General features: G+C 49.8%; 51 protein-coding genes (2 of these 51 running past the window's edge). 20 read left to right on the top strand and 31 right to left on the bottom strand.

Annotated elements, in window-relative coordinates:
• Both mukF and cmoM read right to left on the bottom strand, forming a co-directional pair.
• Positions 1–202, bottom strand: the beginning of a protein-coding gene (gene mukF / locus JK198_RS01410; protein ID WP_212709922.1) for a chromosome partition protein MukF. Its footprint begins 1121 nt before the window's first position; 202 of the gene's 1323 nt are visible here — the first part of the coding sequence; its start codon is at positions 200–202; the stop codon falls past the left edge of the window.
• A complete protein-coding gene (gene cmoM, locus JK198_RS01405; protein WP_212709921.1) occupies positions 199–984 on the bottom strand; it encodes a tRNA uridine 5-oxyacetic acid(34) methyltransferase CmoM in 786 nt (261 codons plus the stop codon). Before cmoM ends, mukF begins: the two co-directional genes overlap by 4 nt.
• 123 nt (positions 985–1107) lie before the next feature.
• On the opposite strand from cmoM, the gene elyC reads away from it, so the two are divergent.
• Positions 1108–1863, top strand: coding sequence for an envelope biogenesis factor ElyC (elyC, locus tag JK198_RS01400; protein WP_212706688.1), 756 nt, complete (start codon positions 1108–1110; stop codon positions 1861–1863).
• Positions 1864–1866: 3 nt separating this feature from the next.
• Here elyC and JK198_RS01395 read toward each other — a convergent pair whose 3' ends face one another.
• The 11 genes from JK198_RS01395 to serC all read right to left on the bottom strand — a co-directional run bounded on the left by JK198_RS01395 (position 1867) and on the right by serC (position 14618).
• On the bottom strand, positions 1867–2763 hold the full coding sequence (locus tag JK198_RS01395) for a phosphotransferase (RefSeq protein ID WP_212709920.1): 897 nt from the start codon (positions 2761–2763) through the stop codon (positions 1867–1869).
• A 42-nt stretch (positions 2764–2805) separates the two neighbouring features.
• The gene (gene kdsB, locus JK198_RS01390) at positions 2806–3552 is read right to left on the bottom strand and encodes a 3-deoxy-manno-octulosonate cytidylyltransferase (RefSeq protein ID WP_212706690.1); all 747 of its coding nucleotides are present in this window, start codon (positions 3550–3552) and stop codon (positions 2806–2808) included.
• Positions 3549–3731, bottom strand: coding sequence for a Trm112 family protein (locus JK198_RS01385; protein ID WP_212706691.1), 183 nt, complete (start codon positions 3729–3731; stop codon positions 3549–3551). The genes kdsB and JK198_RS01385 overlap by 4 nt, the downstream gene beginning before the upstream one ends.
• 138 nt (positions 3732–3869) lie before the next feature.
• The gene (gene lpxK, locus JK198_RS01380; RefSeq protein ID WP_212709919.1) at positions 3870–4853 is read right to left on the bottom strand and encodes a tetraacyldisaccharide 4'-kinase; all 984 of its coding nucleotides are present in this window, start codon (positions 4851–4853) and stop codon (positions 3870–3872) included.
• A complete protein-coding gene (gene msbA, locus JK198_RS01375) occupies positions 4850–6598 on the bottom strand; it encodes a lipid A ABC transporter ATP-binding protein/permease MsbA (protein WP_212706693.1) in 1749 nt (582 codons plus the stop codon). Before msbA ends, lpxK begins: the two co-directional genes overlap by 4 nt.
• 34 nt (positions 6599–6632) lie before the next feature.
• On the bottom strand, positions 6633–8885 hold the full coding sequence (locus tag JK198_RS01370; protein WP_212709918.1) for a DNA internalization-related competence protein ComEC/Rec2: 2253 nt from the start codon (positions 8883–8885) through the stop codon (positions 6633–6635).
• Between the two features lie 212 nt (positions 8886–9097).
• The gene (ihfB, locus tag JK198_RS01365) at positions 9098–9382 is read right to left on the bottom strand and encodes an integration host factor subunit beta (RefSeq protein WP_038019815.1); all 285 of its coding nucleotides are present in this window, start codon (positions 9380–9382) and stop codon (positions 9098–9100) included.
• An 89-nt stretch (positions 9383–9471) separates the two neighbouring features.
• On the bottom strand, positions 9472–11151 hold the full coding sequence (gene rpsA, locus JK198_RS01360; RefSeq protein WP_212706694.1) for a 30S ribosomal protein S1: 1680 nt from the start codon (positions 11149–11151) through the stop codon (positions 9472–9474).
• A 127-nt stretch (positions 11152–11278) separates the two neighbouring features.
• Positions 11279–11962 (bottom strand): (d)CMP kinase, encoded by a 684-nt coding sequence (gene cmk, locus JK198_RS01355; protein WP_212706695.1) that lies wholly within the window; start codon positions 11960–11962, stop codon positions 11279–11281.
• Between the two features lie 210 nt (positions 11963–12172).
• Positions 12173–13453: a 3-phosphoshikimate 1-carboxyvinyltransferase gene (gene aroA / locus JK198_RS01350; protein ID WP_212709917.1), complete on the bottom strand. Its 1281-nt coding sequence runs from the start codon at positions 13451–13453 to the stop codon at positions 12173–12175.
• Between the two features lie 79 nt (positions 13454–13532).
• Complete coding sequence (serC, locus tag JK198_RS01345; protein WP_212709916.1) at positions 13533–14618, bottom strand: 3-phosphoserine/phosphohydroxythreonine transaminase; 1086 nt, start codon at positions 14616–14618, stop codon at positions 13533–13535.
• A 286-nt stretch (positions 14619–14904) separates the two neighbouring features.
• Here serC and ycaO point away from each other — a divergent pair, with 286 nt between their 5' ends.
• The 4 genes from ycaO to pflA all read left to right on the top strand — a co-directional run bounded on the left by ycaO (position 14905) and on the right by pflA (position 21129).
• Positions 14905–16668 carry a 30S ribosomal protein S12 methylthiotransferase accessory factor YcaO gene (gene ycaO / locus JK198_RS01340; protein WP_212709915.1) on the top strand — a complete coding sequence of 588 codons (1764 nt, stop codon included), beginning with the start codon at positions 14905–14907 and terminating at the stop codon, positions 16666–16668.
• A gap of 342 nt (positions 16669–17010) precedes the next feature.
• A complete protein-coding gene (gene focA / locus JK198_RS01335; RefSeq protein WP_212706699.1) occupies positions 17011–17871 on the top strand; it encodes a formate transporter FocA in 861 nt (286 codons plus the stop codon).
• A 92-nt stretch (positions 17872–17963) separates the two neighbouring features.
• Complete coding sequence (gene pflB / locus JK198_RS01330) at positions 17964–20246, top strand: formate C-acetyltransferase (RefSeq protein WP_212706700.1); 2283 nt, start codon at positions 17964–17966, stop codon at positions 20244–20246.
• 142 nt (positions 20247–20388) lie between these two features.
• Positions 20389–21129 (top strand): pyruvate formate lyase 1-activating protein, encoded by a 741-nt coding sequence (pflA, locus tag JK198_RS01325; RefSeq protein WP_212706701.1) that lies wholly within the window; start codon positions 20389–20391, stop codon positions 21127–21129.
• Positions 21130–21176: 47 nt separating this feature from the next.
• Here the strand turns inward: pflA and JK198_RS01320 are convergent, their stop codons facing one another.
• The 11 genes from JK198_RS01320 to lrp form a co-directional block, all read right to left on the bottom strand.
• Entirely contained in the window at positions 21177–22328 is a 1152-nt protein-coding gene (locus JK198_RS01320; RefSeq protein ID WP_212706702.1) for an MFS transporter, read from the bottom strand.
• Positions 22329–22575: 247 nt separating this feature from the next.
• Entirely contained in the window at positions 22576–22860 is a 285-nt protein-coding gene (locus tag JK198_RS01315; RefSeq protein ID WP_212706703.1) for a hypothetical protein, read from the bottom strand.
• Positions 22861–23134: 274 nt separating this feature from the next.
• Entirely contained in the window at positions 23135–24097 is a 963-nt protein-coding gene (locus tag JK198_RS01310; RefSeq protein ID WP_212706704.1) for a spore coat U domain-containing protein, read from the bottom strand.
• On the bottom strand, positions 24088–26433 hold the full coding sequence (locus tag JK198_RS01305; protein WP_212706705.1) for a fimbria/pilus outer membrane usher protein: 2346 nt from the start codon (positions 26431–26433) through the stop codon (positions 24088–24090). Before JK198_RS01305 ends, JK198_RS01310 begins: the two co-directional genes overlap by 10 nt.
• Positions 26396–27112, bottom strand: a complete 717-nt coding sequence (locus JK198_RS01300) for a fimbria/pilus periplasmic chaperone (protein ID WP_212706706.1) — start codon at positions 27110–27112, stop codon at positions 26396–26398. The genes JK198_RS01305 and JK198_RS01300 overlap by 38 nt, the downstream gene beginning before the upstream one ends.
• A gap of 14 nt (positions 27113–27126) precedes the next feature.
• A complete protein-coding gene (locus JK198_RS01295) occupies positions 27127–27603 on the bottom strand; it encodes a spore coat U domain-containing protein (protein WP_212706707.1) in 477 nt (158 codons plus the stop codon).
• A 660-nt stretch (positions 27604–28263) separates the two neighbouring features.
• A complete protein-coding gene (serS, locus tag JK198_RS01290; protein ID WP_212706708.1) occupies positions 28264–29556 on the bottom strand; it encodes a serine--tRNA ligase in 1293 nt (430 codons plus the stop codon).
• A gap of 95 nt (positions 29557–29651) precedes the next feature.
• Entirely contained in the window at positions 29652–30995 is a 1344-nt protein-coding gene (locus tag JK198_RS01285) for a replication-associated recombination protein A (protein ID WP_212709931.1), read from the bottom strand.
• Positions 30996–31002: 7 nt separating this feature from the next.
• A complete protein-coding gene (gene lolA / locus JK198_RS01280) occupies positions 31003–31614 on the bottom strand; it encodes an outer membrane lipoprotein chaperone LolA (protein ID WP_212706709.1) in 612 nt (203 codons plus the stop codon).
• A gap of 177 nt (positions 31615–31791) precedes the next feature.
• Complete coding sequence (locus JK198_RS01275) at positions 31792–35328, bottom strand: DNA translocase FtsK 4TM domain-containing protein (RefSeq protein ID WP_212709914.1); 3537 nt, start codon at positions 35326–35328, stop codon at positions 31792–31794.
• A 115-nt stretch (positions 35329–35443) separates the two neighbouring features.
• Positions 35444–35938: a leucine-responsive transcriptional regulator Lrp gene (gene lrp, locus JK198_RS01270; RefSeq protein WP_038019770.1), complete on the bottom strand. Its 495-nt coding sequence runs from the start codon at positions 35936–35938 to the stop codon at positions 35444–35446.
• 510 nt (positions 35939–36448) lie between these two features.
• Between lrp and trxB the strand changes: the two genes are divergently transcribed.
• From trxB to infA, 5 genes are all read left to right on the top strand, one after another.
• Positions 36449–37402 (top strand): thioredoxin-disulfide reductase, encoded by a 954-nt coding sequence (trxB, locus tag JK198_RS01265; protein ID WP_212706711.1) that lies wholly within the window; start codon positions 36449–36451, stop codon positions 37400–37402.
• A 146-nt stretch (positions 37403–37548) separates the two neighbouring features.
• Positions 37549–39321, top strand: a complete 1773-nt coding sequence (gene cydD / locus JK198_RS01260; protein WP_212706712.1) for a cysteine/glutathione ABC transporter permease/ATP-binding protein CydD — start codon at positions 37549–37551, stop codon at positions 39319–39321.
• A complete protein-coding gene (gene cydC, locus JK198_RS01255) occupies positions 39318–41048 on the top strand; it encodes a cysteine/glutathione ABC transporter ATP-binding protein/permease CydC (protein WP_212706713.1) in 1731 nt (576 codons plus the stop codon). Before cydD ends, cydC begins: the two co-directional genes overlap by 4 nt.
• Positions 41049–41058: 10 nt before the next feature.
• Positions 41059–41757: a leucyl/phenylalanyl-tRNA--protein transferase gene (gene aat, locus JK198_RS01250; protein WP_212706714.1), complete on the top strand. Its 699-nt coding sequence runs from the start codon at positions 41059–41061 to the stop codon at positions 41755–41757.
• A 341-nt stretch (positions 41758–42098) separates the two neighbouring features.
• Positions 42099–42317: a translation initiation factor IF-1 gene (gene infA, locus JK198_RS01245; protein WP_002211347.1), complete on the top strand. Its 219-nt coding sequence runs from the start codon at positions 42099–42101 to the stop codon at positions 42315–42317.
• A gap of 86 nt (positions 42318–42403) precedes the next feature.
• On the opposite strand, the gene clpA is transcribed toward infA, so the two are convergent.
• Both clpA and clpS read right to left on the bottom strand, forming a co-directional pair.
• A complete protein-coding gene (gene clpA / locus JK198_RS01240) occupies positions 42404–44686 on the bottom strand; it encodes an ATP-dependent Clp protease ATP-binding subunit ClpA (protein WP_212709913.1) in 2283 nt (760 codons plus the stop codon).
• Positions 44687–44739: 53 nt separating this feature from the next.
• Positions 44740–45063: an ATP-dependent Clp protease adapter ClpS gene (gene clpS, locus JK198_RS01235; protein WP_212706716.1), complete on the bottom strand. Its 324-nt coding sequence runs from the start codon at positions 45061–45063 to the stop codon at positions 44740–44742.
• Positions 45064–45369: 306 nt separating this feature from the next.
• On the opposite strand from clpS, the gene cspD reads away from it, so the two are divergent.
• The 3 genes from cspD (at position 45370) to ltaE (ending at position 48740) form a co-directional block, all read left to right on the top strand.
• A complete protein-coding gene (gene cspD, locus JK198_RS01230; RefSeq protein WP_212706717.1) occupies positions 45370–45597 on the top strand; it encodes a cold shock domain-containing protein CspD in 228 nt (75 codons plus the stop codon).
• 320 nt (positions 45598–45917) lie between these two features.
• Positions 45918–47639 carry a ubiquinone-dependent pyruvate dehydrogenase gene (poxB, locus tag JK198_RS01225; RefSeq protein WP_212706718.1) on the top strand — a complete coding sequence of 574 codons (1722 nt, stop codon included), beginning with the start codon at positions 45918–45920 and terminating at the stop codon, positions 47637–47639.
• 78 nt (positions 47640–47717) lie between these two features.
• Entirely contained in the window at positions 47718–48740 is a 1023-nt protein-coding gene (gene ltaE, locus JK198_RS01220; RefSeq protein ID WP_212706719.1) for a low-specificity L-threonine aldolase, read from the top strand.
• Here ltaE and JK198_RS01215 read toward each other — a convergent pair whose 3' ends face one another.
• Complete coding sequence (locus JK198_RS01215; protein ID WP_249212912.1) at positions 48741–49583, bottom strand: N-acetylmuramoyl-L-alanine amidase; 843 nt, start codon at positions 49581–49583, stop codon at positions 48741–48743.
• 154 nt (positions 49584–49737) lie between these two features.
• On the opposite strand from JK198_RS01215, the gene artP reads away from it, so the two are divergent.
• The 4 genes from artP to artM are packed head-to-tail and all read left to right on the top strand — an operon-like array spanning position 49738 to position 52602.
• A complete protein-coding gene (artP, locus tag JK198_RS01210) occupies positions 49738–50466 on the top strand; it encodes an arginine ABC transporter ATP-binding protein ArtP (protein WP_212709912.1) in 729 nt (242 codons plus the stop codon).
• A gap of 13 nt (positions 50467–50479) precedes the next feature.
• Positions 50480–51211, top strand: coding sequence for an arginine ABC transporter substrate-binding protein (gene artJ / locus JK198_RS01205; RefSeq protein ID WP_212706721.1), 732 nt, complete (start codon positions 50480–50482; stop codon positions 51209–51211).
• 6 nt (positions 51212–51217) lie between these two features.
• Positions 51218–51934, top strand: a complete 717-nt coding sequence (gene artQ, locus JK198_RS01200) for an arginine ABC transporter permease ArtQ (protein ID WP_212706722.1) — start codon at positions 51218–51220, stop codon at positions 51932–51934.
• Positions 51934–52602: an arginine ABC transporter permease ArtM gene (artM, locus tag JK198_RS01195; RefSeq protein WP_212706723.1), complete on the top strand. Its 669-nt coding sequence runs from the start codon at positions 51934–51936 to the stop codon at positions 52600–52602. The genes artQ and artM overlap by 1 nt, the downstream gene beginning before the upstream one ends.
• A 50-nt stretch (positions 52603–52652) precedes the next feature.
• Here the strand turns inward: artM and JK198_RS01190 are convergent, their stop codons facing one another.
• From JK198_RS01190 to JK198_RS01175, 4 genes are all read right to left on the bottom strand, one after another.
• Positions 52653–53132, bottom strand: a complete 480-nt coding sequence (locus tag JK198_RS01190) for a YbjO family protein (protein WP_212709911.1) — start codon at positions 53130–53132, stop codon at positions 52653–52655.
• 58 nt (positions 53133–53190) lie between these two features.
• Positions 53191–53670: a YbjN domain-containing protein gene (locus JK198_RS01185; protein WP_212706725.1), complete on the bottom strand. Its 480-nt coding sequence runs from the start codon at positions 53668–53670 to the stop codon at positions 53191–53193.
• Between the two features lie 137 nt (positions 53671–53807).
• Complete coding sequence (nfsA, locus tag JK198_RS01180) at positions 53808–54530, bottom strand: oxygen-insensitive NADPH nitroreductase (RefSeq protein WP_212709910.1); 723 nt, start codon at positions 54528–54530, stop codon at positions 53808–53810.
• 31 nt (positions 54531–54561) lie between these two features.
• Positions 54562–54804, bottom strand: coding sequence for a DUF1418 family protein (locus JK198_RS01175; protein WP_212706727.1), 243 nt, complete (start codon positions 54802–54804; stop codon positions 54562–54564).
• Positions 54805–54975: 171 nt separating this feature from the next.
• Between JK198_RS01175 and JK198_RS01170 the strand changes: the two genes are divergently transcribed.
• The 3 genes from JK198_RS01170 to ybjG form a co-directional block, all read left to right on the top strand.
• Positions 54976–55239: a GrxA family glutaredoxin gene (locus JK198_RS01170; protein WP_212706728.1), complete on the top strand. Its 264-nt coding sequence runs from the start codon at positions 54976–54978 to the stop codon at positions 55237–55239.
• Between the two features lie 208 nt (positions 55240–55447).
• A complete protein-coding gene (locus JK198_RS01165; RefSeq protein ID WP_212706729.1) occupies positions 55448–57133 on the top strand; it encodes an aspartate:alanine antiporter in 1686 nt (561 codons plus the stop codon).
• 346 nt (positions 57134–57479) lie between these two features.
• On the top strand, positions 57480–57671 hold the 5' end (the start) of the coding sequence (gene ybjG / locus JK198_RS01160; protein WP_212706730.1) for an undecaprenyl-diphosphate phosphatase. 414 nt of this gene lie beyond the right edge of the window; 192 of the gene's 606 nt are visible here — the first part of the coding sequence; its start codon is at positions 57480–57482; its stop codon lies beyond the right edge, outside the window.

Genomic DNA, 57671 nt, shown 5'->3' with positions numbered 1-57671 from the left:
CACTGGTTTGTTCAAAGGCTTTGCTGACATGACGAAACCCGTCAGTCAGTTCTCCTTCACTCAGCTCACCGTCCATTCTTTCGCCATTCAGCGTCGCAATAGCCAGCAGGAAAGCCAGACGCTCCGTGGGCAGCGAAATAGAAAAATCGCTGGTACGGGCCCAGGAAACCAGCTCCGGGATCGTCTGGGAGAAATCACTCATAATTGATCCTTCTGCAGAGGTTTACGCGCAGTCACATGAATATAACGGCCCAGACTTAAGAAAGGTTCCTGACGACTGAATCGCCGCTCCATTTCCAGAATACCGTCAAAGCCATTGGCACTCGGGGGCATATCACGGATAAAATCACTGAACACACGGATCCCTGCCCGTTGCTCGATGGTAAACCCGCATTCGGTTAACCAGCCATAGACCTGCTGAGGGTCGCGGGGATAGTCCGGTGACAGGGTTTTCTTCTTCCGTTTTTTCATATCCGCCCGCAGGTAACCAAAATTACCCAGTGTCAGGTTCTGCATCGTCAGTCCGTGAAGATTATAAAACATTAGCGATAATACCCCGCCGGGGGTTAACGCTTCAAATAATGCCTTCAGCGCCAGTTCAGGTTCAGCGATCCATTCCAGCACGGCATGGAACAATACCAGATCCGCAGGCTGATCCAAATGGTCTGTAATATCCTGCACCCGCATTTGCTTAAAAACCATATTCCCGCTGGCAGCGGTCGCCAGGGCATGTTCTTCAGCACGCCGCAGCATTTCTGCTGAGACATCCCCGAGTAATACCTGATGGCCACACAACGCCAGTCCGCTGGATATCTGACCGATACCGCCACCGGCATCAATTATTGATAAGGGCCGTTGTGGCAGTGCAGATAATATATCTTCAAGTTCATCCCGGAGAATTGCCTGACGAATTTGACCTTTCGCGGTACCGTAAATATTCTGAGCAAATTTTTCTGCAAGATCATCAAAATTACGATCCTTCATGGCAAAGCTCCGGTTAGGTGATGGCGCAAATATGCTATTTTGTCACAGCTCTTGCAAGAATGTAGCTTTCATCCCTGAGATTACGATCGGCTGCTGTTTTTTCAGACAAAACTGGTGAGATTTATGCTTTTTATGGTTAAAAAAATGATAGGCGCAGTGCTGTCTCCGCTGCCGTTAATCATTATTTTTATGGCATCGGGACTTATTTTGCTCTGGTTCAGCCGCTGGCAGAAATCCGGCAAAATTATGCTTTCGGTCAGCTGGCTGGTTTTACTGCTGTTAAGCCTGCAACCGGTGGCCGATCGTTTACTGGCCCCTCTGGAAAATCACTATCCCACCTGGCAAGGTGAGCGTCCGGTCGATTATATCGTGGTGCTGGGGGGCGGCTATACCTATGACCCTCACTGGGCGCCGGGGTCTAATCTGGTGGGTAACAGTCTGCCAAGGGTGGCAGAAGGTGTCAGACAATGGCGATTAAGCCCCGCGGCTAAGATGATTTTTACCGGTGCAAGAGCCGGCGATAACCCGCGCAGTAACGCCAGTGTTGCCGCAGAAGTTGCTGTCTCACTTGGCGTCCCCGCCACTGATATTATTCAGCTCGATACTCCCAGAGATACGGCCGAAGAAGCCGCCGCCGTAAAAAATATCGTCGGCCGGCACTCTCTGCTGCTGGTGACATCTGCCAATCATCTGCCCAGAGCGATGATCTTCTTCCAGCGTCAGGGGCTGCACCCCTGGCCGGCACCGGCAAACCAGCTGGCGATCTCCGGCCCGTTAACTTTCCTGGAAAGGATAACGCCTGCTGCCATCTGGTTATCTCACAGCGAACGGGCCTGGTATGAAACACTGGGGCAACTGTGGCAAAAAATCAGCAGCTGAAGCTTATTCAGCAAGCCACGGAAGCAGTTGCCTCCTGGCTTCAGCAAAGTCCTGTGCTGAAAATGGCTGGTTACAGACAACCTGCTCTGCCTGATACCATAGGCGGTATAACGGGCAACGCCAGATAAAGCCTTCGTCCAGCAGGTGTCTGTGCCGGTATTTAAGAATAATCGCTTGTCCGACAGGTTCATTCCATAAACGGAACAGTTCAAATTCCGCCGGTGCCCAGAGTATACGGCCGGGCTGAACCATCGCCAGCAGACTTTCCGTATGAGGGTCTTTGATAATATTGCTGAGCTCAAGGTTACCGTGCAGCATAACATTCGGCTGACTCAGATCAGCAAACAGCTGCTGATAGTTACGCTGGGTCAGTGACAGAAATTGCAGGTCTGCAGCAGAGAGGGCTGTTTGTTTTTTTTGCCTGAGCAGAGACCACAGAACCGTGGTGTACTGCCTGTACCAGTCCGGCCAGCTGAGTGACTGACAGCTGTCAATATAACCACTCATATTATCTGCTGACTGACTGTGCCAGCTGCCCAGCCCGTCTGCAATCTGTTGTGCCAGCCGTTCCTGAGCACCAGGAGAACGGACCGGCGCTGCGGCAGAAATTCCTCCCAGCCTTTCCACCAGCAATAATTCATGAAAGGGTAACCGGTCACTGAATACAACACCGTAGACGGCAGGTACAGGGACCGACCCGTGCTGTCGTAATAACATCAGTTTTCTGGCCTGTTGTTCCGCGAGGCCGGGTTGCGAAAAATCACGCACCACCATCGGCATCGCCTGACCGGACCGGTCATAAAGTGCATACAGGCAGGAGTGAGGCTGACAGTTAAGGGGTTCTATCCGGCCGACAGACTCCCCGAGGATAAGACTGAGCTCTGATTTTAATCGTTCCATCTTCCCTCCTGATACCTCGCTGTATCAGCTGCCGGGCGGTCATCAGCTCAGGATGTCGCGCACACGTTGCAGATCCGCAAGTGTATCAACCCCGACACTCGGCGTTTCCAGGGCCACATCGACATGAATTTTTTCGCCGTACCACAGAACCCGTAACTGCTCCAGCAGCTCTGTCTGTTCCAGGGCGCAGGGCTCCCAGCGGATATAACGGCGGATAAATCCTGCCCGATACGCATAAATGCCGATATGTCTGAGTAACGTATCTCCGGCCTGTTCGCGGGATTCGGCATAACGCTGACGATCCCACGGAATAGTTGCCCTGGAGAAATATAGGGCGTATCCCTGATGATCAGTGACAACTTTAACCGCATTAGGATTAAACGCCTCTTCTGCATCAGTGATCGGTACCGCCAGCGTTGCCATTCCGGAGGTTGCGTTCGCCAGATTACCGGCAACCTGACGGATGATCGCCGGCGGAATCAGTGGTTCATCACCCTGAACATTTACAATAATCGTGTCGTCAGGGAAGTTATATTTCTCAATAACTTCAGCCAGTCGTTCAGTACCGGAATGGTGGTCTTCGCGTGTCATACAGACCTCCCCGCCGGCAGCCGTGACTGCGGCTGCCACTTCAGAATGATCCGTAGCAACGATAACCCGTGATGCTCCTGAGGCCGCGGCTTGCTGCAACACACGAACAACCATCGGTAATCCGTTAATATCCATTAATGGCTTACCGGGCAGACGGGTAGATGCAAAACGCGCAGGGATGATGACCACAAAACTCATGACAGTTTCTCTTCCGCGGTCAGCGTCCTGGCTTCATTTTCCAGTAAAACCGGAATGCCATCACGCACAGGGTAAGCTAATCCGTCGGCTTTACAGGTCAGTTCCTGAAGTTTCTGATTATAATGCAACTTACCATTACAGACAGGGCATGCCACTATTTCAAGTAAACGATGATCCATATTTCCTCCATCAGGGTGCAGAGCGTTAGCATATCACAGCAGCCCGGAGAGGAGACATTGTTTGTCACCCGCAGAAAGCATCAGAGGCCATAAAATGGCCTCTGACAGAAGAAAGACAAAACAGAAAAAGTGCAGCCGTCAGCGCGGCGACACCCGGCTGAGGATATTGTCCAGCAAAGGGCCGACAGCTGTCCCGCAGAGCCGGGCACTTACGGGTAAATACCACCAGTTTTCTCTGGCAAAAGTACGACATTTTACGGCGTCTTTTTCGGTCATCAGTAATTGCTGATCACCGGTCAGCAACTGTTCCACTTCATCAGCACTGTAAGCATGATGGTCAGAAAAAGCGATTTCGGCCTGCGGGACTAGTCCCTGTTCCCTGAGGGTGTTAAAGAAACGGGGCGGATGGCCGATACCTGCCATAGCGATAACATTTCTTAGCTCAGACAACTTACGGGTTTCACCGCTCAGTAAATTAACCGCATCTCCGGCCGCAAGGTGCATACTGATTTCACTTTCCCCGGCAGTCCCCCCATTAATCACTACCGCATCAACGTCACTTAATCTTGAGCTTCGTTCACGCATCGGACCGGCAGGCAGCCACCAGCCATTGCCAAACCGGCGGACTCCGTCAACCACCACAATTTCAATATCCCGTTGCAGTGCGTAATGCTGTAACCCGTCATCCGTCACGATAACATCAATAGTATACGACTGCAGGACGGCTGAAACCGCGTCTGCACGTACCGGTGCAACCGCGACCGGCACTCCGGTACGCTGATAGATCAGTACCGGTTCGTCGCCGGCTTCCCCGGTGGTGGTTTTATCATTAAGCAGCAGTGGATAACGGTCGGCTTTTCCGCCATAACCCCGTGATACCACTGCCGGACGTAACCCCCTGGCCAGCAACTGTTCCACCAGCCAGATCACCACCGGGGTTTTACCGTTTCCGCCGGCAGTCAGGTTACCGACCACCACCACAGGCACCGGTGCCCGCCAGCTTTTGCGCCAGCCTTTACGGTAACTTAACCGTAACAGCGTAGTGACTGCGCCGTACAGCAGAGAAAAGGGCAGCAGTAAGCGCCACCACCCTGACTGACCACTCCACAGCCGCTCAATCATTTGCCAAACTGCATTTTATGAAGTTGCGCGTAAACACCCCGCTGCTCCAGCAGGTCGGTGTGTGAACCACGTTCAATAATTCTGCCGTCTTCCACCACCACGATTTCATCGGCTTTTTCGATGGTCGACAGACGGTGAGCAATCACCAGCGAGGTACGGTTTTTTTGCAATTCATCCAGCGCTGACTGGATTGCCCGTTCAGATTCGGTATCCAGTGCTGAGGTAGCTTCGTCCAGAATCAGTACCGGACAATCACGTAACAATGCCCGCGCGATGGCAATACGCTGACGCTGACCACCGGATAACAGTACACCATTCTCACCAATCACCGTATCAAGACCATTATCCATTTTTCCGATAAAGTCCATGGCGTGGGCCATAGTGGCAGCCCGTTCTATTTCTTCACGGCTGAATTCTGATTCCCGGGCATAGGCGATATTATTCGCGATAGTATCATTGAATAAATGCACATTCTGAGAAACCAGCCCGACCTGATTACGTAAGGAATGCAGGGTGTATTCCCGCAGGTCATGACCATCCAGCGTAATCTGGCCGGACTGAATATCGTAAAAACGGGTCAGTAAACTGGCGATTGTTGACTTACCTGACCCCGAACGTCCGACTAAAGCAACGGTTTTTCCTTCCGGCAGGGTCATGGAAATATCGTGTAAAGCCGGGGTGTCACGGCCGGGATAGCTGAATGTGACATTACGGAACTCAATATCACCACGGGCACGCTCCAGTACTTTAGTCCCCGTATCCACTTCCTGTTCGGAGTCAAGGATAGTGAACAGGGTCTGACAGGCCGCCATACCACGCTGGAACTGTGCGTTAACGTTGGTCAGTGATTTCAACGGACGCATTAAGGCAATCATCGAGGAAAAAACTACGGTAATTGTACCTGCAGTCAGGGTATCCATCACCTCCGGGAAGCTGGCAGCATAGAGCACAAAAGCCAGTGCCAGTGAAGCAATCAACTGAATAATAGGGTCAGAGATTGACGATGCTGACACCAGCTTCATCCCCTGCTGACGCATACGGTTACTGACCACATCAAAACGTTTGGTTTCCACCTGCTGTCCGCCAAAAATAAGGACTTCTTTATGGCCTTTCAGCATTTGCTCTGCGCTGGTAGTCACTTGTCCCATGGTGTTCTGCATGGATTTACTGATACCACGGAAACGCTTAGATACCATACGGATAGCGACAGAGACGATCGGGGCTAACACAATCAGAATTAACGATAACTGCCAGCTGTAGTAAAACATCATAATAAACAGGCCAATGATGGATGCACCTTCTCTGACCACTGTTACCAGGGCACTGGATGACGAAGAGGCTACCTGCTCAGAATCATAAGTAATACGCGACAATAATGTGCCGGTCGACTGTTGATCAAAGAAGGCAACCGGCATGCCCATCATATGGGAAAATAAACGACGGCGCATGGTCATAACAACATGACCGGACACCCACGAAATACAGTAACTTGAGACATAACTGGTCACACCACGGATCAGCATCAGACCCATTACCGCTAATGGCATCCATATCAGCACTGATTTATCGGCTTTTCCGAAACCATCATCAAGTAAGGGTTTTAGTAACGATAACATCAGGGTATCGCCTGCGGCATTCAGTACCAGAGCAACCGCCGCCACCACTAATCCCGCCTTGTGCGGAGTAATCATTGGCCATAGTCGACGGAATGTCTGCCACGTTGAGAGATCTTTATCTGGATGCATTATTTCTTCACGTTGTTTGGGATTACGGCTTATTCTACCTGGATTCGGCTTTTACGCCAAACCACTGATGATACCAGCGCCGGGAAATTTGTTCGCGCATTTCTAAAACCTGATAACTGTCCTTATAAATACGCAGGGAAATTTGTCCCGAGACAGCAGTATCAAGCCAGCGAAACCCCGCATCACGATAGCGTTTGATCACCGCTGGGGATGGCATCTTCCAGTTGTTATAACGGGCCAGCGAGGCCATTGCCAGCTGACCATTGACCCGCCGTAATAATACCGGGGCAGACGAAGTATTACTGCCGTGATGAGGCACCTGGATAAATGTAGAGCGTAACTGTTCCTTTTCCAGCCTGACAAGTTCGCGCTCCGCGCGCCGTTCGAGGTCACCCGTCAGCAATAAACTAAACTTACCATCACTGACTCTGATCACACAGGAGTCGTCATTCTGACCGCTGACACTGCTCTGCGGGGGCCACAGCACACTAAACGTCAGCTTTTTCCACTGCCATTGCTCACCACGAAAACAGGATAAATCTGCGGGCCGGGCCAGCGCAGTGCGCAGCGGTATAGCGGGCCAGCGGTTGCTGATACTCCCCTGACCGCCATAATGATCGAGATGGCGGTGGCTGATAATCACCTCCTGCGGCATTAACTGTCGCTGCTGTAACCAGGGGATAATAATTCTCTGTCCGGTATCCCCTTGCTGCCAGCGATTGCCGGTGTCATAAATAACTGCCTCTTTCCCCTGACTGATCACTATCGCCAGACCATGTCCGACATCCAGCATATCTGCACGCCATTGCTCCCCCGCGGAAGAATAACGCCATAATAAACAACTCAGTAATACAGCGCCGCCTGAGCCGGAAAAATACCGGCCAAAGCCGGCACGAAAAAATAGCAGCCCTCCCCAGGCAATGGTCGCCCACAAAAAGAAATCGCTGACCGGAAACCAGCTGGCAGGTTGCGCTTCAAGTACCGTGACCATCAGCACCACGGATTTGTCTGCCAGCATCCAGAATACAGGAGAGAGCCCTGTGGGTGTCAGCAGAAGCGCTATGCCTGCCAGGGGTAATGTCAGTAATGACACGACAGGAATAGCAATCATATTGGCCGGTAACGCAGCCAGACTGACTCCGTTGAATAACAGTGCCTGCAAGGGCAGCATTAATAGCATCATTCCCAGTTGTAAATGCAATAACCGTAACCAGAACCAGCGGACTGGACGCGAAAGATAGCGGGGTAAAGAAAACCACCGATACCAGATCAGCAGCATCAATACCGCCAGCATAGATAGCCAGAAACTGTCGGAAAGGATCAGTACAGGATCGCTGATCAGTAAGCCTGCCGCACAACTGATCCACACCTGCCAGCTATTCAGATTGAAACGGTAATTCCGGATAAACATCCACAGTGTAAGGGCCAGCATCGCCCGTAATGCCGGTGCCAGACCTCCGGAGATCCAGGTATAGAGTGCCGCTAATAGCCACCCTGCCACCTGTGGAAATTGCGGGCTGATATAACGCTCCGATAGCCATTTCTGCATACTGCGGGCCAGCCACCAGCCAAAGCTACCCGCCAGACCAATATGCATGCCGGAAATCGCCATCAGATGCGCCACCCCTGTTTCGCGGAACAACTGATTAGTTCGCTGAGGGATATTGTCACGCAGGCCAAATAAAAGCGCCTGAAGTACCCCCTGACTGGCTACTGATGACATATCTTCTCTGGCCTGGTTAATCACCCGGGATCTCAGGCTGCAACTCAGATTCTGCGGTTTTTTAGCCAGTACTTTTCCCTGTAACGGCCAGTAATTTGCCAGCGCATAACGTTGCTGATCATATCCCCCTTCATTTAACTGACTATGCACTGGCCGCAGCCTGAGACGCATCTCCCAGCGTTGTCCCGGGCAAAACTCAGTCACTGTATCACCTGCGGTCAGCCAGGCAGAGAGTGCCGGGAAACGCAGTCGCCCTTCCGCCTGATGTATCTGTACCCGGATCCGTTTGCGGCCGATTTCGGTTGCTGCGACTGTGACCACCGCATTCAGCGGACGGCGAGTCAGTTGTTCCACTTCACGTAATTGCTGAGACGCCACCAGCACGCCCCAGCTGAATATCAGGCCAGACCAGGCGATAGCCCATAACCAGGCGTTATCAGCCTGTAGTATGATCAGAGCAATGACGGCAATAAGGACCAGTACTGGCGGTGCCGGTAATACGGGCAAAAACAGCAGCGGTATCAGGCTGACGGTGGTTATCCAGGCAAAAATAATCAGGTTCACAAGTGTCTCCCGTTTATCAGGAGAAAATAATCATCGTTTGATTTTGTTACTGATACACGGGGGATGAATAATTGCGACAAAAGACGCAAGGTGAAAACAAGTAGGTGATGAGAGGGAGGAGATTCAGCGGCGCGGGTCGTACACTGTTACGGGCAAAAAAAACGGTACCCTGAGGTACCGTTTTTAGCATCCAATGAGTTCAGGCTCAGACATTATTCACTAATGTTTGCACGATCTCGTAGCTCTTTTCCTGGTTTAAAGTGGGGAACGTATTTACCTTCCAGTTCCACTTTGTCACCCGTTTTCGGGTTACGGCCAGTACGGGGAGCACGATAGTGCAGAGAGAAACTGCCGAATCCCCGGATTTCGATACGCTCACCCTGTGCCAGGGTCGATGCCATATGTTCAAGCATCTCTTTTACAGCATCTTCAACAGCCTTAGCCGGAATATGTGTTTGCTGGCTGGCAAGGCGTTCGATCAACTCTGACTTAGTCATGAATCCTCCGGTTAATTCCTTTATGGAACATTTGACAGCTGACCTGAGCGGACAACAACCGCGGGTTGTTGTCCGTCATTTCAGGCAGATTACTCGCCTTTAGATGCTGCTTTGAAAGCTTCAGCCATTGCGTTAGAGAAGTTGCTTTCGTCAGACTGTTTGTTGTTAACAGTTGCGATTGCATCTTTCTCGTCAGCTTCGTCTTTTGCACGAACAGACAGGCTTACAACACGGTTTTTACGATCAACACCGGTGAATTTAGCTTCAACTTCGTCGCCGACATTCAGAACCAGAGTTGCATCTTCAACGCGGTCACGTGAAGCTTCAGAAGCGCGCAGGTAACCTTCAACGCCGTCAGCTAACTCAACTGTAGCACCTTTCGCATCAACTGCCGTAACTTTACCAGTCACGATCACGCCTTTCTTGTTCAGGGTGATGTAGTTGTTGAAAGGATCTTCAGCCAGTTGCTTAACGCCTAAAGAGATACGCTCACGTTCTGCATCGACCTGCAGTACAACAGCGGCGATTTCGTCGCCTTTCTTGTACTCACGCACGGCTTCTTCGCCGGTCGCGTTCCAGGAGATGTCTGACAGGTGAACCAGACCGTCGATACCACCGTCCAGGCCGATGAAGATACCAAAGTCAGTGATTGACTTGATTTTACCTTCAACGCGATCGCCTTTGTTGTGAGTTTCTGCGAACTGCTGCCATGGGTTAGATTTACACTGCTTCAGACCCAGGGAGATACGACGACGTTCTTCGTCGATGTCCAGAACCATAACTTCAACAACATCACCCACGTTAACAACTTTAGATGGGTGAATGTTTTTGTTAGTCCAGTCCATTTCAGAAACGTGTACCAGACCTTCAACGCCTTCTTCGATTTCTACGAAGCAGCCGTAATCAGTCAGGTTGGTCACGCGCCCCGTCAGACGGGTACTCTCAGGGTAACGCTTAGCGATAGCAACCCAAGGATCTTCGCCCAGCTGTTTCAGGCCCAGAGATACACGGGTACGCTCGCGGTCGAACTTCAGCACTTTAACAGTGATTTCGTCGCCAACGTTGACAATTTCGCTTGGATGTTTAACACGTTTCCACGCCATATCAGTGATATGCAGCAGGCCGTCAACACCACCCAGATCAACGAATGCACCGTAGTCAGTCAGGTTCTTAACGATACCTTTAACTTCCATGCCTTCCTGCAGGTTTTCCAGCAGTTGATCACGTTCAGCACTGTTCTCAGATTCGATAACCGCACGGCGGGAAACCACCACGTTGTTACGTTTCTGATCAAGCTTGATTACTTTGAATTCAAGCTCTTTGCCTTCCAGGTGCAGAGTATCACGAACCGGACGCACATCTACCAGTGAACCTGGCAGGAACGCACGAATACCGTTCAGCTCAACAGTGAAGCCGCCCTTGACTTTGCCGTTGATAATACCGGTAACAGTTTCAGCTTCTTCATACGCTTTTTCCAGCGTGATCCAAGCTTCGTGACGTTTAGCTTTTTCACGGGACAGCAGCGTTTCACCGAAGCCGTCTTCTACAGCATCCAGGGCTACGTCAACTTCGTCGCCTACCTGGATTTCCAGTTCGCCAGCTGCGTTTTTGAACTGCTCTGCAGGAATTGCAGATTCAGATTTCAGACCCGCATCAACCAGAACGATGTCTTTGTCGATAGCAACAACAACACCACGAACAATGGAACCCGGACGGGTTTCGATTTCTTTCAGGGACTCTTCAAAGAGTTGAGCAAAAGATTCAGTCATATTGATAATCTTCAGGATTCTTCAATTTAACGTCCATCTGACATCATTGTCGGATGGGGTTGTTTCACATACCCCGCACCATCCGTGGTACGGGGGTAAAGCATTCTGTCGGCGCGCTGGCCAGAACTCAAACGAGATCTTTCAACCGTGACCTGGCATATTCAAGTGTTTTTTCAATCACTTGCTCAATAGTCATGCCAGTAGAATCAATAACCAATGCATCCGCCGCAGGCACCAGCGGAGCCACGGCACGGTTACGATCACGGTCGTCCCGTTCTTTTATCTCAGATAAAAGGCGCTCAAAGTTAACACTAAAGCCCTTTTCCTGCAACTGTAGCATACGCCGTTCTGCTCTTTCTTCGGCGCTGGCATCGAGGAAAATCTTCACTGCGGCTTCAGGAAACACGACCGTTCCCATGTCACGGCCATCAGCAATCAGCCCCGGCGCTTCTTTAAAAGCCCGCTGCCGCCGTAAAAGAGCTTCCCGCACCCGCGGGAACGCTGCGACTTTAGACGCCGTATTACTGACATCCTGGGTACGGATTTCGCTGGTCACCTCTTCACCTTCCAGAATAACCTGCAGCTCACCGTCAACGGAGAGAAAACGCACATCAAGATGCGCTGCAATCGGAACCAGCGCTTCTTCCGAGCTGATATCCACGCGATGATGTAACGCCGCCAGGGCCAGCACCCGATAAATCGCGCCGGAGTCCAGTAAATGCCATTGCAGTTTCTCAGCAATCGCTTTACACAGCGTGCCTTTCCCGGCCCCACTCGGGCCATCAATCGTCATCACCGGGACCGTTGTCATTATAATCTCCTTTATCGCTGATCTGGATTTCTCAGCATATAAATACACCGTTTGCCTTAAGTATACCTGTGGCGAACGGAAGTCGCAGTGACTTATTCCGCCACAGGGGCAAAAAAACAGAGTTTTCAGCTAAGACGGCAACCACCGGGTGAGATAAACCCGGCGCAACCGGACTAAATACAGACCAGAACAGAGAAAGTCCACTGATAATTAATGACTGACAGCAGCCAGCTGGTGGAAATAATCAGGGAAAGTTTTTGCTGTACATCCGGGGTCGAGAATAGTGACCGGGGTATCCGACAATGCAACCAGAGAGAAACACATCGCAATACGATGATCATTATAGGTTTCAATGTCTGCATGTTTCAGGGTAGCAGGCGGCGTAATACGAATAAAATCATACCCCTCTTCAACTGTTGCCCCGACCTTACGTAATTCAGCTGCCATGGCCGCAAGCCGGTCGGTTTCTTTTACCCGCCAGTTGTAGATATTCGTCATCAGGGTAGTACCTTCCGCAAACAAGGCAGTGGTGGCAATAGTCATCGCCGCATCAGGGATGTGGTTCATATCCATCTCTATCGCCTTCAGTGCGCCACGGGTACAGGAAATATAATTATCCCCCCATTCAATCACTGCCCCCATTTTTTCCAGCACATCAGCAAAGCGAATATCGCCCTGTATACTGTTGCGGCCAATACCGGTGACACGGACAGTACCGCCTTTAATTGCCGCAGCAGCCAGAAAATAAGAAGCCGATGAGGCATCCCCTTCAACCAGATATTCGCCGGGAGACTGATACTGCTGCCCGCCCTGAATAACAAAACGCTGGTATTGCTGGTTTTCAACCCTGACACCAAAACATTTCATCAGATTCAGCGTGATATCAATATATGGCTTTGAAACCAGTTCACCGGTAATGGTAATGGTTGTCTGTTCACTGGCTAAAGGCGCAGTCATCAGCAACGCAGTCAGAAACTGGCTTGACACACTGCCATCGACACTGATTTCGCCTCCATTGAACCCGCCGTTCAGGCGTAATGGCGGGTAGTTTTCATTTTCCAGATAGCTGATATCAGCCCCCCCCTGACGCAGAGCATCAACCAGGTGACCGATGGGACGTTCTTTCATTCGTGGTTCGCCGGTCAGGATAATATCTTTACCCGCCAGGCTTAAGGCCGCCGCCAGCGGACGCATCGCCGTTCCCGCATTCCCGAGGAATAACTCAACAGGAGCTGCGGCATGTAACGGGCCACCGATCCCGGTGACAACACATTCGGTACGATCTGCAGATAATGTATATTCAATCCCCAGCAAGCTCAGTCCATTAAGCATGTGCTTAATGTCATCACTGTCCAGCAGATTCGTCAGGCGGGTCGTTCCTTTGGAAATTGCAGCTAACAATAGCGCGCGGTTTGACACACTTTTCGAGCCGGGTAAATTTACCGTACCGTCAATACGGGCTACAGGTTGTAAGGTCAGAGAATCCGGCATGTCAAAAGTCACTCTTTATAAAAGATCAAAACCCCGCCACTGGCGGGGTAAACAAAAAGGCCAGTAAATCACCACTGGCTTAGCCATGGCGGCGTTCAAAATCGAGCATAAACTCAGTCAGTGCTTTCACACCCGCCAGCGGCATGGCATTGTAAATAGAAGCCCGCATTCCGCCAACCACCCGGTGCCCTTTGAGAGCATGCAGTCCGTGGCTGACAGACTCGTCCAGAAACAGCTTATCCAGCGCGGAATCTGCCAGCTGGAAAGGGATATTCATCCGCGAGCGGTTGCTGTCTGCAACATTATTACGATAGAAATCACTGTGATCAATGGTGCTGTAAAGAAGATCGCCCTTCGCCTGGTTGACTTTATCCATTGCCGCGACGCCGCCCTGCTCTTTCAGCCACTGGAATACCAGTCCGGACAGATACCAGGCAAAAGTTGGCGGGGTGTTAAACATTGAGTTATTTTCTGCCAGCACCGAGTAATCGAAGACAGAAGGCAGATCCTTACGGGCTTTACCCAGCAGGTCTTCACGGACAATAACCAGTGTCAGCCCGGCAGGACCGATATTTTTCTGGGCGCCGGCATAAATCACCCCGTAGCGGCTGACATCGATCTCACGGGATAAAATGGTGGAGGAGAAATCAGCGACCACTATTTTATCGCCGAAATCCGGCTGCTCATCAATCGCGGTACCATCGATGGTTTCATTCGGGCAGTAATGCACATAAGCAGCGTTATCATTCAGCTGCCATTGGCTCATGGGTAATAACGCAGTTTTACCTTCTTCAGTGACTTTAATATCAATAATATTCGGGGTACAAAATTTAGCGGCTTCTTTAACCGCACTGTGCCCCCAGTAACCACCATCAATATAGTCAGCCTGGCTGGCACCATTCAGTAAATTACCGGGTACTGCCGCAAACTGACCACGGCCACCACCGTGGCAGAACAATACTTTATAATTGGACGGGATTTTTAATAAATCCCGGAAGTCCTGCTCTGCCGTTTCAGCAACGCTGATAAATTCTTTGCTGCGATGGCTGATTTCCATTACTGAAGTGCCCAGACCCTGCCAGTTAACCAGATCCTGCTGTGCACGACGAAGTACTTCTGCTGGCAACATTGCCGGGCCAGAACTAAAATTATACACCTGCGTCATTTATACTCACCATGGTTACATCGAAACGATTATCAGATACCTGTCGGTTGTATCACTGCCTGAAAAACGCTGCAATAATTAATCGGTCTGCAGGACGATTTTTATGACTCTCCGGTTAATCCCCTGACCCTGATGTTTATTTTTTTCCGGACAACGGCTTATTTCGGCTCCGGGTAACGGAGTTATAACGGGGAGATTTTACTGTCGGCTGATAGCGGTCATCGTATAAATTCCGTATCATTACCCCAACACATCTGTTTATCACTCCCCGGGAGAACGCGGCACTATGACGCAAACATTTATACCAGGCAAAGATGCCGCTTTAGAAGACTCTATTTCACGGTTTCAGCATAAGCTACAGTCTTTAGGGTTTACTATTGAAGAAGCTTCATGGCTGAATCCGGTTCCGAATGTCTGGTCAGTCCATATCCGCGATCGTGACTGTCCTCTGTGTTTTACCAATGGCAAAGGTGCCAGCAAAAAAGCCGCCCTGGCTTCTGCGTTAGGTGAATATTTTGAACGGTTATCAACGAACTATTTCTTTGCCGATTTCTGGCTGGGTGAAACGGTCGCTGGCGGTGACTTTGTCCATTATCCGAATGAGAAATGGTTCCCGCTGACTGAAGACGACGATTTACCGGAAGGACTGCTGGACCCTGCACTGCGTAAGTTCTATGACCCGGACAATGTCCTCGGTGCCAGCCTGCTGGTTGATCTGCAGTCAGGTAACGATGACCGGGGAATCTGCGCACTGCCGTTTATCCGTCAGTCAGACAAGCAGACCGTCTATATTCCGATGAATATTATCGGTAATTTATATGTATCCAATGGTATGTCAGCCGGTAATACCGCCAGTGAGGCACGGGTTCAGGGTCTTTCGGAAGTCTTTGAGCGTTACATTAAAAACCGTATTATCGCTGAATCAATCAGCCTGCCGGAAATTCCACAGACAGTCATGGCCCGTTATCCGGCGGTTATCGAAGCTATTGCACAACTGGAAGCCGAAGGTTTCCCGATTTTTGCCTACGACGCCTCGCTGGGCGGCCAGTATCCGGTGATCTGTGTGGTGTTATTTAATCCGGAAAATGGTACCTGTTTTGCTTCTTTCGGCGCCCATCCTGATTTCGGCGTCGCGCTGGAACGCACCGTTACGGAACTATTACAGGGCCGCAGCCTGAAAGATCTGGATGTGTTTACTCCGCCAACCTTTGATGATGAAGAAGTCGCAGAACACACTAACCTGGAAACACATTTTATCGATTCCAGCGGCCTGATCTCCTGGGATATGTTCAAAGATACTCCTGATTATCCGTTCGCTGACTGGTCCTTTTCCGGTACCACCGAACAGGAATTTTCGACACTGATGAATATTTTCCGTGCCGAAAATAAAGAAGTGTATATTGCCGACTATGAACATCTGGGCGTATATGCCTGCCGGATTATTGTTCCCGGCATGTCTGATATTTATCCGGCCGAAGATTTATTGCTGGCTAACAACAATATGGGATCCGGTTTCCGTGAAACTTTCCTTAGTTTACCGGGCAGCGAATGGCAACCTCAGGACTACCTTGAACTGATTACGCAGATGGATGACGAAGGCCTGGACGATTTTACCCGGGTACGCGAACTGCTGGGTCTGGCGACGGGCAAAGATAATGGCTGGTCAACCCTGCGCGTCGGTGAACTTAAAGCTATGCTGGCACTTGCCGGAGGCGATCTCGACCAGGCATTGATCTGGACCGAGTGGACCATTGAATTTAACAATTCAGTCTTCAGTGCCGAACAGGCTAATTACTACCGCTGCCTGCAGACATTACTGTTGCTGTCACTGGAAGATGAGCGGACCCCCGGCGAATATCTGACCGCCTTTAACCGTATGTACGGCAGCGATGCGGTAGAAGCTGCGTCTGCGGCAATCAGTGGCGAAGAACCTTTTTATGGGCTGCAGAAAGTTGACTTGTCTCTGACTGCTTTCCCTGCCCATCAGTCTTTACTGGCGGCTTATGAGAAACTTCAGGCCGCAAAACGTCAGTACTGGTCAGAAAATTAAGTCTCCGCCGATTCTTTGTTAAAAAAATATTTACAGCGCCTTCGACCGGCGCTGTTTTTTTGCCCCGTCTGTTTATATTTAGCTGTAGCTCCCTCTCCCGGCGCATAATCATGCCATTTTTAGTCTTTATTGTTTAATCATCTGGCGACAACACCCGGTTAATCAAAAAATAAAATAGTTATTAAAATAAATTTTAACCTTTATTTTCAATGCATTATGATATATCACTGACCGAAAAAGACAGTTTTAGCAGACCAGCAACGGTTAAAAGTGATCCAGGTCAATTCTCACAAACAGGCCATTTGATACTCTGGGCACAGCGAAAACTCTGAGGGGATTTGTGTGAAAACGGACAATCCTTTTGATCTGTTAATGCCGGCAGCAATGGCAAAAGTTGCCGAAGAAGCAGGTGTCTATAAGGCATCAAAACCACCATTAACCACCTTTTTCCTGGCAATTAATGCAGGTGTTTTTATCTCCATCGCCTTCACTTTTTATATTACCGTCACTACCGGTAGCAGCGAATTACCTTATGGTATTTCGCGACTGATTGGCGGACTCTGTTTCTCTCTCGGGTTGATTCTGGTGGTCGTCTGTGGTGCTGATTTATTCACTTCAACCGTTCTTATTGTGGTTGCCAAAGCCAGTGGGCGTATCAGCTGGGCTCAGCTCACGCGCCACTGGATTATCGTCTATTTCGGAAACCTGTTTGGCGCGTTACTGTTTGTGGCGCTGATTTGGTTATCTGGTGAACATCTGGTGGCTAATGGATTATGGGGCCTCAATGTACTGCAGACAGCCGATCATAAAATGCACCATACATTTGTCGAAGCCGTTGCCCTGGGAATTCTGGCCAACTTACTGGTTTGTCTGGCCGTATGGATGAGCTATTCCGGTCGTTCACTGACAGATAAAACCCTTGCCATGATCCTGCCGGTGACTATGTTTGTTTCCAGCGGGTTTGAACACAGTATTGCCAATATGTTTATGATTCCGATGGCTATTGTCATTAAAGATTTTGCTTCTGCTGATTTCTGGCAACTGACCAGTACCACAGCCGGACAATTTTCCACACTGACTCCCTGGCAATTTATTACCGATAATCTTATTCCCGTTACTCTGGGGAATATTATTGGTGGCGGTTTATTAGTAGGGCTCACGTACTGGATTATTTACTTGCGTAAAGATAATAGTGAAAACTAATTTATCAATACTACACTGAACATAGATTTTGTACCGGCAGGTCACGTACCGCTGCCCGTACGCTGAATTCAACTTAACAAGGCAGGTATCTCATGACTGAACTTAATGAAAAAATGAACCAGGCGTGGCAGGGGTTTGCAGCCGGTGAATGGCAAACCAGCGTTAACGTCCGCGATTTTATTCAGAAAAACTATACACCTTATGAAGGCGATGAAGCCTTCCTCAGCAACGCAACAGATGCCACAACCACATTGTGGGATAAGGTTATGGAAGGTATTAAAATCGAAAACCGGACCCATGCACCGGTCGATTTTGATACGGATCTGGCTTCAACAATTACTTCCCACGACGCAGGCTATATCAACAAGTCACTGGAAAAAATTGTCGGTCTGCAAACGGAAGCGCCCCTGAAACGTGCCATTATTCCCTACGGTGGTATCCGTATGGTTGAAGGCTCCTGTCAGGTATATGGCCGTGAACTCGATCCGACACTGAAAAAAATATTTACTGAATACCGTAAAACACATAACCAGGGTGTGTTCGATGTCTACACACCGGATATTATGCGTTGCCGTAAGTCCGGAATTCTGACCGGCCTGCCGGATGCCTATGGTCGCGGCCGTATTATCGGTGATTATCGCCGTGTTGCACTCTACGGTATTGATGCACTGATGAAAGATAAACTGGCCCAGTTTGGCTCACTGCAAAGTGACCTCGAACAGGGTAATGCTCTCGAAGAAACTATTCGTCTGCGCGAAGAAATTTCAGACCAGTATCAGGCTCTGAAAGATATGAAAGAAATGGCCAGCCGTTATGGTCTGGATATCGCCTCTCCGGCGACGAATGCCCGTGAAGCTGTGCAATGGACTTATTTCGGTTATCTGGCTGCCGTAAAATCACAGAATGGTGCGGCTATGTCATTCGGCCGTGTTTCAACCTTCCTGGATATCTATATTGAACGAGACCTGCAGGCGGGCATTCTGAGCGAAGATGAAGCACAAGAGCTGATTGACCACCTGGTGATGAAACTGCGGATGGTTCGGTTCCTGCGTACCCCGGAATACGATGAACTGTTCTCCGGCGACCCGATCTGGGCAACCGAGTCACTGGCAGGTATGGGACTGGATGGCCGGACGCTGGTCACTAAAAGTACATTCCGCTTCCTCAATACCCTCTATACCATGGGGCCTTCACCTGAACCGAATATGACTATTCTGTGGTCAGAACAATTACCACTGAATTTCAAAAAATATGCGGCTAAAGTGTCCATCGATACGTCATCTATCCAGTATGAAAATGATGACCTGATGCGGCCTGACTTTAACAGTGATGACTATGCCATTGCCTGTTGTGTCAGCCCGATGATCGTCGGCAAACAGATGCAGTTCTTTGGTGCCCGCGCTAACCTGGCGAAAACCATGCTGTACGCGATTAACGGCGGGATGGATGAAAAACTGAAAATTCAGGTCGGCCCCAAAGAGGCCCCGATTACCGATGAGATCCTCGACTTCGATACTGTGATGGCCCGTATGGATCATTTTATGGACTGGCTGGCAACCCAGTACGTCACAGCGCTGAACGTCATTCACTATATGCACGATAAATACAGCTATGAAGCTGCTTTAATGGCTCTGCATGACCGTGATGTTTACCGCACTATGGCATGTGGTATCGCAGGACTGTCAGTCGCGGCTGACTCCCTTTCTGCAATTAAATATGCCAAAGTTAAACCGGTTCGTGACGAAAATGGCCTGGCTATTGATTTCGAAATCGAAGGTGAGTATCCGCAATTCGGGAATAATGATGCACGGGTCGATGAACTGGCCTGCGATTTAGTTGAACGTTTTATGAAAAAAATTCAGAAACTGAAAACTTACCGTAACGCGGTTCCGACCCAGTCAGTACTGACCATCACCTCAAATGTGGTTTACGGTAAAAAAACAGGTAATACTCCTGATGGCCGCCGTGCCGGAGCACCATTCGGTCCCGGCGCGAACCCGATGCATGGACGTGACCAGAAAGGTGCTGTCGCTTCCCTGACATCAGTGGCAAAACTGCCCTTTGCCTACGCTAAAGATGGTATTTCTTATACCTTCTCTATTGTCCCTAACGCGCTGGGTAAAGATGATGATATCCGTAAAGCTAACCTTGCAGGACTGATGGATGGATATTTCCATCATGAAGCCGCTATCGAGGGCGGACAGCACCTGAATGTCAATGTAATGAACCGTGAGATGTTGCTGGAAGCGATGGATAATCCGGAAAAATATCCACAGCTGACCATCAGGGTTTCGGGGTATGCTGTTCGCTTTAATTCACTGACCAAAGAACAACAGCAGGACGTTATTACCCGTACGTTCACTCAATCAATTTAATACTGGTTAACCAGGTTAAAAAGGCTCCCGGCCGGGAGCCTTTTTACTCTTCCTGTTTTATGCTGAATATAACAGCAACTTATAAACACCTGTCAATGCCGGCCTGCGAGATTACCGCAGCTCACCCCGGAGGAACCATCGCATGTCAGTCACTGGTCATATTCACTCTGTCGAATCCTGTGGTACCGTCGACGGACCAGGTATTCGCTTTATCGTTTTTTTTCAGGGTTGCCTGCTACGCTGCCTGTATTGCCATAACCGTGATACCTGGGATACTCATGGCGGCCAGGAAGTTACCGTACAAGAACTTATGGATGACCTGCTTTCCTATAAACACTATATTGCCGCCTCCGGTGGCGGGGTTACCGCGTCAGGCGGTGAGGCTATTTTGCAGGCTGAGTTTGTCCGCGACTGGTTCAGAGCCTGTAAACAGGCGGGTATCGATACCTGTCTGGACACCAATGGGTTTGTCCGCCGCTATGATCATGTAATCACTGAACTGATGGAGGTCACCGATCTTGTCATGCTGGATCTGAAGCAAATGGATGATCAGATACATCAGAAACTGACCGGTGTTTCAAACCACAGGATGCTGGAGTTCGCAGAATATCTGCATAAAACCGGTAAACGCACCTGGATACGTTATGTGGTCGTGCCCGGGTACACAGATGATGATCAGTCTGCGCACCGGCTGGGGCAGTTTACTGCTGCAATGGACAATATCGAAAAAATAGAATTACTGCCCTATCATGAACTGGGTAAACATAAATGGACAGCAATGGGCGAAAAATATCCGCTGGAAGGAGTAAGTCCTCCGCCGAAAGAAACCATGGAACGGGTAAAATCAATTATTGCCAGTTACGGCCATAACGTTATTTACTGAATATGCAGGGGCCGCTGGCCCCTTCTTCAGACACAAGCGTATCCGCCTTACGCATGAGCGACCGGTGTTGTCTGATGATCCGCTTTACGCAGTAACATCAGCAGATAGACAAACGAGACTGCCGCAATCATGGTAAACAACACATTATCCGTGAAATGCTCCATCAGTAATGATGTCATTCCCGGCCCGACCAGACTGCCGACTGTATAGCTGAGTAACAGGGTCTGATTCATTGCAATCAGCTCATGATGCGCAACTTTTTCACATGCCCAGGACATAGCCACCGGATACAACGTAAAACAGGAGCATCCCAGAATAAACAAAGCAGGCACCATTGCCAGCTGAGTTAACATTCCTAATGCACCCAGTATCACCATAAAGACCTGCACACGCAGTACCATCAGACGACCAAAACGGTCGGCCAGTCGGCCTACAGGCCATTGTCCGAGAATAGCCGCACTGACCAGTAATGCCATCCAGTAACCCACGTTCGCATCGCTCATACCTTTGTGAGACAGGTATAATGGTAACAGTCCATACAGCGAGCCCAGTACAACGCCTGAAAGAATACAGCCGTTAATACCCAAACGTGATGAATGGCGGGAAAACATTTCACGGATATTCGGCGAGGCTGAATTTTCTGCGACTTCAGGCGGGTTAATCCGCGCAAAAAATAACGGCAGTACAGCGACCATAATGCACACCACCAGCAGAGGTATCATAAATCCGGCGGCATCAGAAACCAGACTGACCAGTAACTGCCCCAGCACTGTGGCGATATAATAAACAATCATATACGCAGCCAGCAGCCGGCCACGATTGCGTAAGGTCCCTGAACAGAGCAAAGCGCTTTCAACAACCACCCAGATAAGGGCACATCCGGTACCTGCCAGAAAACGCCATACTGTCCAGCCAGTAAAACCACCGGCGATTAATAAAGCGCAGGTCGCCACAGCAAAAATTGCGGTCGCTATATAATAGCTGCGGTTAAAACCGAGGGTTGTGATAACTTTCCCTGCAATCACCGTCCCGAGTAAATTGCCGGTAAAAAAAGCAGAACTCACCACACCCACCTGCCAGGTAGCAAATTGGTCATGGGTCAGCCAGAGAGGCACCAGTGTATTTAACACCGCAATTGCGATGGTCAATAACAGCAGACCGGAGAGCAGAAGCAATACAGGACGGGACCATGCAGACATAGCCATAACCACAAAGAAAGTAATAATTGTGGCGAATAATGGCACTACTATTTTTAAAGTCAATTAGCAAAAAACAGCAGAGCATTTTTTGCTGAAAAAAGAAATTTAAACCGCGGGGAAAGATTATTCAGGAGTTATAAATTTATTGTTTAATCCTTTTTTATATATAGAGCAGCAAACCCTGTATCCCGTATTTTAAAGCCACAGGGAATGATCTTCAGCAGGTCAGGAGAGCACATATCCGTAATCAGTAACTGACCTCCACCCGGCGGTATTGTGGCTGATGATCGTAAGTTTCAGCTTGCTGATGCACCCGCACCAGATAGGTGACGGAACGGGGACATTGCACGTTTACCTGCGGACTATCAGCAGATGAAGCTACAGACATCGCGCAACGGTTAACCACTTGCAAACGAATATTTATACCAGCGTCAGTGAGTGCCGCCGTTACAGGGAAAACGAGACCAGCCAACACCAAGGCTAAAAATAACCGCACGCCTGCCAATAACCGATTACTGCACAGATTTCGCATACCCCTTCTCCTTTGCAATCACTGCGTAAGGCTTATGCTTTCCCGAAATGAAAATAAAACCACAACTGGCAATCTTTTCTATCTGTAACAACAGGTATACAAGGGTTCTGTATCCGTATCAAATGAAAGTAAGAGACTAAATGACCGGAATCATATTAACCGGGGGAGATGATGACTGAGTGACTAAAAATCCATCAGAAAAATAAAGAATGGTGATAAATAATACCGAAGAAGTAAGCGCACAACAGAGAAATGTTGTGCACTCAGAAAACAGTTAATAGCGGAGGGTGACTGTCACTGTATCTGTATAGTTGCCCGCTGTCGGCCAGTTCTGGTCAGGCAGCACCCCGTAAACGATAAGGTTCTGACTGTTCCCGGTCGCGGAACGGACTGTCTGAGTATTAGTATCATTCCAGACCACACTGTGAGCCGCATCCTGGTAAAGCTGATAAGACACACACTGGTTATCTGCGGTATTACATAACTGACGGACCGATTGCTGGCTATGCAGCCCGTTGCCTAATGCTACCGAGAAAGAAGTGTTCACCGGGCAGGTCACTGACAGGGTCGAGATAGCCGTTGCCGATAATTGCGGTGATAACGCCGGGCTATGCTGGCCAAAATCAAGATCGCTGACCTGATCAAGCGTACAGCCTTGTTTTACTGAGGCAGTCGCTGAAACAGAAATTCTGTTCTGAGAGTAGGTATTGGGCATCGCTGCACAGGAAGGCAGCTGATTTCTGCTGCTAGCAAAGGCATATTTGTAATAGGCGAAAAAATTATATTTATAATAATCCATTGCGGTCAGTTTAGTCTGCCCCGCCAGAATACGGCCAGTCAGTATAAAGCTGCCGGATGCACTTTGCCCTGAGGGTACAGCCATATCAAACTGTGCAAATACGGAACTATTAGCACTCAGGGCCGTCTCCGGACTGTCTGACGGATAAACATTAAAATACAAAGGGTAACCACTGATACCATTCGGGTTCATGGCGACCGGTGCATTTTCATCTATAAAATTCAGGCACAGCCGGATGTAATCTGTTGACGGATCATAGCTGTTACAAGTAATACCGATCTGTGCTGTTGATGACACTGCCTGGCCGGGAGTTACGGTGCCAAAGTTGTACCCTGCCCCGTCACCGGTCCAGCAATGGGGATCTGCGGAGGCGCTGGCCGAAAAAAACAATCCGCCAGACAGCACCAGTAAAAAAATGAATATCCTGGTTACTGGCATACTGCCTCCATAGTAGTTATCGCTTTTCCTGCCGGCAGCTGCGCGGGCAACCTGATCCGGCATGTGCTGTCGGGTAAATGAACAATGGCAAAACCTTCCGCCGGCGGATTCTCAAGATAAATATTGCCTTCATAACCCACCACCGTTGTGCGGGTTCCCGTTTCGGGTTGCTGTCCGGCGGCGGTAACCACGCTGACAGGTGCAGCAAACGGCAGTGCTTTACCCTGTGTCTGTTTAACCGTCATCAGTAATGCACGGGCACGATAGATTCGGAAGTGCACCATTGCACCACCACCGCTTTCAGGAATAGCATTATCCTCCGTGTAAAGCGCACGAAAATCATCAGGCAGTGATAATACATCGATACTGATATTGTTACGGTAATAAGGCAGCAGGTTATTAAGAAACAGTTTTCCATCGCGGTCGGTTTTGCCGACTGGCTGATGCTCCAGATAAACCGGGATTCCCGCAATACCGTCGGTATCCACAAGGGCGAAACCATCCCCCAATTGTCGCGTGGCATAAAATGCATTAGCGAACAGACCCGCGGTTCCGGACAGGGAAGCATAATAATTATTCTGCTGACTGTAGCGGTTATAGCCCAATTCCAGGTCACTCCACTCGGTACGCTGGCGATAATCCAGATGCGTTGTGGCATTACTTCCGTTTTGTAGTGATACATCGCCCCCCCAGCCCGGTTTATTCGAAATCACCGATTTCGACCATGTCAGCTGATTGTTTGCAGACTGACTATCCTGCGAATGCTGTACGCTGACATACTGAGTATCTGAAAGGGGAACGCTTACACTGAGATACAGTGTTTTATCATGATCCATTTCCAGCGCCCGGGTGAGGCTGGCGGAAATATTGATATTATGACGGAAGGTTCCTGACCAGGAAAAACCGGCATAACTGCGGGTCTCCCCTGCATATTGACGGTTAATCCAGCTGGCACCTACTGTACCCGCCGCTCCCATGGACCAGCTGATAAAAGCATTGTCTGAACGTGTTGCCAGCTCACCTTCCGTTAATACCGACATGTCACGGTAATGGCTGTCACGGCGGGTATCTGTCAGCGAGAAACTGAGATGGCGGTTGGACCACTGCCAGCCAACTCCCCATTGTTTACCGTTCAGACGGTTATGTCTGCTGGCAGAAATATCTCCGTGGACAATGCCCAGCCACGGGGACAACAGATAATTAGCACCAATACCCCCATTCTGCAACGGTTCACCCTGCTCCGTATGCGCTTCCAGCGTCAGATCATCCCTGAGTCCATAACGTCCGTTACCGGTGACCATTAAGCCCGGGTTATAGCTGAAAGAACGATAACTGTAGTCTTTCCGTAACCAGCCGGCATTAATACTCCAGCTATTCAGCCCGCGAGATAACAGCAAATCGGATCCATAAATATTCAGGTTTACGACACGCTGTTGCCCGTTTATGTCAGTGATAACAACCTGTGCCGAGCTATTACCGGTAAACACCGGAGCCGTATTCAGGGTGAACTGTCCCGGTTCGACATGTTGTGTTGTCTGTCTTATTCCCTGAACATACAAATCGACGGTCGAAGGTAAAGCAACAGTATCGGAAAGAATATCCTGCGTTGAAGTATTAAAGTCCGGTTGCAGTGCGTAATTATGTGCCAGACTGACCCCGGCAAAACGCACACTGTTTGTCCATGACTGGCTGCCCGTATAACTGTCTCCGAGGGTTAAGCTCAGCAGTTTGTCGGTATTATTATAACTCCACGCACTCATCAGCCGCCGGGTTCCGTTATCGGTACCCGTGTCAGAATGATTAAAACGACTGTTAAAGGAAGTACTAAAGTTTCCCGGCCCTATTCCGAAAGAACGCAAGTCTGTATAAGCGCTCAGGCTCTGACTGTAAGGCTGCTCTGCACTATAAAGATTATAATCAAAGGCAATACCTTTGACCCGCGGGGAAAAGTCCTGACGAGTGATCAGTCCGTTAGATTGTGATGTTAACTTCTGATGCCCTGCCAGCCAGTCAACGGTTGCCCGGATATTTAACTGCTGTTGTAAATCATCATAAACCAGAGACAACCCGCCCCCGGAAACCATATCAACGGTATTATCTGCCGTTGCTAATTTATCAGTGCGGATATTCAGCTGCTTAAAATCTTGTGCAGAAATAAAAAAATGATCGCCACTTTTTCGAATCTGAAACAATCCGGGTACCGCAGCATCATTAACACTGACAGTTAAATAAAGAACTTCATCTGATACTGCACAGAAAGACACCGGCAGTAAAAACACTGCACTTAGCAGAGATAATTTACGGGCTGACAACTGGTACGGTCTGAGTCTCTGCATTATCATTTACATTGAAAGTAAGTGTTGAACCGGAATAATGTCCTTTGGGCAATGTCCACGAACGAGTGCTCTTTGCTAACACATACCCCAGCAACCCTTTATTTACAGGATAATGATGACCAGCCGATGATAATACGACATTACTTAATTTCAGGTGCTGTGAACTGTTATTTTCTATCCACAGGCGTTCAGGCACTGCCGATGTATCCAGATGAAATACAACCTGGCTGAGATTTATTACAGATGCGGGCGTATTAATAAACACCGGCAGATCATAACGGAGCAAAAACCTGACGGTCTGATTGCCATTCTGTGACGTTCCCGGCAACTCATCAACAACCAGCCGGTATGCCTGTTCTGCACCGCCAGCCGGAGGCACCGGCAATATCACCCTTAACAACTGCTGTTTTCCCGGCGGAATAGCCGTGATCGGCGGACTCACCAGTAACGAATGAGTCTCGCTCAGGACATCACTGCCGTTTTTCTGAGTCCACTGATAAACCCTGACCTGGGCACTGATAGGATCAACGCCGGTATTATTTACATAAATAGCTTTAACGTTCTCGCCGACAGAGAAATTAATATTTACCGGGTATACCTGTAAACTGGCAGCATAAGTCAGCGGAGAAATTAAAAAATAAATAATCAGTGCGCTATAAAAATATATTTTCCCGGTCATAGGTCCGCCGAGCCTTAGTAATTAACTGTCAGCGTAACTTTATCGGTATAATCACCAACCGGGGCAGTCTGCAATGACGTTCCGTTGATGACACCGTAGATATTAACAGGCTGTGCTATCCCGGTCCCCGTTCCGGAAGTCGATGCCACACTGGCACTCAGATTTGTCTGGTGATTGGCATCTGCATAAATAGCATAAGATACTTTATCGCCTTTAGTATCAGACAAATTATACCCACTATTACTGGCAGCAGTTATATTGTAAGCCGTATCTTTAGTACAGGTCACGCTCCCGGTTGCTGTTCTGGATACATCACCGGCATTACTGTTCTGGGTACCAAAATCAAGATCACCCATACTAATAGTACAGGCCTTCTGCACCGTTAATTTCACATTCATATTTGCTGTAGCCGAACTGGTATCAGCATGAGCCATAACAGAAAAAAGTAATGCTGAACTTAAAGACGAAAGTACTAATGATTTCTTTAACATATCTATCTCTTTTTATTATTGATATTAAAAGCAGAGTTTTTATCCGGCTGATATAAAGCAACGCTATATAAGCGCGGCTGCATTATACGCCGCGCAATTAAAAATCCAATGTTGTAAAAGACAGACATTACACATTAATAGATTAAATACAAACATCTGCAAATAAAACAACTCACAGCATAAAAACCCACAAACGTTAAGATTAAAGGTTTTATGTTTCTATACTTCGGAGAATTCCGATATAAAACACCAAAAATCAGGGAATGGTAATTGATAGGTTAAAACATTCAGATATGGAGGACAGTCTTTTTACCCTCACTTAATATATTATAATTATTAATTATCTCGCTAAGGTATCACGACTATAGGTAACTATAAACCGGTCACTTAATCGCATATCCATATGATAAATAAAAATTAAATATTTCCCACGGCAGGCCGGACACCCTGTCAGGGTCAGGCAGCTAATAATATCACATTGTTATTAGTTCCCGGTGTTTTTATCAACATGAATAAGACAACAGCGCCTGCTAACTAATAATCCGGCCCGACAGGTTGGTCTTCATCAGCCAGGCAGTCTTTGTCCTGTTCAGGCTAAGAGGAGAGATAAAAAAAAACCTGCCACTAAATACCGGCAGGTTTTTTTCAGAGAATACGGCATTAGCCGATAAATTCCAGATTGTTCATATAAGGGCGCAGTACCCCGGGTACCTGAATTCGTCCATCAGCCTGCTGATAATTTTCCAGCACCGCGACCAGAGTACGGCCCACAGCCAGCCCGGACCCATTCAGGGTATGTAATAAACGGGTCTTTTTATCATTTTTGCTCCGGCAGCGTGCCTGCATACGGCGGGCCTGGAAGTCCATCATGTTGGAACAGGAAGAAATTTCACGATAGGTATTCTGTGCCGGTAACCAGACTTCAAGGTCATAAGTTTTGCTGGCCCCGAAGCCCATATCACCGGTACAGAGCAGCATTTTCCGGTAAGGGAGGTTCAGTAATTGCAATACTTTTTCTGCGTGCCCAGTCAGTTCTTCCAGTGCCTGCATTGAATTTTCAGGAGCCACTATCTGCACCATTTCAACTTTATCGAACTGGTGCATACGGATTAACCCACGGGTGTCGCGGCCATAAGATCCGGCTTCAGCACGGAAACACGGAGTATGCGCAGTCATTTTAATCGGCAGCGCATCTTCATCGATGATTTCATTACGCACCAGATTAGTTAACGGAACTTCTGCCGTCGGAATCAATGCATAACTGCTGCTGTCAGCTTCTTCTTCAAGCGGACGGGTATGAAACAAGTCATTACCGAATTTGGGCAACTGACCGGTACCATATAATGAGTCATGGTTAACCAGATAAGGCACATACATTTCTGTATATCCATGCTGGCTGGTATGCAAATCCAGCATAAACTGACTTAATGCGCGGTGCATACGGGCAATCTGCCCTTGCATCACCACAAACCGGGATCCGGTAAGTTTAACTGCAGAGGCGAAATCCATCCCGCCAGCCAGTTCACCCAGGTCTACATGATCCCGGACGGTGAAATCAAAGGTCGCCGGTGTTCCCCAGCGGCTGACTTCCTGGTTATCACTGTCATCTTTCCCCTGAGGTACAGCTTCGGCAGGCAGGTTCGGTAATACCAGACAGAAATCACGAATTTCGGTCTGAAGCGCCTCCAGCTCAGCTTTCGCTGTATCCAGACGCTCACCCAGTTCATTCACTTCCTTACGCAATGGCTCGATATCTTCCCCACGCGCCTTGGCCTGACCGATGGATTTGGATCGTGAATTGCGTTCAGCCTGAAGGTTCTCTGTTTCTACCTGCAGTACTTTACGACGTTCCTCCAGAGAACGTAACATTTCAACATCCAGAGTAAATCCCCGGCGTGCCAGTTTTTCTGCAACTGCGTCTGGCTCATTACGCAGCAGATTGGGATCGAGCATGCTAATCCTGTGTATGAGTTAATGGATTGAATATTCGTTGGATGTTTCCAACAAAACGACATAATGTTGCTACTCACCTTACCGCAATGTTTTTGTCAGCGGTAGCGTTTTGTCGGGCTATTTTGGTCCTGTTCGGCCAGCCATGCCAGCTTTTCTGCGATTTTAGTCTCAAATCCGCGCTCAACTGGTGAATAATAGTGCGAACCTGCCATTTCAGGAGGAAAGTAATTTTCTCCGGCGGCATAGGCATTAGGTTCATTATGTGCGTAGCGATACTCTTTGCCCAGCCCCATCTCTTTCATCAGCCTGGTCGGCGCATTACGTAAATGTTCGGGAACATCATAATCAGGATGTTCTCTGGCAGCACGCATGGCGGCATTAAACGCACTATAGACGGCATTACTTTTCGGAGCACAGGCCAGATAAACAATCGCCTGCGCTATTGCCCGTTCACCTTCTGCCGGCCCTACCCTGGTAAAGCAATCCCATGCCGCTAACGCCACCTGCATCCCTCTGGGATCAGCATTACCGACATCTTCTGACGCTATTGCCAGCAAGCGCCTGGCAACGTAGAGGGGGTCGCCCCCTGCAGTAATAATCCGCGCATACCAGTACAAAGCTGCATCCGGAGCCGAACCCCGTACCGATTTATGCAGAGCAGAAATAAGATCATAAAAACGATCGCCCTTATTATCGAAGCGGGCCGATCGCTCACCGGCAACTTCAGTCAGTAACTCAGCCGTCAGCAGACGTTGCCCCTGTGCATCCGGTTCAGCCATATCAGACATCATTTCTATGGTATTCAGGGCTCTGCGGGCATCCCCGTTAACCAGTTCCGCAATCATCCGTCGAGTTTCCCGCGGCAGTACAATGTTCTGTCCCCCCAGCCCGCGGCGGCTATCTTCCATGGCATGGCTGATAACCTGTTCAATATCTTCTGCGGTCAGAGACTTCAGTAAATATACCCGTGCCCGTGACAACAGTGCTGAATTAAGCTCAAAGGAAGGGTTTTCGGTCGTTGCCCCGATAAAAGTAATGGTGCCGTCTTCAATATGGGGCAGAAAGGCATCCTGCTGACTTTTATTGAAACGGTGAACTTCATCAACAAATAAAATCGTCCTGCGACCTGTTTGCCGGCTCTGTCTGGCCCTTTCAATCGCTTCGCGAATCTCTTTTACCCCGGAGGTTACCGCCGATATCCGTTCCACACTGGCATCCGCGTAACGGGCGATAATTTCGGCCAGGGTCGTCTTGCCGGTCCCTGGTGGCCCCCACAGGATCATCGAATGCAGATGGCCAGCTTCGATGGCGCGGGGTAAAGGCTTCCCCGCCGCCAGCAAATGCTGCTGACCGCTATACTCTGCCAGTGTCTGTGGCCGCATCCGCGCGGCCAGAGGTTGAAATTCACTGGCAGAAAAATCCAGGGAAAGAGTATCCACTGTCACCTCACTGACGCTGGTCATCCAGCGTAACGCCTTTTGGCGGAGTAAATGTAAATTTGTCAGGGCTTATTGCACCATTTTGCTGGTTTTTCAGCTGATAGCTGGTGCGCTGCCCGTCCTGTTCAACGGCGCTGAATTGCCGGATAGTCCCGTCAGGCGCGACATTTATGGTGAACTGCTTCAGATTACTGTTGTTGTTTTTCGGTGTCAGTTCAAAATTATCCCCCTGCTGGCTGACATTGTAATTTTTCCAGTCCGATGACTGATTACGGGCAATCAGCATAAACGGGGTATTACTGGTGGCGTTTTTCAGCCAGCTGGCCGTCACCTGTTCAACAAACGGGTTATAAAACCATAACGTTTTACCGTCGGAGATAATGGTACTTTCATCAGGGGCTGTCATATGCCAGTTAAACAGGCTGGGACGCTTAACCCACAATTCACCGGCACCATCCTGGACATTATTACCGGAACCATCCGTGACCTTCTGGCTAAACGCGGCATGAAAACTGCTGACTTTATTCAGCCGGGCCTGTAATCCGGCAGCATCATCTGCCAGCACACTGGCTGACATCAGCAAGGTTACGGCACCTGTAGCAAGCAGATATTTTATCATTTCATCTTCTTCCTTATTCTGTTATTCCGATCAGGCATTATTACCCTAGCCACTGTCATATGATTCCGACAGGAGAAAAAACTGAAAGCTGTTAGCCACACTATGGAGATGGTACAGCAGATAAGCAATGGGCCAGAAAACTCTGGCCCATTGCTGGTTAGCTAATATCCCGGTGAATTACATTTCATGGGGCGGAGGTGCCAGAACCTCACGGTTACCGTTATGACCAGGCTCAGAGACAATTCCCTGAGCCTCCATCTGCTCAATAATACGGGCAGCACGGTTATAACCAATACGGAACTGACGCTGGACCCCGGAAATAGAGGCCCGGCGTTTTTCCACTACAAATCCGACCGCCTGGTCAAATAACGGGTCAAGTTCTTCACCATTATTATCACCGCCGCCGGAGCCACTCTCACTCTCATCACCCGCCGTAATACTGTCAATATACTGAGGGCGACCACGGGCTTTCCAGTCCTGCACCACTGCATGAACTTCCTGATCACGAACAAAGGCACCGTGGACACGCACCGGCATCGATGAGTTCGGTGGCATATACAACATATCGCCCATCCCGAGCAGAGATTCAGCGCCAGCCTGATCAAGAATGGTTCTTGAATCTATTTTACTGGATACGGTAAACGCAATACGGGTTGGAATATTAGCTTTAATCAGACCGGTAATAACATCCACCGACGGTCGCTGGGTTGCCAGCACCAGATGTATTCCTGCGGCACGTGCTTTCTGAGCCAGGCGGGCAATCAGTTCTTCAACTTTTTTACCTACGGCCATCATCAGGTCGGCAAACTCATCCACCAGAACCACAATGTAAGGCAGTTTTTCCAGGACCGGTGGCGTCGTGTCCATACTGTCTCCCGGTTTCCAGAACGGATCAGGAATCGGACGCCCCATGGCTTCAGCCTGCTCTACTTTCTCGTTATAACCTGCCAGGTTACGTACTCCCAGCGCGGACATCAGTTTATAACGGCGTTCCATTTCTCCGACACTCCAGCGCAACGCATTGGCTGCATCTTTCATATCGGTAACCACTTCTGTCAGCAAATGAGGTATACCTTCATACACTGAGAGTTCCAGCATTTTAGGGTCGATCATAATAAAACGAACTTCATCAGGTGTTGCTTTGTATAGCATACTGATGATCATCGCATTTACACCAACTGACTTACCTGACCCTGTAGTACCGGCCACCAGCAAATGAGGCATTTTCGCCAGATCAGCCACCACCGGCTGCCCGGCAATATCTTTACCCAGTACGACCGCTAACGGTGACGGATTATCCCGGAATTTTGCACAGTCCAGCACTTCACGCAAATAAACGGTTTGACGATGTTTGTTCGGTAACTCCAGACCGACATAAGGTTTGCCGGGGATAACTTCAACAATACGCACCGCTACCGCCGATAAAGAACGCGCAAGATCCCGCGACAAATTAGAAATTCTGGCAGCTTTCACCCCCGGCGCCAGGTCCAGCTCAAAGCGGGTGATCACCGGTCCGGGAGAAATGCCAACCACTTCCGCTTTCACACGAAAATCGCCCAGCCGTGCTTCGACCAGTTTACCTGTCTGCTCAAGGGCGAACATATCGACCGGTTCTTCCTCCGACGGAGGAGGCGTCAGTAAATCCAGCGTTGGCAGCGGTGTGGATGGTTTTTCCAGCGGCTGTTCATGACGAACCAGGAACGGATGGAACAGGCTTTGCTGCTGGCTGCTGGCTGCCGGTTGTGCTCCCTGAACAGCAGTGGTTTCTGCTGGCTGCGGGGTCACCGCCGGACGGGCAGCAGACAAATTCGGACTGTGCGAATCCACAGGTGCTGACACGGGCATTTCAGGTGCAGCTGCGGGGACTTCCGGTTCTGGTTCAGTCGCAGGGGCGATAGTGAACAAAGGTTCACCGGGCCCCTCATCGACCAGGTCTTTCATCGGCGAAAAGTCGAATGCAGATAATGTTTCAGCGGATACTGATGCTACCGACGGCTCCGGCCCGGCAGGCGTTGGTGCGGGAACATCCCGGTAACGCTGCTGCTGATGCTCGGCAAACTGACGGGCCAGTGCTGCCTGTTGCAACATATCTTCATCCTGAGTCGCATCATCGTCATCTGTATGGCCATAACGCTCAGTTTGTTGTTTTGCGAATGCCTGACCTAATTCTGCCTGTTCAAATGCAGCAGCTTCCTCATCCGTACAGGAGGCATCAAAGCCGCCTGTATGCGCTTTTTCCGCTTCGCGTGCTTTTTCTTCTGCCATCCGCTGTGAGGGCAGTTTAATTCCATAAGACGCCATTTCACGGCGGGTGGGTAAACGCACCGGATTTGGTCGTGGCAACTCAGGCCCGCCAATCCCTTTTTTTACCTGCGGATTGTTGTCACGGGTTTTATCTGCAACCGCTGTCTGAGAGGATAATTTTCCCATACTGGCAGCGACTGCAAACGGTGACTGTCCCGCAGGTTTGACCACTGTCGCAGCAGTTGCAGCAGCAACGGGTTGTTCATGCACAGCAGCTGTTACTGACTCAGCCCGCGCGGCGGTCACAGCCACAGCATCAGGAACGACGACAGATTCAGGGACGTCAAAGTGATAACGCGGTGGCAGTGGTGCTGTTGTTATACTGTCTGTCGGCGCAGTATACGCCTGACGTGCAACAGCAGGCTCCGGCCGGGACGGGGATGGATGTTTCTGTGTAGCAGCACCCTCGTTTGTTTCAGGAACCAGCGGTTCAGCAGGCATAACAGCGTCTCTGTGCTCTGCAGATTCAGACGGTGAAGACCAGCGTGACGGACTAAACAGCGGATCATTGTCATCCTCACTGCCCAGTGTCACAGGCATACTAAACAAAGGATCATCGTTTTTTGTATGGCTGTTTGTTGCCAGTGAACTGAATAACGGATCATTATCTTCATCCGTAGCTTCAGCAGCAGGATGAACTTCCGAAAATGATGCTGCTGACGCAGGCTGCTTGTTACGCAGTAACGGGTCTGCAACAACGTCCCCTGGCGGCACTGTTGCCGGTTTTTTTATTGCCGCCGGCCCCTGCTCAAACACCTCAGCATCATCTTCATCATCCCCGTATTCATCACCGCGGGAACGGTTGCTGGCAAAGGTCAGTACTGACATTACCGCGCCACCAATTTTTTCCGCAATCGTCAGCCATGACCAGCCGGTATACAGGGTGATACCTGCCGCCCAGACACACAACAGCACCAGGGTACCTGTGGCCTGATTTAAATATGGCGCCATCGCACTGCTGACCAGGCTGCCAATAACCCCCCCGGAAGCAAAATACCAGATATCATCTGCATTTATCGCCGCCAGACCACAGGTAGTGACCACTAAAGCCAGCACCCCTATCAGGCGTAAACCGATAGCAAAATAATCAATGTAGTCTTCATAGTTGCGGTGGCGAAAGGTTATCCAGCACAGGCCAAGGATCACCAGCGGAATAGCATACGCCATTACCCCGAAAACAAATAACAGGGTATCCGCAAGCCATGCGCCGGGGCTGCCGCCAAGGTTATGAATTGGTTCGTGCCAGGCAGTCTGAGACCAGCTGGGGTCAGAGGGATTGAAACTGACCAGCGACACCATCAGATAAACAGCAAAAAGAGCTACCAGAATAAGTAAAGCTTCCAGCAGCCGCCGCCCGCTACTCAGCGGGGTAAGAGATACTTCTTTGTCTTCTGTATATTCCTGGCTCAAGTGAACTCTCCAGGTGCCTGTCAACTAAAGAGAGGAACAGCACCGGTATTAGCACTGTCCCTGTATGAATTCACAGGAGTGTACCTAATTGCTAACGCTTTTGCACCTGCCTGATTTAGCGAGTTTTAATCACCAGACGGTTGCTCTGTTTTACTTCTTCCATCACCACATAGGTACGGGTATCGTTCACACCCGGCAAGCGTAGCAAGGTTTCACCGAGTAATTTACGGTATGCCGACATATCGGGAACACGGGTTTTCAGCAGATAATCAAAATCGCCGGATACCAGGTGACACTCCTGAGTTTCCTCAAGTTTTTGTACCGCAGCATTAAACTGCTCAAAAACATCAGGCGCCCCGCGATTCAGAGTTATCTCAACAAAAACCAGTAACGAAGCATCCAGATAATGTGGATTGAGTAACGCCGTATAACCCAGAATAAAACCCTGGCGTTCGAGGCGGCGAACCCGCTCAAGGCATGGCGTAGGTGATAACCCGACACGTTTTGAAAGCTCAACATTCGAAATACGGCCATCTTTTTGCAGCTCGTTCAGAATGTTTCTGTCAATGCGATCCAAATCTTTGCCAGGGCGTTTCTTGTTGTCTGTCATTATTATTGTCTCTCTTTTTCCTTCCCTAAGACTACCTGCCCGTTAATCGTTTCATGATTCAGGGCATGAATTATGGTAAAGCAACTACCTGCTGTATTCGTGTTTTCAGCACCTTTCACTGTCTGTCCACGCTGAAAGGCGCTAAATTCTATTCAGGTGTATATATTCAGTGTTTCGGACCAACACTCGCGCGGTCTGTATTCACTGAACATGATTTGCTTCCCCCCATGTTTTCGCAAAACAGCAGGCGATTGTCAAAGTAAAACATACAATTTCAGTACATCATTCCGTAACCTGCCGTTTGTCATGTTTTGAAGAGGCTGTTTTGGGCTATTTTATCTGTCAGAACACGGCAAAATTACCTCATAACCCTGCTTTTGCTGATTAACGATTACTTTTAACGTTTGCAATAATAAGTAATCTCATCCGCGGAACTCTTTTTTTCAATCGTCACTTTGCCTACAATCACAGAATTATTTGCCTGCGGGCTATTTATTGAGGAAATAAAGCATGGCCAAACACAGTAAATTACTTATCCTGGGTTCCGGGCCTGCGGGTTACACCGCAGCGGTTTATGCTGCGCGCGCTAACCTGAAACCTGTACTGATCACCGGTGTGGAAAAAGGCGGACAGCTGACCACCACGACTGACGTCGAAAACTGGCCTGGTGACCCTGAGGGGCTGACGGGTCCGGCGCTGATGGAACGTATGCACGAGCATGCTGTCAAGTTCGATACAGAAATCGTGTTTGATCATATTCATACTGTCGATCTGAAAAACCGTCCCTTCCGTCTGATCGGCGATAGCGGTGAATATACTGCCGATGCACTGATTATTGCGACAGGAGCGTCGGCCCGTTATATCGGCTTGCCTTCCGAAGAAGAGTTCAAAGGTAAGGGTGTATCAGCCTGTGCAACCTGTGACGGATTTTTCTATCGTCAGCAAAAAGTCGCCGTGGTCGGTGGCGGGAACACCGCTGTAGAAGAAGCCCTGTACCTGTCGAATATCGCTTCAGAAGTACACCTGATTCACCGCCGCGACACTTTCCGCGCAGAAAAGATCCTGATTAACCGGTTGATGGAAAAAGTCGCCAGCGGCAATATCGTTTTACATACAAACCGCACTCTGGATGCCGTAACCGGTGATGATATGGGTGTTACCGGAGCTCGCCTGATGCCTACCGATGGCAGTACTGACGCTGAACAGATCGACGTCGCCGGGGTATTTATCGCTATCGGACACAGCCCGAACACCGCTATTTTTGCCGATCAACTTGAACTGAATAATGGATATATTGTTGTGCAGTCCGGTCTGAACGGCAATGCCACTCAGACCAGCATTCCCGGTGTATTCGCCGCCGGAGACGTTATGGACCATACCTACCGTCAGGCCATTACCTCTGCCGGAACCGGATGTATGGCAGCCCTGGATGCAGAGCGGTATCTGGATGGTCTGGCAGAATAACCATTCATTATAGTTACGCTATTCTTATGACAAAGGCGACGGTGAAACTGTCGCCTTTTTGCTGTCTGCCATGCTAGAGTACCGGTACTTTTCAAGGGGATATTAATTATCACCGCCGGTAGCTGACTCTCACTTAGCAGAATCCAATGAATAAATCCCGACAACAGTTTTTACTTCGCTGGCTAAAACAACAAAGACATTACGGTGGCCGCTGGCTGCGTCTTTCGGTTATCAGCGGGGTCTTCAGTGCCGTACTGATTATTGTCCAGGCCGGTTTACTGGCACTCCTGCTGGAAAACTTCATCCTGAAACAGCAGATTCCCGTAAACACACTGCCGTTGCTGCTGGTCCTTGCCGGCTGTTTTGTGTTGCGCGCTCTGTTACATTACTTTCGCGAACTTTTTGGATTCCGGGCAGGTATGGCAATCCGGCAGGCTATTCGCCAGCAAATTATCGACCGGCTGGAAAGCTGCGGGCCGGTATGGGTTAAAACGCGCCCCACGGGCAGCTGGACGACCCTGCTGCAGGAACAGATCGAAAATATGCAGGATTACTACGCCCGTTATCTGCCACAGATGTCCCTGGCTGCCTTAATTCCGCTGATGATTCTGATCGTGCTGGCCCCGGTTAACTGGGCCGCCGCCTTAATTCTGTTTTGTACTGCGCCGCTGATCCCCCTGTTTATGGCGATGGTCGGAATGGGCGCGGCAGAAGCTAACCGCAGAAATTTTCATGCCCTTGCCCGTCTCAGCGGTGATTTTCTGGACCGTCTGCGTGGTCTGGATACACTGCGCCTTTTTCACCGGGGGCAGGCAGAACAACAAGCCATCGCCGACAGCTCTGAGCAATTCCGCCAGCGGACGATGGAAGTCCTGCGGATGGCATTTTTATCTTCTGCTGTACTGGAATTTTTCGCGGCCATTTCTATCGCGGTGGTGGCGGTTTATTTCGGGTTTTCCTATCTTGGTGTGCTGCATTTCGGCGATTATCATCGCGGTGTCACCCTGTTTGCCGGATTCCTGGTATTAATACTGGCTCCTGAGTTTTTCCAGCCATTACGCGATCTTGGCAACTTTTATCATGCTAAAGCACAGGCAGTTGGCGCTGCTGATGTGCTTGAAGCATTTCTCCGGCAAAGCCCGCAGAAAAGCACCGCGACTGAATCACTGCGCCCGCAATGGCAAGGCGCGGTGGCACTGGTGGCCACCAATATGGTCGTCACCACTGCCAGCGGCCAGCCCCTGACGGAGCCCCTGAATTTTACCCTCGCCGCAGGGAAAAGAGTTGCTCTGCTCGGGACCAGTGGTGCCGGTAAAACATCCCTGATGAATGCCTTGCTTGGTTTTTTACCTTATACCGGATCACTGACGATTAATGGCAGCGAATTACGCGATACGGACACGGAGTACTGGCAGAAAAATATCGCCTGGGTTGGACAAAATCCGGTTCTGCCGGAAACAACCCTCCGCGAAAACATTACTTTCGGCCGGGCCTGTGACGATAAACAATTTCAGCAGGCACTGCATTCTGCAGGTATCCATGACTTTATCCGTCAGTTACCGCAGGGGGCTGAAACGGCTATCGGTGATAATGCCAGTGGTTTATCCGTCGGACAGGCGCAACGTATCGCCGTCGCGAGGGCATTACTGTTACCCGCCAGCCTGATGCTGTTGGATGAACCCGCAGCCAGCCTGGACAGCCGCAGTGAACAGCAAGTTATGCGGGCGTTACAACAAGCCTCTTTACAGCAAACAACCCTGATGATCACCCATCAGCCTCAGGGCTTGCAGGACTGGGATGAGATCTGGGTAATGGGCCGCGGTCAGATAATCCAGCGTGGTCGCTGGCAGGAACTGGCCGCCACACCGGGTGCTTTTCGCGACATGTTGCAGCATCGCAGCAAGGAGTTACAGTCATGAAAACGTTACTGCCTTTTCTGCGTTTATGGCAACGCCACTGGTTACAGCTGACTCTCGGGGTGATACTGGCGATCCTTACCCTGCTGGCCAGTATCAGTCTGCTGACACTGTCGGGCTGGTTCCTTGCGGCCTCAGCGGTGGCAGGTACTGCCGGTCTGTACAGTTTCAACTATATGCTGCCGGCCGCAGGGGTACGTGGTGCGGCGATTATCCGTACCGCAGCCCGTTATTTTGAGCGGTTAGTCAGCCATGACGGTACATTCCGCGTACTGCAACACCTGCGGGTCTACACTTTCAGTAAACTTTTCCCCCTCTCCCCTGCCGGCCTGGCAACGTTTCGCCAGGGAGACTTACTGAACCGCTTTGTCGCTGATGTCGATAATCTGGACCATCTTTATCTGCGTGTTCTGTCACCGCTGATCGGGGCTCTGTGCGTCATCGTTGCGGTGACCACCGGTCTCAGCTTTCTCAGCCTGTCACTGGCACTGGTGACAGGAGGGATTATGCTGCTTACCCTGCTGATCCTGCCGCCGCTGTTTTACCGGCTGGGGAAATCTTCAGGCCACGATCTGACCGCCCTGAATGCAGAATACCGGCTACAGCTGACCCGCTGGCTGAGCAGCATGGCTGAACTTAAAATTTACCAGCATCAGAAAAGCTGGCAACAGCAATTGTCTGCAACCGGCCAGCAATTAATCGCGGCCCAGCAACGCCAGCATGCATTAACCGCCGCGTCTCAGAGTGTGCTGATGATCATTACCGGGATCAGTGTCTGTATTGTGCTCTGGCTGGGGGGCGAATGGCTGAGCGGACCTGACAATAACCCGACACTACTGGCTTTGTTTGTCTTTTGTGTCCTGGCTGCTTTTGAATCTCTCGGCCCGGTCGCCTCGTCTTTTCTGCATATTTCGCGGGTAATACTTTCCGCCAGCCGTTTAAGCGAATTGTTACAACAAGCTCCGGCAGTGGTCTTTCCTGAAGCGTCACCGGCCACGCCAGGCCAGATATCCATACAGGTCACTGACCTGGGTTTCCGCTATCCGGGTCAGGGGCAATGGGTACTTAACGATCTGAGCCTGAAAGTGGATTCCGGTGAGAAAATAGCCTTACTCGGATTGACTGGATGTGGGAAGTCTACGCTGTTGCAATTGCTCACCCGTGCAGCTGACCCGGATAAAGGCGGGATCAGTTTCAATAATCTGCCACTGACAGAATGGGATGAAGCCACTCTTCGCCAGCGTACCAGCGTAGTTACACAGCGTGTGGCTTTATTTAATCAGACCTTACGGGATAATTTGCTGCTGGCGTCCCCGCACAGCAGTGACAGTGATCTGACAGAGGTATTACAACAGACCGGGCTGCATAGCCTGCTGGAGGGTGAAGGCCTGAACGGCTGGATGGGCGAAGGCGGCAGAACCCTCTCCGGGGGCGAATTGCGCCGTTTAGCTATTGCCCGGGCGATGCTGCATCAGGGGGAACTCTGGTTACTGGATGAGCCAACCGAGGGGCTTGATGCCACAACTGAGCAACAAATTCTGCACTTACTCCGACAGGTTACCCGCGATAAAACGCTGATTATGGTCACACACCGCCTGAGCGGGCTGACAGAAATGGACCGCATCTGCGTACTGGAGGACGGCAGAATCATTGAACAGGGTCATCACCGGCAATTACTGGAGCACCGGGGGCGTTACTGGCAATTCAGCCAGCGTCTGAGGGATCAGTGAGCAGAGAATCATGACATTTCATTTACCACAATTGCAGCAGAATTCCTTGTTATTCCCTGCCCCGTCGACCGCACTCAGAGAACCGGAGGGGCTGCTGGCTTTTGGCGGAGATCTCAGCCCGCAGAGAATGCAGAGTGCTTACCGGCAGGGTATTTTTCCGTGGTTCTCCGAACATGACCCCATTTTATGGTGGTCGCCGGATCCGCGGGCAGTTTTATATCCGGAAGAGTTTCACCTCAGCCGCAGTATGAGACGCTTTCACCGGCACTCACCCTATCGGGTGACAGTAGATCAGGATTTTGAAGGGGTGATCCGCGGCTGTGCGACTGGCCGGACTGATGGCTGCTGGATCACTGATGATGTGATCAGTGCCTGGTTAACACTGTTCAGTCTCGGGGTGGCTCACTCTGTCGAGGTCTGGTCCGGGCAACAACTGGCCGGCGGATTATATGGGCTGGCATCAGGCCAGTTATTTTGTGCCGAATCCATGTTCAGTCGCGCAGAAAATGCATCTAAAACCGCCTTAATGTTGTTCTGCCGGCACTTCCTGGCCCATGGCGGCAGACTGATTGATTGCCAAATCCTTAACCCGCATACTGCTTCGCTGGGTGCCCGGCAAATTCCGCGCCGCGACTATCTGCAAATGATTGAACAGCTGCAGAAATGCAGTCTTTCTGCCGGTTGCTGGTATCCGGATGAGCTGATTTGACCGGGGTGTAATGTTTTGCATACATTCCGCAGGAAAAGTGATAGACTGCGTGTGCTTGTTATGTCGTTAGCTTTTTCGAAACTACTCTCTCAAAAGCGGCTGGAAATTAAGCCTGCCGGGTACAAAAGAACAACAAGGAAGGTTTTCCCCGACTTGCTATTCCGCTGCCTGTGGCTGTTTCCATAATTGACGTCACAACACCCTAATTTCCGGACAATGTGCATGTTTTTACATGACGCATAACGAACTGTTGGTAAAAGCACCAACAATTCTTTACTTAGATACCATAATTCGGCATTATCTTGCCGATTTAAATTTAGCTAGTCCATTCAGAGGATTCGATGGCCAAAGAAGACAATATTGAAATGCAGGGTACCGTACTGGATACGTTGCCTAACACCATGTTCCGCGTTGAGCTTGAAAACGGTCACGTGGTTACCGCTCATATCTCTGGCAAAATGCGTAAAAACTATATCCGCATTCTGACCGGCGATAAAGTCACTGTTGAACTGACTCCTTATGATCTGAGCAAGGGTCGCATTGTCTTCCGTAGTCGCTAATATTCAGTAAATTTTTTGCCTGAAATAGCGGCATAAAAAAAGGCCGGAAACTCCGGCCTTCTGTTTTACTGTCAGTCACTACGGCATCAATGTACTGTTCCTGCTGCCTTACGCTTTTCCGCACTTTCGAAGTGATAGGTTAATGTGTTGCTGGTTTTATCCAGCGCCACTGTCACCGCCCCGCCCTCTGTTAATGATCCGAACAGTAATTCATTCGCCAGCGGTTTTTTCAGGTTTTCCTGCACCGTACGGGCCATTGGTCGGGCACCCATTGCTTTGTCATAGCCTTTTTCTGCCAGCCAGTCCCGGGCTTCATCGCTCACTTCCAGCGAAACTCCTTTCTGATCCAGCTGAGCCTGTAATTCGACAATAAATTTATCCACCACCTGATGAATCACCTCACTGGATAAATGATCAAACCAGATAATATTATCCAGACGGTTGCGGAATTCCGGCGTAAAGGTCTTTTTAATCTCTTCCATAGCATCGGTGCTATTGTCCTGATGAATAAGCCCTATAGATTTACGCTCAGTTTCGCGGACCCCGGCATTGGTCGTCATCACCAGCACTACATTACGGAAGTCTGCTTTACGGCCATTGTTATCCGTCAGCGTCCCGTTATCCATGACCTGTAATAACAGGTTAAACACATCCGGATGTGCCTTTTCGATTTCATCCAGCAATACCACCGAATGAGGATGCTTGATCACGGCATCGGTCAGTAATCCGCCCTGGTCATAACCGACATATCCCGGAGGCGCGCCGATCAACCGGCTGACCGTATGACGTTCCATATATTCAGACATATCAAAACGCAACAGTTCAATTCCCAGCGCTTTTGCCAGTTGTACAGTCACCTCGGTTTTACCAACCCCGGTCGGCCCGGCAAACAGGAAAGACCCCACAGGCTTATGATCATGCCCCAGTCCGGCGCGACTCATTTTGATGGCTTCGGACAAGGCATCAATTGCGTTATTCTGACCAAACACCAGCATTTTCAGCCGGGATTCCAGCTGACGCAGCGTATCTTTGTCTGTCGCCGAGACGCTTTGTTCCGGGATTCGGGCAATACGTGCGACAACAGATTCGATATCCTGCACATTGATCGTTTTTTTACGTTTACTCTGGGGAACTAAACGCGCACGGGCCCCGGCTTCATCAATCACATCAATGGCTTTATCCGGCAGATGGCGATCATTAATATATTTCACCGCCAGCTCAACGGCGGCCCGTACCGCTTTAGCCGTATAGCGGACATCGTGGTGTGCTTCATATTTTGCTTTCAGGCCGTTAATAATCTGAACAGTTTCTTCGGCCGAAGGTTCTGTGATATCAATTTTCTGGAAACGACGAGCCAGAGCACGGTCTTTTTCAAAAATTGAGCTGAACTCCTGATAAGTTGTCGAACCCATCACCCGGATTTTGCCACTGGATAATAGCGGTTTAATCAGGTTTGCTGCATCGACCTGCCCTCCGGAAGCAGCTCCCGCACCGATGATGGTATGGATTTCATCAATAAACAGAATACTGTGCTCATCCTGCTCTAATTGTTTCAGCAGCGCTTTAAAACGTTTTTCGAAATCACCACGATACTTGGTTCCGGCCAGCAAAGAACCGATATCCAGCGAATACAGGGTACAGTCTTTCATGACTTCCGGCACATCACCCTGTTCAATTCGCCAGGCCAGTCCTTCAGCAATAGCCGTTTTACCCACCCCGGATTCGCCCACCAGCAGCGGATTATTTTTACGGCGACGACACAGGACCTGAATTGCCCGCTCCAGTTCTTTATCGCGGCCGATCAGCGGATCGATGCCGCCCACCCGGGCCAGCTGATTCAGATTGGTGGTGAAGTTTTCCATACGTTCCTCCCCGCCTGCACTCTGTTCTTCGTTTGTGGCCTGGTGTTCCGTATCCGGCGAACTGTCAGTTTCGTCTTTACGGGTGCCATGAGAAATAAAATTCACAACATCCAGTCGGCTGACTTCATGCTTACGTAACAGATAAGCCGCCTGAGACTCCTGTTCGCTAAAAATAGCCACCAGTACGTTGGCACCATTCACTTCGCTGCGGCCGGATGACTGCACATGGAAGACGGCGCGCTGTAAAACACGCTGGAAACTCAGGGTTGGCTGGGTATCCCGTTCATCCCCGGTCTCCGGTAATACCGGTGTGGTTTTCTCAATAAAGGTTTCAAGTTCCTGACGAAGCACCAGCAAGTCCACCGAACAGGCTTCAAGGGCCTCGCGTGCCGACGGGTTACTGATAAGCGCCAGTAACAGATGCTCCACGGTCATAAACTCATGGTGGTGCTCCCGCGCTCTGGCGAAAGCCATATTTAAACTGAGTTCCAGTTCCTGGTTGAGCATAAGGCACCTCCCCCTCAATTAACGCTCTGATATATACCTGCAGATATGGAGGCTTAATCAGCTTTTTCCAGAGTGCATAGCAAAGGATGTTCATTTTCTCTTGCGTATTGGTTCACTCTGACGACTTTTGTTTCTGCTACTTCGGCAGTAAACACTCCGCAAACGGCTTTTCCTTCATAATGCACCGCCAGCATCAACTGCGTTGCGCGTTCAGTATCATAAGAAAAGAACTTTTGCAGTACGTCAATAACAAATTCCATAGGTGTATAATCGTCATTGTTCAAAATAACCTTATACAGTGACGGTGGCTTCAGTTCTTCACGGGTCTTATCGTCAGCAAGTTGTTCAAAATTAAGCCAGTCATTAGTGTTCGCCATAATATTCCACTGAATTATTCATTACTCTGCGTAAGATCTATCAGTTAAGTCTACCATGCCCTAAAAACGATGCGCAGCCCGCAACCATACTGATGAATATAAACCGCGGGCCGGATCAGGATGCTATAGCGTTAACTGCTTCAAAGTTTGAGTAATTATCACTGCTGTTGCGGCTGAATTTCTTGACGATATTTCGCGGTAAAGGGATAGTCACAGTTAACGTATTGTCTGTTTTTTCATCAGGTGGCTATCCTGCCCACAGCCATCTTCATTTAATTTTGCACTTCAGGTAAGAGGCATCGTCACATGGAAACAGGTTTTGTAAAGTGGTTTAACAATGCCAAAGGATTTGGTTTTATTTGCCCGGATGCAGGGGGCGAAGATATTTTTGCACACTACTCCACCATTCAGATGGAAGGATATAAGACACTGAAAGCAGGACAGAAAGTGAATTTTAATGCCAGCACAGGCGCGAAAGGTAACCAGGCAAGCCTGATTATCCCTATCAGTGAATCTGAGGCTAATCTGTCATAATCCTATGGGCTGTGCAAACTGTCCCGCACAGTGCGTTAAATTCAGGCAGTGTCTGTGTTGCAAAGCATTCCATTCATCCCCGTACCCTGTCCGGTTTTTTTCGTACTCATAACGGTATTGATTGCACAGCTTTTTTCGCCAACATTCCCCCCCGCCGGCGCCGGTATCCGGTATTCGACGGTAAGCTCCTGACAGCCCCGTGACCGGATAAATACGTGCTGTCGGCCACTGATGTGCATGATATGCGCTACACTTTTGTTCATTATTTCTGCTGAAAAATTGTCTCTGCTGTTACTGCACACACCATTTCGGGGGTTGAAATGAAAAGTACTGTTGCCTCATTTATTGTTAAAAGTCTGGAGCTTGCCGGTGTAAAACGTATCTGGGGAGTCACTGGAGACTCACTGAACGGTATCAATGACAGCCTGAACAACCTGAAAACCATTGAATGGATGTCCACCCGTCATGAAGAAGCCGCCGCTTTTGCGGCCGGCGCCGAAGCGATGATCACCGGTCAGCTTGCCGTATGTGCCGGTTCCTGTGGCCCCGGAAATTTACATCTGATTAATGGTCTGTTTGATTGTCACCGTAATAATACTCCGGTGCTGGCTATCGCAGCCCATATTCCCTCGAGTGAAATTGGCAGTAACTATTTCCAGGAGACTCATCCCGGGGAATTATTTAAAGAATGCAGCCATTATTGTGAAATGATCTCTAACCCTGAACAACTGCCGCTGGTACTGGCAATAGCAATGCGTAAGGCGATTCTGGATCGCGGAGTTTCGGTCATTGTGCTCCCCGGAGATATCGCCTTGTCCGCCGCCCCGGAAAATGCGGTTGCTGAGTGGTATCCTCCGGCACTGCCTGTGACTGTACCTTCCCTGCTGCAACTCAATACCCTGGCAGAAATACTTAACCGGTCAAAAAACATCACTCTGTTATGTGGCAGCGGCTGTGCCGGTGCCCGTCATGAGGTGATTGAACTCGCCGGGCGACTTAAAGCGCCGATCGTTCATGCCTTACGGGGCAAAGAATACCTCGAATACGATAATCCTTATGATGTCGGTATGACCGGATTTATCGGATTTTCCTCCGGTTATCACGCAATGAAAAATGCCGATACCTTACTGATGCTGGGTACCCGCTTCCCGTACCGGGCATTTTATCCGTCCGCGGCCAACGTGATTCAGCTGGATATTTCAGCCGGCAGTCTGGGAGCCCATTGCCATGTTGATTTACCTCTGGTCGGTGAAGTAAAAGCAACCTTGCAGTTACTGTTGCCACGTCTGGATGAGAAGCGAAACCGTAAGCACCTCGACAATGCGGTAGTCAACTACCAGGACTCACGCAAAGCCCTTGATGAACTGGCCATTCCTAATGATAAACAGGCCATCCATCCCCAGTATCTGGCAGAGCAGATCAGTGAACTGGCCAGTGACGATGCCATCTTTACCTGTGATGTCGGCACGCCGACTGTCTGGGCGGCCAGGTATCTGAAAATGAACGGTAAACGCCGTTTACTGGGATCCTTTAATCATGGCTCAATGGCAAATGCCATGCCACAGGCTATCGGGGCACAGGCCGCTGACTCCGGGCGACAGGTCGTTGCGCTCTGCGGTGACGGTGGTTTTGCTATGCTGATGGGCGATTTATTATCTATTGCTCAGCATAACCTGCCGGTAAAACTGATTATTTTCAACAACAGTGTCCTCGGATTTGTCGCCATGGAAATGAAGGCTGGCGGCTTTCTGACAGAAGGTACTGAACTGGAGAACCCTGATTTTGCTGCCATAGCTGCAGCCTGTAATATTAAAGGGATCCATGTTGAAAAAGCCTCAGAACTGAGTGATGCATTACGCCGGGCTTTTGATCATCCCGGCCCCGTGTTGGTAGATGTCACTACAGCGCGGGAAGAGCTGGTTATGCCGCCGAAAGTAAAACTGGAACAGGCGAAAGGATTCAGTCTGTATATGTTGCGGGCTATTATTAACGGCCGCGGCGATGAAATTATAGATCTGGCAAAAACCAACTGGTTACGATAAAAGTGAACAGCAGCCGCTGACAGTGGCTGCTGTTTCTGCCCGCTGCCGGGCACCTTTTCAGCAACTGCGGAGTAGCCAGTGATTGATTTACGAAGTGATACCGTTACCCGGCCGGGTACGGAGATGTTACGTAAAATGATGTCTGCACCCACCGGGGACGATGTGTATGGTGATGATCCTAGCGTCAATGCACTACAGGAAAAAGCAGCAGCATTAAGCGGTAAACAGGCCGCATTATTTTTTCCTTCCGGTACCCAGGCCAACCTGGCTGCCTTGCTCAGCCATTGCCAGCGTGGTGATGAATATATTGCCGGACAACAGGCCCACAATTATAAATATGAAGCCGGCGGTGCTGCTGTTCTGGGCAGCATACAACCCCAGCCAGTGACCGCCTGCGAGGATGGTACACTGCCACTTGACGAGATACGTCAAGCCATCAAACCCCGTGATATCCATTTTGCCCGCACACGGCTGATCAGTATCGAAAATACACATCAGGGCAAAGCATTACCCTTGCCCTGGCTGAAAGAAGTGTATGATTTTTCCCGGCAACAGCAGCTGGCATTGCATATTGATGGTGCCCGTATATTTAATGCGGCAGTCGCCACGGGTCAGCCTCTGGAGGGCCTGAGCCGATATTGTGACAGCCTGTCCATATGCTTATCAAAGGGGCTGGCCGCACCTGTCGGGTCTTTATTGTGTGGCAGCCATGAGTTTATCGAAGAAGCCTGCCGCTGGCGAAAAATGACCGGGGGCGGCATGCGTCAGGCCGGAATACTGGCAGCTGCGGGGATTTACGCACTGGACCATAATATCGACAGGCTGGCTGAAGACCATGATAACGCCTGCTGGCTGGCACAGCAGCTGACTGAGCTGGGGGTTGAAGTAGAAAGCCAGCACACGAATATGCTGTTTATCCGGCTGCCAGAGAGCATGGTCCTTCCGTTACAACAGTGGATGGATCAGCACGCCATCCGCATCAGTTTTTCACCACGTACCCGGCTGGTCACCCATATCGAAACCCGCCGCGAAGCGTTACAACAGGTAATCTCGGCCTGGAAAGCGTTTCTCCGCCAGTTACCAGACGGTTCAGCCGGATAATTATTCGCCATATTTTTGTAACAAAGCCCGTGCGATAGCCTCAGTTTGTGCATCCGCCAGGCCTGAGATCAGCGATGGCCTGAAGTGCATCTGGAAAGCCTTAATCAGCATCTGACGCTGAGAGGCAGAGAGCGTATCTCCGCTCTGGTAACCATAACGGTTTAACAACCCCAGCAGAACACGCTGGTCGGCAGGCTGTCTCGGCTGCCGGCCTGCCAGCCAGAAACGGACACTCTGGCTGTCAGGCCATGCCCCCACCCCGGCTTTTGCCAGTTTCTCCCACGGAAAGCAGGGACCGGGGTCTTGTTTACGCAGCGGTGCAATATCACTATGGCCGACAATATTCTGCGGTCGCAGGGCATAGCGGGCGATAATATCCTGCAGCAATGCTGTCAGCACCGCAATCTGCCGGGGTGAATAAGCATCACAGCGGTAACCTGCCGGGGTTCGGTAATACCCCTGGTTAACCAGTTCAATACCGATTGAAATATTATTCAGATGAGACAGGCCCCGCCAGCGGCTGTTGCCCGCGTGCCATGCAACCTGTGTTTCCGGTACCAGCTGATAACTGTCGGCGTTTATCTGCTGCCGTGCGGCCATCTCCGGGATCAGATAATGTGCACTGACCTTACCCCGGGAGAGAATATCTAAAGAACGGGCATTATCTTCTGCCGTATAATGAATAACAGCCATCTGTACCCGTGGCTGTTGTCCTGCCGCCGTTATCTGGTGGTCAACACTGTAGCCCTGACGTTGTTCAATAGGCGGCGAGTGGCATCCGCTAAGCAATATCGCCAGCCATAAGAGATAGCTTCGCGGGCGAATATCTGTTACACATTTCATAAGTTACCCCGCAAAAATATTCAACACCGGCACCGTACTTTCTGCTGTATTTCAATCCACACAAGGCATTTAAATAATTTTCAACCGCTATAATTGCATAACTATGCCGTCAACGTTACTATCAGAGCACTTTACCACTATTCAATTTTTGCGCATGAGTATTCAACTTCACGGGATTAACTGCTTTTATGGCGATCACCAGGCGCTGTTCGATATCGAACTGAATTGCCCGCAGGGCGAAACGATGGTTCTGCTCGGTCCCAGTGGTGCAGGTAAAAGCTCACTCCTCCGGGTACTCAATTTACTGGAGATGCCACGTTCCGGCGAACTTTCTATTGCCGGTAACCGGTTTAATTTTCGTAATAAACCCGCAGAAAATGAGATTCGGGAACTTCGCCGCAATGTCGGGATTGTATTTCAGCAATACAATCTGTGGCCACACCTGACGGTAATGCAGAATCTGACCGAAGCCCCCTGCCGGGTTCTCGGATTAAATAAGGCCGTTGCCAGCCAGCGTGCCAGCACCTTGCTGGAACGGCTGAAACTGACCCCCTTTGCCGGACGCTTTCCGCTGCATCTTTCAGGCGGACAGCAGCAACGTGTTGCCATTGCCAGGGCTCTGATGATGGAACCACAGGTATTATTGTTTGACGAGCCTACGGCTGCTCTTGATCCGGAAATTACCGGCCAGGTTGTCGACATTATTCGTGAGTTATCACGGACCAATATTACTCAGGTCATCGTAACTCATGAAGTGGAAGTTGCCAGAAAAACCGCCAGCCGCGTAGTTTACATGGAAAACGGGCATATTATTGAACAGGGGGATGCCAGCCATTTCAGTCAGCCACAGACCCCTGAATTCGCCAACTATCTTTCTCATTAACCGGGTAATAACTATGAAAAAAATTATTTTAGCTGCCCTGCTCGCCGGCGTAAGTTTAAGCGCATCTGCAGCAACAACTCTGCACTTTGCCACCGAAGCATCTTATCCTCCGTTTGAGTTTATCGGGGCCGATAACAAAATCCAGGGCTTTGATGTGGATCTGGCTAATGCGATTTGTAAAAAAATTGACGCTACCTGCGAGTTCAGTAATCAGTCGTTTGACAGCCTGATCCCGGGCCTGAAATTCCGCCGTTATGATGTAGTCATGGCCGGAATGGATATCACCCCTGATCGTGAAAAACAGGTACTCTTTACTCAGCCATACTACGATAACTCAGCATTATTTATCGCTCAGAAAGGAAAAGTCGCGGATATCGCGGCCCTGAAAGGAATGCGGGTCGGGGTACAGAATGGGACAACTCACCAGAAGTTCCTGACCGATAAACACCCTGAAATCACCATGGTACCTTATGACAGTTACCAGAACGCTATGCTGGACCTTGAGAATGGCCGGGTGAGCGCAGTATTCGGAGACACCGCGGTGGTTAACGAATGGCTGAAAAAAGATCCTAAATTAGCCGCCGTTGGTGCCAAAGTTACCGATAAAGACTATTTCGGTACCGGTCTGGGTATTGCCGTCCGTCAGGGCAACACGCCTTTGCAGCAGTCCCTGAATAAAGGCCTGTCAGAAGTGAAAGCTGACGGTACTTATCAGACGATCTACCACAAATGGTTCCAGCAGTAATTTCTGATGAACGAGTTACTTCCTCTCGCAAGCGCCGCCGGGATGACCGTCGGCCTTGCCGTTTGCGCATTACTGATTGGCCTGCTGCTGGCTATGCTGTTTGCTGGCTGGGAATCACTGCGGATTAAAATCCTGGCATGGCCGGGCACGCTGCTGGTTACCGTGCTGCGCGGCTTGCCGGAGATTCTGGTCGTTCTGGGGATCTATTTCGGGTCTTCCCAGCTGTTGCTGACCTTATCCGACGGATTTACCCTCCCGCTGGGCTTTACCCGGCTCCATATTCAGATGACCATTAATGACTTTAATGTCAGCCCCTTTCTTTGCGGGGTGATTGCATTATCGCTGTTGTATTCTGCTTATGCATCACAGACGTTACGTGGTGCCCTGAAAGCGATACCTGCTGGTCAGTGGGAATCAGGCCAGGCACTGGGTATGAAAAAGCTGACCATCTTCCGTCGGCTGATTTTGCCCCAGATGTGGCGGCATGCACTGCCGGGACTGGGAAATCAGTGGATGGTGCTGTTAAAGGATACGGCCCTGGTTTCGCTCATCAGTGTTAATGATCTAATGTTACAGACCAAAAGTATCGCCACCCGCACCCAGCAGCCTTTTACCTGGTATTTAATCGCTGCTGCAATTTACCTGGTTGTTACCCTGGTCAGCCAGTTTATCTTACGGCGAATAGAACAGCACACGACCCGGTTTGAACAGGAGAACGCTTAATGGCTGAGTATTTTCCTCAACTGCTGAAAGGCCTGCATATCAGCCTGTTCCTTACCCTGACGTCGATGGTGATTGCCCTGATACTGGCGGTTATTTTTACCCTGATTTTGGCACTGAAAAAACCTTTTGCCAGCCGTCTGGTCAGGATTTATATAACCCTGTTTACCGGTACGCCTTTACTGGTACAGATTTTCCTGATCTATTACGGCCCGGGTCAGTTCCCGCAATTACAACACTATCCGACACTCTGGGCATTATTATCACAGCCCTGGCTATGCGCCATCCTTGCCCTGTCCCTGAACAGTGCCGCCTATACCACCCAGTTGTTTTACGGTGCTGTCAAAGCCATTCCCTCCGGACAGTGGCAGTCCTGTGCCGCCCTCGGTATGAGTAAAGGCCAGACATTGCGTATTTTGCTGCCGTATGCTTTTAAACGCGCACTTTCGGCGTACTCAAATGAAGTGGTACTGATTTTTAAAAGTACCTCACTGGCCTATACCATCACACTGATGGATGTCATGGGTGAAGGGCAATTATTATATGGCAGAACCTACGATGTATCGGTATTTGTCGCCGCCGGTATTATTTATCTGTGTGTTAATGGATTACTGACCTTACTCATGCGCGGTGTCGAATACTATGCCCTGCGGTTTGAACGACGTAATTAGTCTGTCTGGCGGGTGGGTTCCGGCTCACCCGCACACTTCTGTCTGCCCCCTCAGTCTGTTCTTCCGGCAAGGTTGTGCCCTTTAAAGAAACCATGGCTGCTGGCAGGTATATAAAGCATCAGCAAAATAAGTACATCAGGGATTTTTTGCAGTAACAGATGACGGCCTAACTGTTGTGCGTCCTCCATATCGATACCGGGCAGTGCCCCGTCCCCCGGCCAGCAGATCACGATGACCAGCAATAACAGCAATCCCTGGCAACCGATAAACATTTTTCTTCCGCCGGGTTTGCCCGCCAGTAATGCAACCGCAGTGGCAATTTCCGATAAATATACCACCAGCACCAGGCTGAACAGCAACAGATAACCGGGTAGCAGACTTAACTGAGGTAATAGCTCACCGTGCTGAGCTCCGTCAGGCTGAAAAACAAACATCAGCAGATTAAAAAGACGCGTCAGAAGAATAGCAATCGCGGCGGCAAGCACCGGAGCCGGTAAACGTCCGGCAGAAAAAAAAGGCATTGCTGACATAGTCGCTCCTCCTGTTAATCACAACCCGCGGGTTGTGAACCGCAATCTGTCGGCGAAATCAGTGCAGCATGGCGTGATGAAGCACAGGAGGTTGTCCGTCAGGATCATCAGGGTAAATCAGCATCCGGTTAGCAAACGCTTCCATAATAATCATAGAAATCTGAGCTTCACTTTGCTGCATAAAATAAGTGAACTGGGACAGGGTAATACCACATTCGATATTCAGGGACTGACAAACAATCAGTTTTGGCAGGGTATCATCCTGAATATCCAGAAAGGCTTTTGCCGTCAGAGAGCTGGCATTGACCTGAGACAGTTCACCCGCCAGTAATAATAAGGCCGAAGGCCTGACCTCAGCTCTGGCGGTAAACAGGATGACATTGTCCGCAATATCCAGTTTAGCATCAAAGACCCCGTCGAAATTCTGCATCGCAGGCAAATGCAAAGCCCGGCAACTATCGCATTCGAACCACTCGATATGTTGCTTATCCATCCAGTCACACAGTGTCTCAAGTTCGGGTCTGACAAGGGTATCCATATTCATATCCGGCTGAAGTGGCAGCGCAATAGATTACGCAAAAACCACCGTGAACTCCATGATATCAGGCAAAAAGCGCTATCTTAGCCACAGAACCCGGCAGTACCATCACTGCCGGTGGCGATAATCATCCGGTCTCAGCGGTTGGCCCAGCCTTGCTGGTGGAGGAAATCAAGCATAAACGGACGGTTTTCTTTGATAAGCATTCGCTGAATCATTCCGCTCCAGCTTTCCTGACGGGCATTACTGTTGCGCTGCTGATAATAGGCGAGAATATGCTGATCATATGCCTGCAGCTCTTGCGCATCCATGGGCTGGTATTGGTTGTCGTGTACCAGTAAAGATAAGGGCAGCCGGGGCTTTATCTCCGGACGATCATCAGGCCAGCCAATACATAAACCGAACAATGGTAGTACAAAACGTGGTAAATCAAGTAATTCGCTCACCTCATAAGGATGATTACGCAGGCCACCGATAAAAACCCCGCCCATCCCCAGAGATTCTGCGGCAACCATTGCATTTTGAGCCATCAGCGCCGTGTCCACACAGCCCAGCAATAATTGTTCAGCCAGACCCAGTTCGGCATCAGGACAGATTTGCTGATGGCGATTAAAGTCTGCGCAGAACACCCAGAACTCGGCAGCCTCACTTACCCAGGGCTGATGTCCTGCCAGTTCAGCCAGCGTATTCCGTTTTTCACGATCGCTGATACGAATAATTGATGAACATTGCAGAAAGCTGGAGGTTGAAGCCGACTGCGCTGCACGAAAAATTGCCTCACGTTGCTGTTCACTGACCGGTTGCGGTTTATAAGCACGGACTGAGCGATGATCGCAAATCAGGTCGATGGTGGGGGTCATTACTCTCTCCTTGATACTGTCATTGATACTGTTACTTTTTCTGAGCCGTGTCGCGCACTAACATTGCTACAACGGTACGCCAGATCAGTACACACACTGCAGGTAATATCAGGATTACGCCGCAAAACAGACTGGCTTTTGCCAGAAAGTGATTTTCTGTCCCGGTGCCGAACGCAAAATTGCTGTTAAGTAGTACCAGGGCCATCAGGATAAAAAAAACGCCGATGAGCTCCGTGATGATCAGGCTGCGGGGTAAACGATTACTATCGGGCATTAGTTATTGCTCTCTTTTACTGATTGTGCGGCAGATACCCGCCTGTCGGGCTGATTGATAGTAACATTCAGAGTAACAGGTATTTCCTGCTTTAATTCATCTCTTCCGACAGGCATGATACACAGTCTTGACCCTATTTAAATGTGATATTACTTATTTCAGGAGATCACCATGTTTGCAGTTATTTTTGGTCGTCCGGGCTGCCCTTATTGTGTTCGTGCGAAAGAACTGGCGGAAAAACTGACCGAACAACGTGAAGATTTTAGCTATCGCTATGTCGACATTCAGGCAGAAGGGATCACTAAAGCTGACCTGGAAAAAACCGTCGGTAAACCGGTAGAAACCGTACCACAAATCTTCCTTGACCAGCTGCATGTCGGTGGGTTCACTGAATTTCAGGCCTATGCGAAAGAAAATCTGGGATTATTCCAGTAAATGCTGACCAGGGGGCAGGGATTATCCTGCACCCTGCGCTTTTTTACCGCCTGTTTTACCGGTATTTTTCATCTTTTTTCCCTGAGCCACTGATAGCCTGCCTGCAGAAATCCGTTTAGAATAACGCCTTTCCGTCAACGGTATCCCTCGTCCCTGATCGGCCGCTGACTTTATTGTTCCTTCCTTTTTGCGGATAAGAAGTTAATTTGTGAACATCAACGTCGTCAACCTGCTGAGTGCCAATGACGTCCTGCTGTTATTCGTTGTGCTTTCTCTGGGGCTTTGTCTGGGGAAACTCCGTATCGGCAGTATTCAGCTCGGCAGTTCTATCGGGGTATTGGTCATGTCACTGTTACTTGGACAGCAACATTTTTCGATCAATACCAATGCGTTAAGCCTTGGATTTATGTTGTTTATCTTTTGTGTCGGGGTGGAAGCCGGGCCTAACTTTTTTTCTATCTTTTTCCGCGACGGGAAAAACTATTTTATGCTGGCATCAGTGATGGTGATCAGCGCACTGCTGCTGGCCCTGGGGTTAGGTAAAGCTTTCCACTGGGATATCGGCCTGACTGCCGGGATGCTGGCCGGTTCAATGACATCAACGCCGGTATTAGTCGGTGCCGGAGATACACTCCGTCAGAGTGTCAGTGACGGTAAACAACTGACACTTATGCAGGATCACCTCAGTCTCGGTTACGCTCTGACCTACCTGATAGGGCTGGTCAGTCTAATCCTCGGTGCCCGTTACCTGCCAAGGTTACAACACCAGGATTTACCGACCAGTGCCCAGCAGATTGCCCGTGAACGCGGGCTGGATGCAGATAGTCAGCGCAAAGTATTTTTACCGGTAATCCGGGCTTACCGTGTCGGTCTGGAACTGGTCGAATGGAGTGACGGGAAAAACCTGCGTGAGCTGGGTATCTACCGGCAAACCGGTTGTTATATCGAGCGGATCAGACGTAATGGTATTCTGGCCAGTCCGGACGGTGATGCGGTACTGCAACAAGGGGATGATATTTCTCTGGTTGGCTATCCTGATGCCCATGCACGGCTGGATCCGAGTTTTCGTCATGGTAAAGAAGTTTTTGATCGTGAACTGCTGGATATGCGTATTGTCACCGAAGAAATTGTGGTGAAAAACCATAATGCGGTGAATAAAAGACTGGGTAAACTGCGTTTAACGGATCATGGTTGTTTCCTTAACCGCGTGATCCGTAACCAGATCGAAATGCCTATTGATGACGATATTATCCTCAATAAAGGCGATATTCTCCAGGTGAGCGGGGAAGCGAAACGGGTAAAGAGTATTGCTGACCGGATTGGCTTTATTGCCATTCATAGTCAGGTCACCGATCTGCTGGCTTTCTGTGCATTTTTTGTGGTTGGCCTGATGATCGGTATGATCACTTTCCAGTTCAGTAATTTTAACGTTGGTATCGGTAATGCGGCCGGGTTACTGTTCGCCGGTATTATGCTGGGATTTTTACGTGCGAACCATCCTACTTTTGGCTATATCCCGCAGGGCGCATTAACGATGGTCAAAGAGTTTGGTCTGATGGTATTTATGGCCGGGGTCGGCCTGAGTGCAGGCAGTGGTATTAATCATGGTCTTGGTAACGCGGGCCTGGCTATGTTGCTGTGTGGTTTACTGGTCAGCCTGATTCCGGTGGTCATCGCTTATTTATTTGGTGCTTATGTACTGCGTATGAACCGCGCCATGCTGTTCGGGGCGCTGATGGGTGCCAGAACCTGTGCCCCGGCGATGGAAATCATTACCGATACAGCACGCAGCAGTATCCCTGCCCTTGGTTATGCGGGTACCTATGCCATAGCCAACGTGTTACTGACGCTGGCCGGCACACTTATCGTGCTACTCTGGCCTCTGACCGGCTGAATTTAAAAAGGGACAGCGAACTTTCTCTGTCCCGGACCGTCATAACCTGTGCCACTGCTTTTCTTTAAAACCCCGTCACTTCAGGGTCCCGCCAGTTCACTGGCGGGTTTTTCTTTTTGTGTCGGAGCAACAATGCCTCCCCGGACCTCGCATTTTGTGTGGTTGTGTAACAAAAGCACAGATAAACAAGAATTAAGACCAGGATTATTTACTTTCTGTCGCGTTGTTTTATGCTGTTAAGCTAGTCTTAATCACCCGATGGTAATATGACGCTCTGATTTATATAAATCACTGACGCCAAGCACTGTTGTATCACGCTGAATGATGAAAGGACCGCCTGAACACCATGGAAAACCTTAACCACATCCTGTTCCTGTGGATTAACGCCACACCGGACTCCCCCCGGGCAATCATCGAACTGGCTCTTTTCTTCGCCAAAGACCTGATTGCAATAGTCCCGTTACTGATCGTTGCTCTGTGGTTATGGGGGCCAGACAGGAAAGTCACCAGCCAGCGGGTACTGGTATTAAAAACAGCG

It is taken from the genome of Tatumella sp. JGM91 (assembly GCF_018257575.1).
Lineage (GTDB): Bacteria > Pseudomonadota > Gammaproteobacteria > Enterobacterales > Enterobacteriaceae > Tatumella > Tatumella punctata.
Note: the sequence above shows the minus strand (reverse complement) of the source record. Positions and strands in the feature narration are given on the sequence as shown.

Coding starts and splice junctions, on each gene's coding strand:
- aroA (WP_212709917.1), bottom strand. CDS start 13,453: ATGCCGGATTCTCTGACCTTACAACCTGTAGCCCGTATTGACGGTACG.
- ycaO (WP_212709915.1), top strand. CDS start 14,905: ATGACGCAAACATTTATACCAGGCAAAGATGCCGCTTTAGAAGACTCT.
- lrp (WP_038019770.1), bottom strand. CDS start 35,938: ATGACAGACAACAAGAAACGCCCTGGCAAAGATTTGGATCGCATTGAC.
- poxB (WP_212706718.1), top strand. CDS start 45,918: ATGAAAAGTACTGTTGCCTCATTTATTGTTAAAAGTCTGGAGCTTGCC.
- JK198_RS01300 (WP_212706706.1), bottom strand. CDS start 27,112: ATGACCGGGAAAATATATTTTTATAGCGCACTGATTATTTATTTTTTA.
- aat (WP_212706714.1), top strand. CDS start 41,059: ATGACATTTCATTTACCACAATTGCAGCAGAATTCCTTGTTATTCCCT.
- JK198_RS01215 (WP_249212912.1), bottom strand. CDS start 49,583: ATGAAATGTGTAACAGATATTCGCCCGCGAAGCTATCTCTTATGGCTG.
- serS (WP_212706708.1), bottom strand. CDS start 29,556: ATGCTCGATCCCAATCTGCTGCGTAATGAGCCAGACGCAGTTGCAGAA.
- JK198_RS01385 (WP_212706691.1), bottom strand. CDS start 3,731: ATGGATCATCGTTTACTTGAAATAGTGGCATGCCCTGTCTGTAATGGT.
- pflB (WP_212706700.1), top strand. CDS start 17,964: ATGACTGAACTTAATGAAAAAATGAACCAGGCGTGGCAGGGGTTTGCA.
- msbA (WP_212706693.1), bottom strand. CDS start 6,598: ATGCATCCAGATAAAGATCTCTCAACGTGGCAGACATTCCGTCGACTA.
- JK198_RS01190 (WP_212709911.1), bottom strand. CDS start 53,132: ATGTCAGCAATGCCTTTTTTTTCTGCCGGACGTTTACCGGCTCCGGTG.
- clpA (WP_212709913.1), bottom strand. CDS start 44,686: ATGCTCAACCAGGAACTGGAACTCAGTTTAAATATGGCTTTCGCCAGA.
- elyC (WP_212706688.1), top strand. CDS start 1,108: ATGCTTTTTATGGTTAAAAAAATGATAGGCGCAGTGCTGTCTCCGCTG.
- kdsB (WP_212706690.1), bottom strand. CDS start 3,552: ATGAGTTTTGTGGTCATCATCCCTGCGCGTTTTGCATCTACCCGTCTG.
- JK198_RS01305 (WP_212706705.1), bottom strand. CDS start 26,433: ATGCAGAGACTCAGACCGTACCAGTTGTCAGCCCGTAAATTATCTCTG.
- JK198_RS01310 (WP_212706704.1), bottom strand. CDS start 24,097: ATGCCAGTAACCAGGATATTCATTTTTTTACTGGTGCTGTCTGGCGGA.
- JK198_RS01170 (WP_212706728.1), top strand. CDS start 54,976: ATGTTTGCAGTTATTTTTGGTCGTCCGGGCTGCCCTTATTGTGTTCGT.
- cmoM (WP_212709921.1), bottom strand. CDS start 984: ATGAAGGATCGTAATTTTGATGATCTTGCAGAAAAATTTGCTCAGAAT.
- JK198_RS01395 (WP_212709920.1), bottom strand. CDS start 2,763: ATGGAACGATTAAAATCAGAGCTCAGTCTTATCCTCGGGGAGTCTGTC.
- artP (WP_212709912.1), top strand. CDS start 49,738: ATGAGTATTCAACTTCACGGGATTAACTGCTTTTATGGCGATCACCAG.
- ihfB (WP_038019815.1), bottom strand. CDS start 9,382: ATGACTAAGTCAGAGTTGATCGAACGCCTTGCCAGCCAGCAAACACAT.
- JK198_RS01175 (WP_212706727.1), bottom strand. CDS start 54,804: ATGCCCGATAGTAATCGTTTACCCCGCAGCCTGATCATCACGGAGCTC.
- JK198_RS01185 (WP_212706725.1), bottom strand. CDS start 53,670: ATGGATACCCTTGTCAGACCCGAACTTGAGACACTGTGTGACTGGATG.
- cmk (WP_212706695.1), bottom strand. CDS start 11,962: ATGACAACGGTCCCGGTGATGACGATTGATGGCCCGAGTGGGGCCGGG.
- JK198_RS01320 (WP_212706702.1), bottom strand. CDS start 22,328: ATGTCTGCATGGTCCCGTCCTGTATTGCTTCTGCTCTCCGGTCTGCTG.
- trxB (WP_212706711.1), top strand. CDS start 36,449: ATGGCCAAACACAGTAAATTACTTATCCTGGGTTCCGGGCCTGCGGGT.
- infA (WP_002211347.1), top strand. CDS start 42,099: ATGGCCAAAGAAGACAATATTGAAATGCAGGGTACCGTACTGGATACG.
- artM (WP_212706723.1), top strand. CDS start 51,934: ATGGCTGAGTATTTTCCTCAACTGCTGAAAGGCCTGCATATCAGCCTG.
- nfsA (WP_212709910.1), bottom strand. CDS start 54,530: ATGACCCCCACCATCGACCTGATTTGCGATCATCGCTCAGTCCGTGCT.
- rpsA (WP_212706694.1), bottom strand. CDS start 11,151: ATGACTGAATCTTTTGCTCAACTCTTTGAAGAGTCCCTGAAAGAAATC.
- pflA (WP_212706701.1), top strand. CDS start 20,389: ATGTCAGTCACTGGTCATATTCACTCTGTCGAATCCTGTGGTACCGTC.
- cydC (WP_212706713.1), top strand. CDS start 39,318: ATGAAAACGTTACTGCCTTTTCTGCGTTTATGGCAACGCCACTGGTTA.
- clpS (WP_212706716.1), bottom strand. CDS start 45,063: ATGGCGAACACTAATGACTGGCTTAATTTTGAACAACTTGCTGACGAT.
- artJ (WP_212706721.1), top strand. CDS start 50,480: ATGAAAAAAATTATTTTAGCTGCCCTGCTCGCCGGCGTAAGTTTAAGC.
- lpxK (WP_212709919.1), bottom strand. CDS start 4,853: ATGATTGAGCGGCTGTGGAGTGGTCAGTCAGGGTGGTGGCGCTTACTG.
- cydD (WP_212706712.1), top strand. CDS start 37,549: ATGAATAAATCCCGACAACAGTTTTTACTTCGCTGGCTAAAACAACAA.
- artQ (WP_212706722.1), top strand. CDS start 51,218: ATGAACGAGTTACTTCCTCTCGCAAGCGCCGCCGGGATGACCGTCGGC.
- serC (WP_212709916.1), bottom strand. CDS start 14,618: ATGACGCAGGTGTATAATTTTAGTTCTGGCCCGGCAATGTTGCCAGCA.
- JK198_RS01315 (WP_212706703.1), bottom strand. CDS start 22,860: ATGCGAAATCTGTGCAGTAATCGGTTATTGGCAGGCGTGCGGTTATTT.
- lolA (WP_212706709.1), bottom strand. CDS start 31,614: ATGATAAAATATCTGCTTGCTACAGGTGCCGTAACCTTGCTGATGTCA.
- cspD (WP_212706717.1), top strand. CDS start 45,370: ATGGAAACAGGTTTTGTAAAGTGGTTTAACAATGCCAAAGGATTTGGT.
- JK198_RS01295 (WP_212706707.1), bottom strand. CDS start 27,603: ATGTTAAAGAAATCATTAGTACTTTCGTCTTTAAGTTCAGCATTACTT.